Origin of the sequence: Cupriavidus gilardii, assembly GCF_013314895.1 — a bacterium.
Taxonomy (GTDB): domain Bacteria; phylum Pseudomonadota; class Gammaproteobacteria; order Burkholderiales; family Burkholderiaceae; genus Cupriavidus; species Cupriavidus gilardii_C.
The window spans coordinates 1-56,604 of record NZ_JABTYE010000006.1 but is presented as its reverse complement, the minus strand read 5'-3'; the positions used below and the strand labels follow the sequence as shown (position 1 = coordinate 56,604).

Below are 56,604 nucleotides of genomic sequence, written 5' to 3'. Positions count from 1 at the left end.
CGCCAGCGCCGCGGGCATGGCTTTCCCCACGCGCGACGCGCAGGCGGCACAGGCCGCCGCCAGGCTGTACGACGTGCCGCGCTTCGGCAACGTGCACCTGCTGCATTTCACCGACTGCCATGCCCAACTGCTGCCGGTCCATTTCCGCGAACCCAGCGTCAACCTGGGCATCGGCGACTATGCCGGCAAGCCGCCGCATCTGGTCGGCCAGGCGCTGCTCAAGCACTACCGCATCGCACCCGGCAGCGCCGAGGCGCACGCCTTCACCTATCTGGATTTCACCGAGGCCGCGCGCCGTTACGGCAAGGTCGGCGGCTTCGCGCATCTGTCCACGTTGGTCAAACAGCTGAAGGCCAGCCGTCCCGGCGCGTTGCTGCTCGACGGCGGCGATACCTGGCAGGGCTCCGCGACCGCGCTGTGGACGCGCGGCCAGGACATGGTCGATGCCGCGCTGACCCTCGGTGTCGACGTGATGACGGCCCACTGGGAGATGACGCTGGGAGCCGAGCGCGTGCGCGAGGTGGTCGATCGCGACTTCAAGGGCAAGGTCGCCTTCCTGGCCCAGAACATCAAGACCAAGGACTTCGAAGACCCGGTGTTCGAGGCCTACACGCTGCGCGAGATGAACGGCGTGCCTGTCGCGATCATCGGCCAGGCCTTTCCCTACACCCCGATCGCCAACCCCGGCTACCTCGTGCCCGACTGGACCTTCGGTATCCAGGAAGAGAATCTGCAGCGCATCATCGACGAGGCCCGCGCCAAGGGCGCCCAGGCGGTCGTGCTGCTGTCGCACAACGGCATGGACGTCGACCTGAAGCTCGCCTCGCGCGTGCGCGGGCTCGACGCCATCCTCGGCGGCCACACCCATGATGGCGTGCCCGCTCCGGTGCGCGTGCGCAATGCGGGCGGCACCACGCTGGTCACCAACGCCGGCTCGAACGGCAAGTTCCTCGGCGTGCTCGACTTCGACGTGCGCGGCGGCAAGGTGGCCGACTTCCGCTACCGGCTGCTGCCGGTGTTCGCCGACTACCTGCCGGCCGATTCGGCGATGGAAGCGCTGATCCGCAAGGTCCGCGCACCCTACGAGCAGAAGCTGGGCGAGGTGCTGGCGGTCAACAAGGAACTGCTCTACCGCCGCGGCAACTTCAACGGCACCTTCGATCAGCTGATCCTGGACGGACTGATGGACGTGCAGGGCGCCGAGATCGCGTTCTCGCCGGGCTTTCGCTGGGGCACCACGCTGCTGCCCGGCGAGGGCATCACGATGGAACGGCTGATGGACCAGACCGCGATCACCTATCCGTACACCACGGTGACGCAGATGAGCGGCGAGACCATCAAGACGGTGCTCGAGGACGTCGCCGACAACCTGTTCAATCCCGACCCCTACTACCAGCAGGGCGGCGACATGGTCCGCGTCGGCGGCCTGCAGTACACCATCGACCCGGCCGCGCCGATGGGCAAGCGCATCACCGAGATGCGCCTGAAGGGCAAGCCGATCGAGGCCGGCAAGACCTACAAGGTCGCCGGCTGGGCCCCGGTCGCCGAGGAAGCCCGCCACAACGGCGGCCCGCCGATCTGGGACCTGATGGCCGGCTGGCTGCGCCAACGCAAGGAAGTGGCCGCGGCGCCGCTGAACCTGCCGTCGGTCAAGGGGATGGGCGGGAATCCGGGCATGGCGGCGTGAGGGGGGCGGAGCTGATGGAAAGCCGCGATGGCCGAGTCGTGGCGCCGGCGCGAACCGCACCGCCACGGCTTGAAATCGCCGGAAAGCTCACGCTATAATCGCCCGCTACGGGCCGATAGCTCAGCTGGGAGAGCGCTGCGTTCGCAATGCAGAGGTCGGGAGTTCGATCCTCCTTCGGTCCACCAACATTCAAAGGCCAGAGCGTGCGCTCTGGCCTTTTTGCATCTGGGCCGGCGGCCGCACGCAAAAACCTAAACTGTGCTGCGGCGTTGAAGTCGACGCTGTGGGATAGGCATGGTCATATTCGGGCGATGGAACGAGACCATCTCCAGCTACCCGCGTCGGCGCTCCTGCCCGCGTCCGCGCTCCTGCCATACATAAACAAAACCCACCAAGGCTATGCGCACATGCGTACCCTCAAACCGGCGGGTTACTTTTTTGTGCATGGATGCCTGGCACGGCCGAGAGTGGGTGTACTGGCATCGCCGCCTCCGAGCGAGTCTCGTTTCGTTTGTTTCGATTGTTCGTTTATTTCGTTTATACTGGCTCGCACTGAACCGGAGAACGAAATGGCCACGAACATCACCCCCGCAACTCCTCTGCCTTCTCCCGAAGAGGTCGTGCTGGCGCGCGAATCGGGGCGTACCCTCTCCGCCGTCCTCGCCACGCGGGCCGAAACGCAGCGGATCCAAATCATCGATGACAAGGGCTCGTCGCATGCCGTACGGCTGCCGGTGTCCGCGCTTCGATTGCTGATCGATGTGCTGACGGAGATCGGCGAGGGCAACGCGGTCAGCATCATTCCGATACACGCCGAATTGACCACGCAAGAAGCGGCCGATGTGCTGAATGTTTCCCGGCCTTTCCTCGTTCAATTGCTCGAGCGGGGCGAGATTCCATTTCACAGGATCGGTACGCATCGGCGGGTGCGCTATCAAGACGTGCTGGACTACAAGGAACGGATCGACGCCCAACGCCGCCGTTCCTTGGAGGACTTGGCCGAGCAGGCGCAGAAACTGAACATGGGGTATGAATGAGTTCGCACTTCACCGTCGTGTACGACGCCTGCGTCCTCTACCCGGCACCGTTGCGCGACTTTCTGATGTGGCTGGCGATGACCGACGTGTTTCGGGCGCGCTGGACCAACGTCATACACGACGAGTGGATGCAAGCGGTCCTGCGCGACCGTCCCGACCTGAGCGCGGGAGATCTGGAGCGAACACGCGAGCTGATGAACGCCAATGTACGAGACTGCCTCGTGTCCAACTTCCAGCATCTGATTCCTTCCATCAGCGTGCCGGATCCCGACGACCGGCACGTCGTTGCAGCGGCCATCCAGGCCGGCGCGAGCCTGATCGTCACGTTCAACCTGAAAGATTTTCCTGCCGAAAGCCTGCAGCCCTACCAGCTTTGCGCGCAGCATCCGGACGACTTCCTCTTCGACCTGCTCGATCTACATCCCTCCCTCGTCTGCCAGGCGGCGGCGAATCATCGGCGCTCTTTGAGGAATCCGCCAAAGAGCGCCGACGAGTACCTCGACGTCGTGCTCAGGCAAGGCCTGACACAAACGGTAGGTGTACTGCGGCAGTGGAAGATGGCACTTTGAAGCCGCCCAGACTCTTCCGGGGAAACCGGTTCATCGCATCTGCCGCGCCGACGCTGTTCGGACACTTGCCGCCGACGGTACGTCATCCTTTTCGGCCGACCGCCCAATCAACGCCGCCGACACCGCCGCCCCCCAACCCGGCAATCGTCACGTAAGCACAGATCTGCCACGGCTTGCCCTCGCCCGACTTCAGCAGCGCGGTGGCGATGATCGGCGTGATGCCGACGCGAAGATGCCGGAGAACTGGTAGACGAACGAGATGCCGGTGTAGCGGACCTTGGCATCGAACAGCTCGCAGAACAGCGCCGCCTCGAAGCCGTAGACCGCGGCATAGAAGATGCCGAACGGCACGATGATGGCCAGCCACAGCAGCATCACGTTGCCGCCGCCGTTGAGCATCAGCCAGAACGCCGGGAAGGCCGAGCACGCGGTGATCAGCGGTCCCCAAAAGTAGACGCGGGTGCGGCAGATCCGGTCCGACAGGTGGCCGAAGAACGGGATGAAGAAACACATGACGATGGCCGCGGCCATCACGCCGGCCAGCGCTTCGGTGCGGCTGAGCTTGTTGCCAGGGGCTGATTTCCACGTCCGCTTATCTCCGATGCCGTCCATGGCACGTCGACTATACTTTTCCCATTGGAGGACAAGCGATGAAAGCCACTGTCAGGAACACGGTCAAGCTGATCCGCAACGATCCCGAGAGCGACAAGGCGCTGCGCGAGTTCATTGCCACCGGGAAGCTGAACTCCACCAGGACGTTCAAGATCCGGGACGCCGCCAAGGGCGTTGAGCGCGAGGTCAAGCTGAAGCTGATTCCCGCCCAGGGCTGACCTTGAACATTGCGCTGCCCGCGATGCTGCTGTTTTTCCTGGTCGCGCCGGGCTTTCTTTACCACCACTACAGCCAGGCCAGGGAGGCGCGCGAAGCCGACATGACGCCCTTCGGGGCGACGGCGATCAAATCGATTGTGCTGGCGCTGATCGTGGATGCCGTAGTCGGCCTGGCCGCGACCGAATATTTTGGCTACCAGCTCTATCTCGGCGACGCCTTGCGCATGCTGTCCGGCGGTGCCGCGGCGGCTAGCGTCCCGCCGCACCGCTATGAATGGCTGAACGAACACCCTTGGCCGGTGTTCGGTTTCTTTGCGGGGACGTTTGGCCTCGCCTTCGCGCTGGCCATGCTGCGCCGGGGGCTGGTCAGCCGGTTCCACCTGGACCATCCGAACAGCTGGGCGAGCGGCTTCTTCCGGCAGCAGGCGCCCTGGTATTACCTCTTCAGCGGCATCGATTCGGGCATCAGCGACGGCGCCATGGTGGTGGTCAGCGCCGTGGTGCCGATGAAGGACCAGTCCTATCTCTACACGGGGCTGCTCGAGGATTTCGAGTTCAAGAGCGATGGGGAGCTGGAGCGGATCATCCTGTCGGCCGCATCCCGGCGCAAATTGACCGATGACCGAGGACGCGGCCTGGAGGAGCACGGGCGCTTCTACCCCATCGAGGGCAATCGGCTGGTGATCCGCTCCAGCGAGTGGACAACCTTGAACGTCAAGTTCCTGGTGGAAGAAAAGGCCGAAGCTGCGGCTCCGGCCCTCGCGGACGACTAGCGCATCTGCCTGGCCGAAGCCGCCACTACCGGCCCTGCCTCCCGCACCTCTCCCGATCCCGACGACCGCCCGATCAACGCCGCCGACACCGCCGACACCAGCCCGGCAAACATCACGTAAGCACAGATCTGCCACGGCTTGCCCTCGCCCGACTTCAGCAGCGCGGTGGCGATGATCGGCGTGATGCCCGACGCGAAGATGCCGGAGAACTGGTAGACGAACGAGATGCCGGTATAGCGGACCTTGGCGTCGAACAGCTCGCAGAACAGCGCGGCCTCGGGGCCGTAGACCGCGGCATAGAAGATGCCGAACGGCACGATGATGGCCAGCCACAGCAGCATCACGTTGCCGCCGCCGTTGAGCATCAGCCAGAACGCCGGGAAGGCCGAGCAGGCTGTGACCAGCGAGCCCCAGAAGTAGACCCGCGTGCGGCCGATGCGGTCCGACAGGTGGCCGAAGAACGGGATGAAGAAACACATCACGATGGCGGCGGCCATCACGCCGGTCAGCGCTTCGGTGCGGGTGATCTTGACGGTCTGGGTCAGATAGCTGATCGAGAAGACGCCGAAGACGTTGAAGAACACCCCGTCGATATAGCGCGCACCCATGCCCTTGAGGATATTGCCGGGGTAGCGCCGCATCATGTCGACGAAGGGAATGCGCGTCTCGGCGTTGCGCTGCTTGACCGCGGTGAACTCCGGCGTCTCCTTGATCGACAGCCGGATATACATGCCGACGAAGACCATGCCGGCGGAAATCAGGAAGGCCACGCGCCAGCCCCAGTTGAGGAACTGCGCGTCGGTCAGTGTCAGCGACAGCAGCGCAACCACGCCGGAGGCCAGGCACAGGCCCAGCGACAGCCCGATCTGCGGCAACGAGGCATAGAAGCCCTTGCGGCCCGGCGGCGCGTATTCGTAGGCCATCAGCACCGCGCCGCCCCATTCGCCGCCCAGGCCGATGCCCTGCAGCACGCGCAGCAACAGCAGCAGGATCGGCGCCCACAGGCCGATGCTGTCGTAGGTCGGCACCAGGCCGATCAGGAAGGTCGACACACCCATGATCATCAGCGTGATCACCAGCATGCTCTTGCGGCCGATGCGGTCGCCGAAGTGGCCGAAGATGACGCCGCCGAGCGGCCGCGTGACAAAGCCCACCGCGAAGGTGGTGTAGGCCAGCATGGTGGCGACCACCGGATCGCCGGCCGGGAAATACAGCTTGTTGAACACGATGCCGGCGACGACGCCGTACAGGAAGAAGTCGTACCACTCGATGGTGGCGCCGATCACCGACGCCATCGCGACCTTGCGTACCGCCTGCTCATTGGGGCTTGCCATGCTTGTCTCCTTTGGATTGACGGCGCCCTTGGTGGAACGAGTATGCGGGCGCTCTCGCTGCCGGGGCTCGGCCTTCGGTGATGCAGCGAACCGAGCCCGGGTTCGCTGCCGATATGCGTGGGCGGTGCGCGACCGCGGCCGGGATCAGACCGGCTCGGTGATGCCGCGCTCGGATTGGCGGGGGGCCTGGTGGTGGGCCTGGTGGCGGGCCTGGTGGTGGGCCTCGTGATGGGCTTGGCCCTCGGCCTGGTGCTCCGCCTGGCGCTCGGTATCGCGTTCGGGTTGATGCTCCGGCTCGCGTTCGACCCGGGCACAACCGGCCGCCGCCGCGTCGACGATCTCGCTGACCGTCTGCCCGCGGGCATCCTCGCGGATGAAGTCCGCCGCGCGCTCGGCCATCATCACCACCGGCACATTGGTATTGCCCGACACCAGCGTCGGCATCACCGAGCAATCGACCACCCGAAGAGCTGCCACGCCATGCACGCGCAGCCGGTGGTCGACCACCGCCAGCGGATCGCTGGCCGGGCCCATCTTCGCGGTGCCCGACGGATGGAAGATCGTGGCGCCGTACTCCCGGCAGAAATGCAGGATCTCGTCATCGGTCCGCACATCGTCGCCAGGCCGGAATTCGGCCTGCATCAGCGTGCGCATCGGCTCGGTCTGCGCCACGCGGCGCGCGAAGCGGACCGAGGCGATGGCGCTGCGCCGGTCCAGCTCGGCCGACAGGTAGTTGGGCTGCATCGACGGCGGCGTGAACGGATCGGTCGAGCGGATCCGCACGGTGCCGCGCGACTCCGGCCGCAACTGGCACACCGAATAGGTGCAGCCCGAGAACGGATGGACCTGGCCGCCCGCCATGTCGGCCGACAGCGTGGCGAAGTGGAATTGCGTATCGGGCGTGGCGCTTTCCTGCGGCAGCACGCGGCAAAACATCGCGCCCTGATTGATGCCGATCGCCAGCGGCCCCTGCCGCCACAACAGCCATTCGAGCCCCATGCGCGCCTTGCCGAACAGCGAGCGCAACTGGTCGTTGGTGGTAATCGGCCTGGCCACCCGATAGATGAGCCGGATCTGCAGATGGTCCTGCAGGTTCTCGCCGACCCCCGGCAGCGCGTGCACCACCGGCACGCCGAATTCGCGCAGCAGGCCGGCCGGCCCGACTCCGGACAGCTGCAGCAGCTGCGGCGACTGCAGCGCGCCCGCGCACAGCAGTACCTCGCGGCGCGCGCGCAGCACGTGCTGGCGGCCGTTCTGCATATAGCGCACGCCGACCGCGCGCCGCCCTTCGAACAGGATCGCGGTGGTATGCGCGCCGGTTTCGATGCGCAGATTCGGACGCGACTGCGCCGGCCGCAGATACGCCACCGCGGTCGAGCAGCGCCAGCCCTTGCGCGTGGTCAGCTGGTAGTAGCCAACGCCTTCCTGGTCGCCGGTATTGAAATCGGCCTTGCGCGGCAGGCCCAGCGCCTCGCCGGCTTCGATGAAGGCATCGACCAGCGGATGGCGCCGATCGATCGAGGTCGCGTTCAGCGGGCCATCGGTGCCGCGCGTCGGGCCGGGGCCCAGGTCGTTGTTCTCGAGCTTGCGGAAGTAGGGCAGGCAGTCGTCCCAGCTCCAGCCGCGATTGCCGAGCGCGGCCCAGTGGTCGTAGTCCTCGCGCTGCCCGCGCACGTAGATCAGGCCGTTGATCGCGCTGCTGCCGCCGAGCGTGCGCCCACGCGGCCAGTAGATCCGGCGGTTCAGCATGTTGGGATCGGGGTCGGTGTGGAAGCCCCAGTTGACCTGCTTGTGGAACATCGTCTTGCCGTAGCCGATCGGGATATGGATCCACGGATAGCGGTCCGGCGGTCCGGCTTCGAGCAGGCACACCGCATGGCGCCCGTCCTCGCTGAGCCGGTTGGCCAGCACGCAGCCGGCCGAGCCGGCGCCTACCACGATGTAGTCAACGGTTTGCGACATCGTCGCTGTCTCCTGATCGGGTGTTGCGGGCAGGGTTTGTCCGAAGCGGATTGGCGCCGGAGCCTGCGAGCAACGTTCTTATAATGGAACGACTTGTCCCGATTTTATTTGTCGAACCGCAAATGGAAAGGCAATACGCGTGGAGGCGCGGAAAGTGAAACAGAACGTGCAAATTCCGTTTCAGAATCGCAGCGCAGCAGAGGGTGCGGCGGACCCCCGGGCGGCGGACGAGGACGCGCGCAGCCTGCGCGTGCTGATGGTGCTCGATGCGCTGGCGCGCGCCCAGCATCCGCAGACGTTGGCGCAGCTGTCGCAGCGCCTGCACGTGCCGAAGACTACGCTGATGCGCCTGCTGGCGGCGATGGAGCGCGCCGGCTTCGTGCTGCAGATGCCGGCCGAACGCGGCTTCGTGCCGGGGCCGAGGGCGGCGGGGCTGGCGCTGCAGACCTTGCGCAGCCCGCCGCTGCTGCGCGAATGCCGTGCGATTCTTGGCCGCCTGGTGGCGGCATTGGGGGAGACCTGCAATCTGACCGCGCTCGACGGCGATCGTGTGCTCTATGTCGAACGCGTGGAAACGCACGAGCCGCTGCGGCTGCAGCTGTCGCCCGGCATCCATGTGCCGCTGCACTGCACCGCCAGCGGCAAGCTGTTCCTGTCGGCGATGAGCCGGCTCGAACGGCAGCAGACGCTGCAGCGTCTCGTGCTGACGCGCAATACGCCGCGCACGCTGGCCGATCTGTCCCTGCTGGAGGCCGAGCTCGACCGGCTCGGCGCGCGCGGCATCGGCGTCGACAACGAGGAATTCGTGCGCGGCATGACGGCGGTGGCGGTGCCGGTGCGCGAGCTGGCGACGGAGGCGATCAACGGCACGGCGGCCACGAGCGCGCGCCCGGTGCTGGCGGCGATCGCCTGCCATGCGCCCACGGCGCGTGTGCCGCTGGAAGGGCTGCTGCGGGCGGTGCCGGTGCTGCAGGAGGCGGCGCAGCAGATGGCGCGCGTATTACGTGCTGAATGACCGCGTGGTGAATGACCGCGTGGTGGATGACCGCGTGCCGAATGACCGCGTGCGGAATGACAGCGCCCCGGAAGATCGCTTGCCGAATGACCAGTGCGCCGAATAACCAGCGTGCCGAATGACGGCCGCGCCGAACGACGAGCGATCGGCTACACGGCGCCGTGCCGCGGCACCCACACCGTGAAGGTCGTCCCAGTCCCCTCGCGCGACACCACCTCGATATCCCCGCCATGCAGCATCGCGAGTTCCCGCGCGATATGCAGGCCCAGGCCGAGCCCCTCGGATTCCGCAGCGGAGCGCCCCGAGCGGAAGGCGTCGAACAGATGCGGCAGCAGCTCGGGCGGGATGGTGCCGCCGTTGCTGACCGCCACCGTCACGCGTCCGTCCGCGCCTTCGATGCGCACGCGCACCGGCACCGCGGCGTCGCCGTGCTGCAGCGCGTTGCCGATCAGATTGGCCAGCACCTGCGACAGCAGCCCAGGGTCGACCGATGCCACCGTATCGCCGACGCGCTCCAGCAGCAGCCGGCCCTTGCCGTGCCGACTCTCGTGTTCGTCCACGATCGCCGCGCACAACGCATGCAGATCCTCGCGCTGCAGCGCGGGCTGCATGCGGCCGCCATGCAGCCGGGCGACATCGAGCAGTTGATCGACCATCCGCACCATGCGCGTGCCGCTGCGGCGAATGCGTTCGACCGCGGGCGCCGTCTTCTCGTCGTGGCAAAAGCGTTCGAGGAAGGAAGTCGAAGCCAGGATCGCGGACAGCGGCGTGCGCAGGTCGTGCGCCAGCACCGCCATCAGCATCTCGTTGGCCTTCAGCAGCCGCTGCGTGGTGGCGAGCTGCTCGGCCAGCTGCTGCTTCTGCCGCGCCAGCTGCACGAACACATCGACCTTGGCGGCGAGGATGTTGGCGTCGAGCGGCTTGTAGAGAAAATCGACGGCGCCGGTGGCATAGCCCTTGAACGTGCGCTGGCTGTCGTAGCCGGCCGCGGTCAGGAACAGGATCGGGATGTGGTTGGTACGGGTGCTGCCGCGCATCAGCTCGGCCAGCTCGAAGCCGTCCATGCCCGGCATATGCACGTCGAGGATGGCCAGGCCGAACTCGTGTTCCAGCAACAGGTCGAGCGCCTGCGGGCCCGAGTTGGCGTGCACCAGCTCGACGTCGGGTCGCGCGAGCACCGCGTCCAGCGCAGTCAGATTGCTGGCGATGTCGTCGACGGTCAGGATCTTGATGGGAGCGGACATGGCAAGGTTTCAGTGGACGGCGAGCCGCAGGCGGCTGCCGATCGCTTCCAGGGTCAGTACCTCGTCGACCGCGCCGCGCGCGATCGCCTCCGCCGGCATGGTTTCCGCCGACGCGGTATCCGGGGCCTGCACCCAGGTTCGTCCGCCGCATTGGCGGATGGTCTCGAGCCCGCGCGCGCCATCGTCGTTGGCGCCGCTGAGCAGGATGCCGAGCAGCGCATCGCGCCAGGCATGGGCGGCGGACTCGAACAACACGTCGATGGACGGGCGGGAAAAGCGCTCGGGCGGATCGACCGACAGCGCGAGCCGCACGCCCTCGGCATGGTCTGCGCGATGGTCGCCATGAAGGCCGTCGCGTTCGACCAGCAGGTGATAGTCCGGCGGCGCCAGATACAGGTGGCCGTGCCGCACCGGCATCTTGTCCTCGGCTTCGCAGACCGGCAGCGCGCAGCGCAGCGAGAACAGCTGCGGCAGCAGGCTGGGCGTATCGGGCCTCAGATGCAGCACCACGATCAGCGCCGGGCGGAAGGCCACCGGCAGCATCGGCAGCAGCACGTTGAGCGCTTCGATGCCGCCGGCCGAGCCGCCGATGACCACGGCCTCGGGCGTGCGCCAGGGCGATGCGATCGGGTGGGCTTGCGCTGTGTTCATGGAGCCGTCATCCGGTCATCGCTTCCGGTACAGCCGGTCCGACGGCATCACCGCCTCGAACGCCTCGGCGTGCGCGCTGAACTGCAGGGTCTCCTTGCTGCCCAGCCCAAGAAAGCCGTGGCGCACCAGCGCGTCGCGGAACAGGCCGAGCGCGCGATCCTGCAGCGCGCGATCGAAGTAGATCAGCACGTTGCGGCACGAGATCAGCTGCGCTTCCTGGAACACGCTGTCGGTCGCCAGGCTGTGATCGGCGAACACCGCGCGCGACACCAGGCTGGCGTCGAACTTGGCCTTGCCATAGGCGGCGTGATAGTAGTCGCCAAGCGAATGCCGGCCGCCCGCGGCCAGGTAGTTGCGGCCGAAGCCGCGCAGCCGCCCGGCATCGTAGACCCCGGCACGGGCCTCGGCGAGCGCCGCCGGATTGATGTCGGTCGCATAGAAGGTGGTGCGCTCGTGCAGGCCCTCCTCGGCGAACAGGATCGCCAGCGACCACAGTTCCTCGCCGCTGCTGCAGCCGGCCACCCACACGGTGATCGACGGGTAGGTCTTGAGCACCGGCGCCACGTGCTCGCGGATCGCCCTGAAGTACGACGGATCGCGGAACATCTCGCTGACCTGCACCGTCAGGTACTGGAACAGCCGGGCGAACAGCGTCGGATCGCGCAGCATGCGGTCCTGCAGCTGCGACAGCGTGTCGAGCTTCAGGTCGCGCAGCGCCTGCGACAGCCTGCGCCGCAGCGAGGCGCGCGAATAGCCGCGGAAATCGTGCTGGTACTTGCGAAAGATCCCCTCGAGCAGCAGTTCGAGCTCGATGTCGAAATCGTCCACGGGCACGGCCGCGAAGGCATCGTCGGCCGGTGCCGAACCGGTCGAAGGCGCGGCGTGAGGGGTCAGCGTCCGTGCAGCCATACCCGGCACAGCGACAGCAGCTTGTCGATATCGATCGGCTTGGCGATGTAGTCGTTGGCGCCGGCCAGCAGGCAGGCCTCCCGGTCCGACGACATCGCCTTGGCGGTCAGCGCGATGATGGGCAGCCGCGCGTGGCGCCCATCCTGGCGGATATGCCGCATTGCGGTCAGCCCATCCATCTCCGGCATCATGATGTCCATCAGCACCAGATCGATATCGTCGCGGCCATCGAGGATTTCAAGGGCCTGGCGGCCGTTGCGCGCGATCTCGACCTGCGCGCCGAGCGGTTCGATGACCTTCGACAGCGCGAAGATATTGCGCGCGTCGTCTTCCACCAGCAGCAGCCTGCGGCCCTCGAAGGCGTCGTCGCGGCTGCGCACCGCGCGCAGCATGCGCTGGTGTTCGGGCGGCAGCGCCGATTCCACGCTGTGCAGGAACAGCGTGACCTCGTCGAGCAGCCGCTCGGGCGAACGCGCGCCCTTGATGATGATCGACTTCGAATGGCGGCGCAGCTGCTGCTCGTCCTCGGCCGACAGCTGCCGGCCGGTGTAGACGATCACCGGCGGCATCGAGTACGAGGCGTCGGCCGCCATCTGCTCGAGCAGGTCGTGGCCCGAGCCGTCGGGCAGCGCCAGGTCCATCACCACGCAATCGAAGCGGCGTTCCGACAGCCGCGCCAGCGCCGCCGACACGGTGTCGGCGGTGACGATGTCGATGTCGGCCGATTGCAGCAGCGCGCGGATGCTTTCCCGCAGCGTGGCGTCGTCCTCGACCACCAGCACGGTGCGCATGCCGCCGCGCGCCATGCGCGCTTCCAGCTCACGAATCACGCTGGCCAGATCGTCGCGGCCGCTGGGCTTGAGCGTGTAGCCGATCGCGCCGCGATGCAACGCCGCCTCGGCATGGTCGCTGATCGACACCAGATGGGTCGGAATATGCCGCGTGGCCGGGTCGCGCTTGAGCCAGTCCAGCAGCGTCAGGCCCGAATGGTCGGGCAGCGCGACGTCGAGCAGGATGCCGCAGGGCTGGTGTTCGCGCGCCAGTTCCAGCCCCTGCTGCGCGGTGGTGGCATGCAGGCAGTCGAAGTCCAGCTCATGCGCCAGGTCGTAGAGAATCTGCGCGAAGGCGACATCGTCCTCGATCACCAGGATCAGGCGATTGCCGCGCGAGCGGCGGCCGCGGTCGTCGTCGATCGGCGCCGGGCCGAGCATGGTATGGAGCGGGGGCGCGCTGATGGTGATCGGCGTGGCGGGCGCCGCCGGCCTTGGCGCGGGTACCGGCGCGGCGGCGACCGCCTCTGGCACCGGAGCGGGCTGCGGCGCGGTGAGCGCCTCGGTCACGTCGATGCCGCCCTCGGCCGCTACCTGCGCCGCGGCCTCCAGCACCGCTGCGGGAGCCGGCGGCACCGAGGAAACCGCCGCCGCGGGCGCGGCCGGGCCGATGAATTCGAGCGGCAGCGTCAGCGTGAAGGTGCTGCCGGACCCGGGCTCGCTGTCGACCGCCAGCGTGCCGTTGAGCAGCTGCGCCAGCTGGCGCGAGATCGACAGGCCCAGTCCGGTGCCGCCATAGCGCCGGCTGGTGGTGCCGTCGGCCTGCTGGAAGGCCTCGAAGATGATCGCTTGCTTGTCCTTCGGGATGCCGATGCCGGTATCGCGCACCGAGAAACGGACGCCGTCGCTGCCGTCGCGCGCGATCGACAGCGCTACCTCGCCGCGCTCGGTGAACTTGAACGCGTTGGACAGCAGGTTGCGCAGGATCTGCTGCAGCCGCACGTTGTCGGTGACCAGCGTCGCGGGCAGATCGGGAGCGCGCTCGATGCGGAACTGCACCGACTTCTGCGCGGCGATCGGCGCGAACCCTTGCGCAAGTCCGCCGACCACCGCCTCGATGTCGACCGGCTCGGGCTGCACGGTCAGATGGCCGGCCTCGATCTTCGACAGGTCGAGGATGTCGTTGATCAGGTTCAGCAGGTCGGTGTTCGCCGAATGGATGGTGGCGGCATAGCGCACCTGTTCCGGCGTCATGTTGCCTTCCTTGTTGTCCTGCAGCAGCTTGGCCAGGATCAGCGCGCTGTTCAGCGGGGTGCGCAGCTCGTGCGACATGTTGGCCAGGAACTCGGACTTGTACTGGTTGGCGCGCTCGAGCGCCCGCGCGCCGGCCGCGAGTTCGGCCTGGTATTGCAGCAGGTCGCGCTTCTGCGCCTCCAGCAGCTGGGTGTGCTCCTCCAGCTGGACGTTGCTCTGTTCGAGCTCGGCCTGCTGCGTTTCCAGCCGTGCCTGCGATTCCATCAGCGCGCGCCCGCGCTCCTCCAGTTCCTCGTTGGAGACGCGCAGCTCTTCCTGCTGGACCTGCAGTTCCTCGGCCTGCCGCTGGGTCTGCGCCAGCAGCGCTTCGAGCCGCGCGCGATACGCGGACGCGGTCAGCGCCACGCCGGCGGCCTCGGCGATGCGGCCGATCAGCTCGACGGTGTCGTCCAGCTTCTGCTGCGCGGCGGCGAAACCGAGCTCGACCACGCCGATCACATGGCCGTCCGAGGTCAGCGGCGCGGCCAGTACCGCCTGCGGTACATCGCGTCCGAGCGCCGAGCTCAGCCGCAGATAGTGCGAGGACAGCCCGCGCGCAAGCAGCGGCCGGTTCTCGCTCGCTGCCTGCCCCGCCAGGGTTTCGCCCAGCGCCAGGCGCTCGGGCGTGTCCGCCGGCGCGGCCCAGCCGGCGATGCGCTTCAGGCTGCCATCCTCGAGCTGGTAGACCACGCCGGCCTGGGCCTGCGCCAGCGGCACCAGCACGCGCAGCAGCGCGGTGCCGACTTCGGCGGGGGTATCGAGGCCGCGGGTCTGCTGCACCACGCGCACCTGGCCTTCCTGCAGCCAGACGAAGCGGCGCATCTGCAGCTGACTGGCGATATAGCGGTAGATCGCCGCGGCCAGGAACCACATCACCACGACACCGCACAGCCGGTTGATCAAGCCGATGGTCGAATCGCCGCCGGCGGGCGAGAAGATATAGCCGGCGGCGATCAGCAGGGTCGCGCTACCAGCCGTCCAGAGCGGCATCGTCGGCCGGTCGACGAACACGCACAGGCAAATCGGCAGCAGATAGAAGATCCACTCGGCCACGCCGAGGGGGGTCATCAGATCCGCGACCAGCAGCACGGCCAGCAGCAGAGGAATGACGAGCGTACGCAGCAGATCGCTGCGCGCAAGGGAAAGAGGCATGGGCGACCGGGTGGATTGGAGGGGCGGGGGCGCCGGCGCAAAAGCCGCCCGGTGCCTGCGCATGACGTCCGATGCTAGCAGACCCAAGTGACGTAAAAAAATCAGACAAAATCCGACATGGCGGGCATGCTGGAAGCCCCGCCGGCTATGGCAGTATGGCGCGATGGCGGCGCCACCTCGCATCGGTCGGCGGCCGCCGGCGCCGCGCCGCCTCGCCGTTTCTCCATCCACACCAGGAGTCCGAACCATGCCGAGTTTCGATCGCCGTGCCGTTGCAGGCCAGTTGCCGCGGGGAGGTCGCTGATGGCCGGTGCCAGCCTGCTTGCGCTGCTCGACGATATTTCGACGATCCTCGACGACGTCGCCACCATGAGCAAGGTCGCCGCGCGCAAGACCGCCGGCGTGCTCGGCGACGACCTTGCGCTGAACGCGCAGCAGGTCACCGGCCTGAAGGCGGAGCGCGAGCTGCCGGTGGTGTGGGCGGTGGCGCTCGGTTCGCTGCGCAACAAGGTGATCCTGGTGCCGGCGGCGCTGGCGATCAGCGCCTTCGCTCCATGGGCGGTGACGCCGCTGCTGATGATCGGCGGCGCGTTTCTCTGCTACGAGGGCTTCGAGAAGCTCGCGCACCGCTTCCTGCCCGCCCATGCCGAGCCGACCGAGCGGGCCAGGGAGGCAGTCGAGCGCGTCGCGTTGCGGCAGGCCGCCTCCAATCCCGCGGTCGATCTGGTCGCGCTGGAGAAGGACAAGATCAAGGGCGCGGTCCGTACCGACTTCATCCTGTCGGCCGAAATCATCGTGATCTCGCTGGGCACGGTGGCCAACGCGCCGTTCGGCACCCGGCTGGCCGTGCTGACCGCGATCGCGCTGCTGATGACGGTGGGCGTCTACGGGCTGGTGGCCGGCATCGTCAAGCTCGACGATGCGGGGCTCTATCTGAGCGGCCGCGCCAACGGCTTCGCCCGCCGCATCGGCGACGGCCTGCTGCGGCTGGCCCCGATGCTGATGAAGACGCTGTCGGTGGCGGGCACCGTCGCGATGTTCCTGGTCGGCGGCGGCATCCTGGTCCACGGTCTGCCGTGGGCGCACCATCTGGAGGAGAGCGCCGCGCAATGGCTCGGAGGGATGCCGGGCGTCGGTCCCTTCCTGTCCTGGCTTGGGCCATTGCTGATCAATCTGGTCGGTGGCGTGATCGCCGGGGCCATCGTGCTGGCCGGCGTGATGCTGGTGCAGCGCGGCCGGCGGGCGTTGCGGCCGAGTTCGCACTGATTCTGGCAGGGACGCTCGCAACCGCAACCTGCGGTTGGGGATAACTCCGGGGACAACCCTGTGCCCGTCCTGTGCGTGGCACAAGGGACAAGCGCTGGGCAGCGTGTGGGGCGCCTGTGGACCGCGGACGAACAAGTCGGGCGCGTATCGAACCCGTTTACCGGAAGGCATCGGGTTATCCCGTATACGTCGGGTTTTCCCCTAGGGCTTATCCCGTCCGCCAGGGCTTGTGCCGCAAGGGCGCGGCGCCCTTATCCACTGCCGCGGACGCCGTTTACCTACTACTACTATCTACGTATACGTAAACAATCTTTAAAGACGATAGGCAACCGTTGCGTCGAGCGGGACCTGGGCGTGAGTTTACGCACGTAACACGCGCACGTAACACGCGCACGTAACACGCGCACGTACCGCACACCGCACACCGCGCCACGCCCACATGCCCGCTTGCCGGATTGCCCGATTGCCCGTTCGCCGCTTGTGTTAGCGGGGCACCTTGAACGCCGCGCGTCGACGCTGCGCTTCCTCACGGGCCCAGCAGCCGTGCTGGTGGTCGTTGACCATGCCCATCGCCTGCATCAGCGCATACATCGTCGTCGGCCCGACGAAGCGCCAGCCTCGCTTCTTCAGGTCCTTGGACAGCGCGGTGGCCTCCGGGCAGGTGGTCATCGTGCGCAGCACTTCGGGCGTCAGCACCGCGGGCCGGCTCCTGGGATCGGGCTCGTAACGCCACAGATAGGCGGCCAGCGAGGATTCCGTCTCCAGCAGTTCGAGCGCGCGCTGGGCGTTGTTGATCGCCGCCTCGATCTTGCCGCGATGGCGCACGATGCCGGCATCGCCCAGCAGGCGCTCGATGTCGCGCTCGCCGAAGCGCGCCACCTTCTCGACGTCGAAGTTGGCGAACGCCTTGCGGAAAGCCTCGCGCTTGCGCAGGATCGTCAGCCAGCTCAGGCCGGCCTGGAAGCCTTCGAGGCACAGCTTCTCGAACAGGCGGCGGTCGTCGTCGACCGGGTAGCCCCACTCGTTGTCGTGATAGTGGCAATAGTCCTCAAGCGTGCCGCACCAGCCGCAGCGCGGCAGCGGCGTGTCGGGCGCCGGTGCGGCTTGCTTTGGCTTGGCGGTGGCGGGCATGGCGGTCATCGTGTCTCCATTGTGTCGGTGGGCGGGCGCAGTTGGCCGGCGACAAGCAGCCGCCATGTTAGTGCGAGTTCGCCTTCGCTTGGAGAGGGCATCGCCGCAACGCTGAATTTCAAAATTTTTGACCGAGGCATCCGCAACGCTTCACGCCGGCGCGGTGGGGATTTGTCAAACTACCCCGGTACTCCACGAATCCGCGTTGTCGAAAGGACTCCCATGCTGCCCGCGCTTTATGTCTCCCACGGTTCGCCGATGTTGGCGATCGAACCCGGTCCGGTAGGGCCGGTGTTCGATGCGCTGGGGTCGCGGCTGCGCGCCTTGCAGCCGCGTGCGGTGCTGGTGATCTCGGCGCACTGGATCTACAGCACGCTGGCCGTGACCGCGGCCGAGCGCCAGCAAGCCTGGCACGACTTCGGCGGCTTCCCGCCCGAGCTCTATGCGCTGCGCTACGATGCGCCGGGTTCGCCGGCGCTGGCCGGGCGGGTCAAGGCGCTGGTCGAGGCCGCGGACATTCCCGGCGCGGGCTTTGTCGCGCTGGACGAGGCACGGCCGCTGGATCACGGCGCCTGGCTGCCGATGCGGTATTTCTTCCCCGATGCCGACGTGCCGGTGGTGCAGCTGGCGCTGAACCCCTACCTGGACCCGGCCGTGCAGATCGCGATCGGCCGCGCGCTGGCGCCGCTGCGCGACGAGGGCGTGCTGGTCGTCGGCTCCGGCAGCTTCACGCACAACCTGCGCGAGGTGTTCGGCGAGGAACGGCCCGGCCAGCACGGCGGCGCGGCCGAGCCCTATGTCGAGGCGTTTCGCGGCTGGATGGTCGACGCGCTGGACGAGGCGCTGCGCACCGGCGATACCGCGCGCATCGCCCGTTACCGCAGCGAGGCGCCGCATGCGCGCCGGGCCCATCCGACCGACGAGCATCTGCTGCCGTTCTTCGTCGCGCTGGGTGCCGCACTGGGTCCCGCAGACCCCGCAGACCGCACCGCGCCGGCCAGACCGGCCGAGGTCGCCCGCGCCACCGACGCGGTGACCTACGGCGTGCTGGCGATGGATACCTTCGTGTTCGAGGGCATGGGCGCGGCCGCCGCCGCCGCCGTGTAAGCCTTGGGCGGGCCGGCTAGGCGGCGGCCGGCGGCGCGCCCAGCATGCCGCGCCGGCGCAGCGCATAGGCGAACGCGCCGAGCGCCGCCAGTGCCAGCGCCACCATGACCCACAACATCAGCCAATAGCCGCCCGCCGCGCTCCACAGCAGCGCGCCCAGCCACGGCGCAATCGCCTGCATCAGCAGCACCGGCGTCATCATCAGCCCGTTCAGCGTCGCATAGTGATGGCGCGAGATCAGCTCGGGCATCGCCATCGCGCGCAGCATCGTGTTGATGCCGTTGGCGCAGCCGTACAGCACCGCGGCGAGCATCAGCCACTTGCCATGCCCGAGCGCCAGCGTCAGCAGGCCCAGGCCCATCACCACATAGACCGGCAACGCGATCCGCACCGGCTGCCGCGACGGCATCCGCGCCATCGCCAGCCGGCCGATCACCTGTGCGGGCCCGATCAGCGCCGCCACCATCAGTTGTTCGCCAACCGGCAGGCCCTTCTCGTTGAGCATCGGGATCAGATGCGCGCCCAGCAGCGAGGCGACCACCGCCAGCGCCGTGAAGGCCAGCACCACCGACCAGAACACCGGATCGCGCAGCGCCAGCGTGGCGATGCCGGGCGAGCCGCCGCCCAGCGGCGCCACCGGCTGCACGCTGGCATAGGTCGGATGCGGCGTGAAGCGCAGCCGCGCATGCAGCGGCGCGCAGACCAGCAGGTTCAGCGCGGCGAAGATCAGCAGCGTGCCGCGCCAGCCGATATGCAATACCAGCCATTGCGCCAGCGGAATGAAGATGGTGCTGGCAAAGCCGGCCACCAGCGTCACGATGACGATCGACTTCTGGTAGCCGTCGCCGTAGGCCTGGCGCAGCACCACGAAGGCCGGCTCGTACAGCGTGGTGGCCATCGCCAGCCCGAGCGGCACCCACATCAGCAGGAACAGTGTCGGGTTGGGACTCCATGCCCACAGCATCAGGCCGAGTCCCGCCAGCACCGAGCCGGTCCCCATCACCCATCGCGCCGGCGCGCGATCGAGCAGCCGCCCGACCGCGAACGAGCACAGCGCCCACACCAGCAGGCCCAGCGAATAGCCGCCCGCCAGGAACGGCTTGCCGTAGCCGAGCGTTTGGCTCATCGGCTCGATGAAAACCGTGAAGGTGAAATACAGCGTGCCCCACGAAATGGTCTCGGTCAGCCCCAGCACCCAGGCCAGATGGCGGGGCGGTTCGGACCAGGGGGCGGGGTGCGGCGATGTTGCGGTGGCTCCGGCGGCGCTGCTGGCGTCGGCCGGACCGGGGGCGGAGCCGTCGGCGCCGGGGCGCGTGCCGGGCCGGGGTCCTGGGGAGAGGTCGGGTGTCGTCATGGTATGCGCCGGGGAGGTCGGCGCCCGCGCGTCCGATGCGATGCCGGCGGCGCATGGTTGTGTGAAACCCGATTGTAGCGGCGCTGCGCTGTCCGTTGCGCGGGCCGTTGCATGGCCGTTGCGCGGCGGCATCGCGCCGGCTTGCGTCGCCCCTTATGCCCTGGCGTCGGGCGGCCCCTTCAGTTCGACCACATTGCCATCGGGATCGCGCAGATAGATCGACGGTCCCGTGCCCTCGGCGCCGTAGCGCGATTCGACCGGTCCCGCTTCGACGCCATGCGCGCGCAGATGCGCTGTGATGGCGTCGGCGTCGAAAGGCTCGACGCGCAGGCAGAAGTGGTCCAGATTGCGGCCCTCCGGCCCCGGCCCCGCGCCCCCGGCCTTGCCGAGCGGGCCGTCCAGCGTGACCAGATCGATCAGGCTGGCGCCGGCGCGCAGCTGCGTCAGCCCGAGCTTCGGCTGCTCGCGCTCCAGCGTGCAGCCCAGCACGTCGACGTAGAAGCGCAGCAGCGTCGGCACGTCGGCGCTGCGCAGCACCAGATGATCGATGCCCCGGATCGACAGCATGGCGTCAGGCAGGCGGCGCTACAGGCGCCGCCCGTCGAACGGGATCACCTTCAGCTTGTCCAGATCGATCCCCTCGAGGCAGCGCGCATTGACGGCCGCCGTCGGCTGGCCCTTCGGATCGATGGCTTCGCCGAACGGCCCGCAGCCGCACACCGGGCAGAAATGGTGGGCGATCTTCATGCTGTGGAAGCGATAGGTCGAGTAGTCCGACTCGGGCGTCTTCAGGCGCAGGCGCTCGCGCGGCACGAACCACAGCAGATGGCCGCGCCGCTGGCAGATCGAGCAATTGCACGACAGCACGGCTTCGATCTCGCCCTCGACCTCGAATGCGATGCGGCCGCAATGGCAGCTGCCCTGGTATTGCATGGTGTTCTCCTCGGTTCTGTGGAAGGTGCCGCGGGTCGCTTCAGCGGGTGGGCTCCAGCCGGTGGGTTCGGGCCGGTGGCGGCGATTGTCGGTATCCCGACAGTGTAGCGGCATCAACCGGTGTCACAATGCCGGAATCCCCAAGAGCGCATCAGCGCCGACCCCACCAGGAGACCACCATGAGCGAATCCCACCAGGCGCCGCGGGCGCGCTTCAGCCATATGGAACAGGGCACCCGCGAAGACTGGGCCGCGATCTCGGCCGAGTTCATGCCCTATGCCGCCGCACTGCCGGACCGCGTGCTGGCCCATCTGCGGCTGCTCGACGGCGATTGCGGCGGCTTTCCGGTTGACCGGCTCACCCACAGTCTGCAGACCGCCACGCTGGCCCACCGTGACGGCCGCGACGAGGAATATGTCGTCTGCGCGCTGCTTCACGATATCGGGGATACGCTGGGCAGCTACAACCATCCGGACATCGCCGCGGCGATCCTCAAGCCCTTCGTCAGTGCCGAGAACCTGTGGATGGTGGAGAAGCACGGCGTATTCCAGGGCTACTACTTCTTTCATCACCTGGGCCTGGACCGCAACCTGCGCGAGCAATTCCGCGGCCAGCCGGAGCTGTTCGAGCGCACCGCGGAGTTCTGCGCCAAGTACGACGCGGCTGCCTTCATGACCGACTACGACACGCTGCCGCTGTCGTTCTTCGAGCCGATGGTGCGGCGCGTGTTCGCCCAGCCGAAGAACTCGATGTATGTGAAGAAGGGCGAAGAGAAGTTGGCGCAGGTGGAGTAGGGCAGCGATCGCCCGGCGTCGACGGGCTCCCTCTCCCGCAGGGGCGGGAGAGGGAAGAACAGCCGGGGGAGAGCCAGATTTCCAGCCTCAAGCCGCCTGCTGCCCCTGCGCCGGATTCCTGAACTGCGTCAGCAGCGTCTGCCAGCGCGAGCGCACCGCCTTCAGGTTGTTGGCCTTGACGTGGCCGAAGCCGCGGATGTCGTCCGGCAGACTGGCCAGCGCCACCGCGGTGCCGTGGTTGGCGGCATTCAGCCCCGCCACCAGCTCGTCGAGCAGCGCCCGATATTCGCCGATCAGCGCGCGCTCCGTGCGGCGCTCCTCGGTCTTGCCGAACACGTCCAGCGGCCCGCCGCGCAGACCCTTGAGTTTGGCCAGCACCTTGAAGATCGTCATCGTCGACGGGCCGAAGCGGCGCTTGATCAGCCGGCCCTGCTCGTCGTGCTTCGCGATCATCGGCGGCGCCAGCCAGAAGTTCAGCTGGTAGTCGCGGCCCGGTTCGCCTTCGAACTGGTTGCGCAGCTTGTCCAGGAAGACCGGATCGGTATAAAGCCGCGCGACTTCGTACTCGTCCTTGTACGCCATCAGCTTGGCGAGATTGCGCGCCACCGCCTCGGTCAGCGGCAGCGGCTTGCCGCTGCCGACCAGCGCGCTCTCGGCCGCGCGGACGCGATTGACCGCATCGCGATAGGTCTGCGCATAGGCGGCATCCTGATAGGCGGTCAGATGCTCGGCCCGATGCGCGATCAGCTTCTCCAGCAGCGCGCCCGACGAGGTCGGCAGCTTGACCACGTCGGCGCCCTCGGCGGTGCGCTTCAGCTCGCCGGTCAGCGACAGCACATGCTCCGGGTCGTGCGCCATATGGCGGCCCCATTCGAACGCGGCCTTGTTCTTGTCGACCGACACGCCGTTCAGTTCGATCGCGCGCAGCATCGCGTCCAGCGACAGCGGCACCCAGCCCTTCTGCCACGCATAACCGAGCACCAGCGGGTTGGTGTAGATCGCGTCGCCGAGCAGCGCCACCGCCAGCGCGCTGGCATTGATGAAGTCGCATTGCTCGCCGACCGCATTGCGCACGTCCTGCTCGGCCGACAGCCCGGGGAACTGCCACTTCGGATTGCGAATGAATTCGGCGGTCGGGGTTTGCGCGGTATTGACGATGGCGCGCGTGCGGCCCGCCTGGGCCTTCGACAGGACCTCGTCGGTGGCCGACACGATGGCGTCGCAGCCGATCACCAGGTCCGCCTCGCCCATCGCGATGCGGGTGGCGTGGATGTCCTCGGGCCGCGCGGCGATCTGCACGTGCGACAGCACCGCGCCGCCCTTCTGCGCCAGGCCCGCCATGTCCAGCACGGTGACGCCCTTCTGCTCCAGATGCGCGGCCATGCCGAGCAGGCCGCCGATGGTCACCACACCGGTGCCGCCGACGCCGGTCACCAGCACGCCGTACGGCTTCTCCAGCGCGGGCAGCGCCGGCTCCGGCAGCGGCGGCAGGCTCTGCATCGAGATGCCGTGCGCCTCGGGCTTGCGCAGCTGCGCGCCCTCGGCCGTCACGAAGCTGGGGCAGAAGCCGTTCAGGCAGGAGAAGTCCTTGTTGCACGAGGACTGGTTGATCTTGCGCTTGGTGCCCAGCTCGGTCTCCAGCGGCTCGACCGACAGGCAGTTCGACTTGACCGAGCAGTCGCCGCAGCCTTCGCAAACCGTGTCGTTGATGAACACCCGCCGGGCCGGATCGGGGAAGCTGCCGCGCTTGCGGCGGCGGCGCTTCTCGGTGGCGCAGGTCTGGTCGTAGATCAGGATGGTGCAGCCCGGCACCTCGCGCAGCTCGCGCTGGATGCGGTCGAGCTCGTCGCGATGGTGGATCGTCACGCCTTCCGGCAGCTTGATCGCCGCGTTGTACTTCTCCGGTTCGTCGGTGACGATGTCGATCCGCCTGGCGCCCTCGGCGGCGACCTGGAAGGCGATGTCCTGCACCGACAGCTGGCCGTCCACCGGCTGGCCGCCGGTCATCGCGACCGCGTCGTTGTACAGGATCTTGTAGGTGATATTGACGCCGGCCGCGATCGACGCGCGGATCGCCAGCAGCCCCGAATGGAAGTAGGTGCCGTCGCCGAGGTTGGCGAACACGTGCTTGTCGCCGGCGAACGGCGCCTGCCCGATCCACGCCACGCCTTCGCCGCCCATCTGGCTGAAGGTGCTGGTGCTGCGGTCCATCCAGACCGTCATGTAGTGGCAGCCGATGCCGGCCAGCGCGCGCGAGCCTTCGGGCACGTTGGTCGACGTGTTGTGCGGGCAGCCCGAGCAGAACCACGGCTTGCGCTCGGCGGCCACACGGGGCGTGGCCAGCGCGCGCTCCTTCGCTTCGATCAGCGCAATGCGCGCGGCGATGCGGGCGCGCACGTCGCTGGGCAGATCGAACTTGTCCAGGCGCGTGGCGATCGCCTTGGCGATGATCGCCGGCGACAGCTCGTAGTGCGCCGGCAGCAGCCAGTTGCTCTGCGGGATCGACCACTCGCCGCCGGCATTGTCCTTCTCGTCGAACTTGCCGTAGACCTTGGGCCGCACGTCGTCGCGCCAGTTGTACAGCTCTTCCTTCAGCGCGTACTCCATGATCTGGCGCTTTTCCTCGACCACCAGGATTTCCTGCAGCCCTTGCGCGAAGGCGCGCGCGCCCTGTGCTTCGAGCGGCCAGACGCAGCCGACCTTGTACAGCCGGATGCCGATGCGCTCGCAGGTCTCCTTGTCCAGGCCCAGGTCGGTCAGCGCCTGGCGCGTGTCGAGGTAGGCCTTGCCGCCGGTCATGATGCCGAAGCGCGCGTGCGGCGAATCGATTTCGATGCGGTCGATCCGGTTGGCGCGCACATAGGCCAGCGCGGCGTACCACTTGTAGTCGAGCAGCCGCGCTTCCTGTTCGAGCGGCGGATCGGGCCAGCGGATATTGAGGCCGCCCGGCGGCATCGCGAAGTCCTGCGGCAGCGCGATCTGTACGCGATGCGGATCGAGCTCGACCGAGGCGGACGATTCGACCACGTCGGTGACGCACTTCATCGCCACCCATAGCCCCGAGTAGCGGCTCATGGCCCAGCCATGCAGACCGTAGTCGAGATATTCCTGCACATTGGCCGGGAACAGCACCGGCAGCCCGCAGGCCTTGAAGATGTGTTCGGACTGGTGCGCCAGCGTCGACGACTTGGCCGAGTGGTCGTCGCCGGCCAGCACCAGCACGCCGCCGTGCTTCGACGAGCCGGCCGAGTTCGCATGCTTGAAGACGTCGCCGGTACGGTCCACGCCCGGCCCCTTGCCGTACCACATGCCGAACACGCCGTCGTATTTCGCGCCCGGGTACATGTTGACCTGCTGCGAGCCCCACACCGCGGTCGCGGCCAGGTCCTCGTTCAGGCCCGGCTGGAACACGATGTTGTGGCCGGCCAGGTGCGACTTGGCCTTCCACAGCGCCTGGTCCAGCGCACCGAGCGGCGAGCCGCGATAGCCCGAGATGAAGCCGGCGGTATTGAGGCCGGCGGCGCGATCGCGTTCCTGCTGCAGCATCGGCAGACGGACCAGCGCCTGCGTGCCGCTGATATAGATGCGGCCGCGTTCGAGCGTGTATTTGTCGTCGAGGGTAACGTTGGCGAGCGCGCGACGGATGGCGTCGCTGACCGGGGCGGTCAGGGGGGCATTCATGGGTGCTCCTCTTCGGGCATGTTGTCGGGATCGCCGACACACTTCAGTGGTGGGCAGCCGCGGCAGGCCTCTTGTGAAGGCGGTAGCGACCGTGTCTCTGCCCGGCATGGTAGCACCGGCGGCGTTGACGCGGCACCCTGCGGCGCAGCATCCCGGCGCCCCTGCGGCTCGGCGATTTCCCGAATGGACAAGCGCTGGCGTGTACACTGCACTGCATCCAAGCCCGGCAGCGGGCGGCGTCCGCCGGAGGCCGCCTTGCCGCGGTGGTGCAACCTCCCACTGCTGGAGCGACCGCTCCCCCAGGACACAGACCGATGAATCCAAATCCCCGCCAGGGCACCGCGACCCTGGCCGTATTGATCGACGCCGACAATGCCGCGCCCGGCATCGTCGAAGGCCTGCTTGCCGAAGTGGCCAAGTACGGCGTGGCCGCCGTCAAACGCATCTACGGCGACTGGACCAAGCCCAATCTGTCGGGCTGGAAGGAATGCCTGCTGTCGCATTCGATCCAGCCGATCCAGCAGTTCCGTTATACGGTGGGCAAGAATGCCACCGACAGCGCGATGATCATCGACGCGATGGACCTGCTGTACACCGGCCGTTTCGACGGCTTCTGCATCGTCTCCAGCGACAGCGATTTCACCCGGCTGGCCTCGCGCATCCGCGAGCAGGGCCTGACGGTCTACGGCTTCGGCGAGCGCAAGACGCCCAAGCCCTTCGTCACCGCCTGCGACAAGTTCATCTACTCCGACCTGCTGCGCGGCGACGTCGGCACCGACGAATCGGACGAGACCACCGCGCCGGCCCGTCGCCGCAGCGGCGGCGAGCTGCGGCAGGACACGCGGCTGGTGCGGCTGCTGCAATCGGCCGCGCAGGCCGTCTCGGACGAGGAAGGCTGGACCACGCTCGGCAGCATGGGTACCCACATCGCCAAGCAGGCGCCCGAATTCGATTCGCGCAATTACGGCTACAGCAAGCTGTCGGAGCTGGTCGCCGCGACCGGCCTGTTCGAGGTCGAGACCCGCAACGGCGGCAACAACAAGACCATCTGGGTCCGGCTCAAGCGCCGCGGCGAACAGCGTGGTGGCGAGCAGCGCAGTGGGGAACAGCGCGGCGGCGATCGGCAGGGCCATGCCGGCGAGCCGCGCAGCCAGGGCGGGCAGGGCGAACAGCGCAGCCACGGTGGGCACGCCGAGCAGCGAGATCCTGTTGGCCAGGAACAAAGCGGCCAGGATGTCCGGGGAGGCCGCGGTCGCCGCCAGGGCCACGCCGCGCCGGCGCAGGCCGAATCGGCGGTGCCGGCGCAGCAGGCCCAGCTCGAGATCGGCGAACCGGCTCCGGCGCCGGTGCAAGCCGACGAACCTGTCGCCGCCGACGTGATCGAGCCCGCCGGCCATGCCGCCACGCCCGAGCCCGCAGCACCTGAGTCCGCAGCACCTGGGTCCGCTGCGCCGCGATCGTCGCGCGGCCGCCGCGGCGCGCGACGCCCCGATGTGAAGCTCAGCGACACGCCATGGCCGATCGACAGCACGGTGTTTGCCGCACCGGCGCCGGCCAGCGAAGCGCTCGAGGTGCCGGGGGCCGAGACACCGGCGAATGGCGAGCTGGTGGAGAGCGCCGAATCGGTGCAGGCCAGCGAGACCGCGCCGCCCGCACGCAAGCGCCGCAGCACGGCCCCGCGCAAGCGCGCGGCGAAGAAGGCGGCGGCAGCGGAATAAGGTCGGCTCGCCAGGGCGAGCGCCGCTTGCCCTCTCCCCCGCCCCTCTCCCGCAAGCGGGAGAGGGGAGAAGACCAGTGGTGGTCTACCGAGGGTCAGCTTTTCGGAGGGGAGAGGAGAGGAAGAAAACGGGCGCGAGAACTTGCCTTGTTTCCACGGTGTTCCCCCTCTCCCCCTCTGCGGGAGAGGGTCGGGGAGAGGGAGGTGGATTTGTCGCCCCGAAGGCGTACCCCCGAAACTACCGCACCAGCTGATTGATCTCGATGATCGGCATCAGCACCGCCAGCACGATCAGCAGCACCACCACGCCCATCGTCAGGATCAGCAGCGGTTCGAGCAGGCTGGTCAGGAACATCGTGCGCCGTTCCAGTTCCTGCGCTTCGCCCTGGGCGGCGCGCTCGAGCATCGATGGCAGATTGCCGGTGGCCTCGCCCGAACGGATCAGGTGCACCAGCACCGGCGGAAACTGGTTCTGCGCGGCCAGCGCGCGGGCCAGCGACGAGCCCTCGCGCACGCGCGTGGTGGCGTCGTCGACGTTGGCGCGCAGCGCCTCGTTGCCCAGCGTCTCGCCCGCGGCCTGCAGGCTGCGCAGGATCGGCACGCCGGCCGACACCAGGATCGCCAGCGTGCTGGCAAAGCGCGCGGTGTTGTAGCCGCGGATCAGCTTGCCGGCCAGCGGCGCCGTCAGCAGCCAGCGGTGCCATTCGAGCCGCACGCCGGGCTGGCGCAGCAGCGCGCGGATTGCCAGCACCGCCAGCACCAGCACGATCAGCGCCGCCCACCACCATTGCCGCACGAAATCCGACAGCGCCAGCATCACCACGGTCAGCATCGGCAGCTTCTGCTTGGTGTTGGCGAACACGCTGACGACCTGAGGCACCACGTACGACAGCAGGAAGATCACGATCGCGAAGGCCACCACAGTGACGATGGCCGGATAGGTGAAGGCCAGCCGGATCTTGGCGGTCAGCGTGTTGCGGGTCTCGATATAGCCGGCCAGCCGCTCCAGCACCAGCCCCAGATGGCCGGAGTGCTCGCCGGCCGAGACCAGCGCGCGATAGATATCGGGGAAATCGCGCGGATGCTGCATCAGCGCGACCGAGAGCGAGCTGCCGCCCATCACCTCGGCGCGCACGCCGGCCAGCAGCTCGTGCACGTAGGCGCGCTCGGCCTGGTCGGCCAGTGCCCCCAGCGCTTCATCGAGCGGCAGGCCGGCGACGATCAGGCTGGCCAGCTGGCGCGTGAACAGCGCCAGCTCCTGGGTCGACAGCCGGCGGCCAAAGCCGCCCGCGGTGCCGCGCGCGGCCTGCGCCGCGCTGCCCAGCGCGTCGACGGTCAGCGGGGTCAGCCCGCGCGTGCGCAGATGCGTGCGGGCCTGCTTCGGGCTGTCGGCCTCGATGACGCCGCGGTCGGTCTTGCCGGCGGCGTCGACGGCTTCGTAGCGATAGGCTGGCATGGCTTAAGTCACGGGCGCGACGGCACGGGGAGCGATGGCACGAGGCGCGATGGTATGGCGCGATCGCATGGCTTCCGTTCCCCGCTTCAATCGCGGGTCACGCGCAGCACCTCTTCCAGCGAGGTCGCGCCGCTGTCGATCCAGCGCTGCGCGTCGCCGCGCATCGTATGCATGCCGTTGGCCAGCGCGGTCTGCTTGATTTCCGATTCCGGCGACTGGCGATGGATCATGGTGCGGATGCGGTCGTCGACCACCAGCAGCTCGTACACGCCCATCCGTCCCTGATAGCCCGATTGCCCGCACTTGTCGCAGCCGACCGGGTGCCACAGCTTCTGCAGCGGCTTGCCTTCGGCCAGCAGCGTCTCGGCTTCGGCGGGCGTCACCGCGATCGTTTCCTCGCGCTTGCAGTGCGGGCACAGCCGGCGTACCAGCCGCTGCGCCAGCACGCCGAGCAGCGACGACGACAGCAGGAAGGGCTCGATCCCCATGTCGACCAGCCGCGTGACCGCCGAGGCCGAGTCGTTGGTGTGCAGCGTCGCCAGCACCAGGTGGCCGGTCAGCGAGGCCTGCACCGCAATCTGCGCGGTTTCCAGGTCGCGGATTTCGCCGATCATCACCACGTCCGGATCCTGACGCAGGATCGCGCGCAGCGCCTTGGCGAAGGTCATGTCGATGCGCGCATTGACCTGGGTCTGGCCGATGCCGTCCAGGTCGTACTCGATCGGATCCTCGACCGTCATGATGTTGGTGGTGCGCGCATCGAGCCGCGACAGCGCGGCGTACAGCGTGGTGGTCTTGCCCGAGCCGGTCGGGCCGGTCACCAGCACGATGCCGTGCGGCTGGCGGATCAGGTCGTCGAAGGCGGTCAGCGTGCGGGGCGCCATGCCCAGCTTGGCGAGATCGAGCCGGCCGGCCTCCTTGTCCAGCAGACGCAGCACCGCGCGTTCGCCATGGCCGGTCGGCAGGGTCGACACCCGCACGTCCACCGGCCGGCCGCCGACCCGCAGCGTGATGCGGCCATCCTGGGGCAGCCGCTTCTCGGCGATATCCAGCTGCGCCATGATCTTGATGCGCGAGATCAGCGCGCCGTGCAGCGCCTTCTTCGGCCGCACCACGTCGCGCAGCGTGCCGTCGACGCGAAAGCGCACCACCGAAGCCGCCTCGAACGGCTCGATGTGGATGTCCGAGGCGCCTTCGCGCGCCGCCTGCGTCAGCAGCGCGTTGATCATGCGGATGATCGGCGCGTCGTCTTCCGATTCGAGCAGGTCCTCGACCGCGGGGATGTCCTGCATCAGCCGCGACAGATCGACCTCGCCCTCGACTTCGCCGACCACCTGCGCGGCGGTGCCGTCTTGGCGGTTGTAGGCGTCGGACATCGCCAGTTCCAGCGCGTGCGGCTCCATCACGCGCAGGTGCAGCGGCCCGTGCACGCGCGCCAGCTCGGCCAGCGCTGCCGGCGAGGTCGAGCGGCTGACCCAGACCTCGAGCCCGTCGGCGCGCTGATGCGCGACCAGCAGTTTGGCTTCGCGCGCGAAGCCGTAGGGCACCAGCCGCGCCGCGATCGGCGAGGACAGCGGCGTGTCCACGGCGCCGGCCGCGCCATGCGCGGCGGCGTTGGCGGTCCCGGCGGCGCCGATCGCCGGATCGGCCGCGGGGGCGGGAATGGAGGAGGGCACTGTCGCCATCGTGATTGCCTGTGTGGTCGGCCTGCGTTCAGGCGCCTTCGCCCTGGTTGGGGGCGCGGGAGGTCGGGCCCGGCGGCGGCAGCGTCTGCTCCAGCGGCAGCGGACCCGGCACGGGCCCATTGTTGCGCGGATCGACGAACGGCGCAGCGGGCGCATCGGCCGGCGGCAGCACCGGCGTCTGCGTGTCGCGCATCATCATGTTGGGCGAGACGAAGCCCTGCTGCTCGCCGCGGATATAGCCGTAGCGGTCCTGGGTGATGCGGTCGGTCGCGCCCGAGGTGCGCATCACATAGGGGCGCAGGAAGACCAGCAGATTGGTCTTGGCGCGCGACTTGTTCTCGTAGCGGAACAGTCCGCCGATCCACGGCAGGTCGCCCAGCCCCGGCACCTTCTGCACGCCATCGCCGTAGTTGTCCTCGATCAGGCCGCCGAGCACGATGATCTGGCCGTCGTTGACCAGCACGTTGGTTTCGATCGAACGCACATTGGTGGTCGGGCCCTGGATCAGGTTGGTCGTGCCCGGCACCACCGACGACGACTCCTGATAGATCTGCAGCTTGACCAGCCCGCCGTCGGTGATCTGCGGCTTGACCCGCAGCGTGATGCCGACATCCTTGCGGTCGAACGTGTTGAACGGTGTGCCGCCGCCGACTGCGTTGTTCTGCGCGTACGAGCCGGTGGTGATCGGAATGTTCTGGCCGATCAGGATCTTGGCTTCCTCGTTCTCCAGCGTGATCAGGTTCGGCGTCGACAGCAGGTTGACGCTGCCCTGGCTGCCGAGCGCGCGCAGCAGCGCGCCCAGGCCCAGCGCGCGGTTGACCACGCCCAGGTTCAGGCCGCCGATGTCGGGCACCAGTCCGGCGGCGCGCTCGATCCCCGCCGCGCCGTTCTGCGAGATGTCGTAGACGGCCCCGCTCAGGTTGATGATGTTGCCGCCGCCGGTGCCGAAGTTGGTGCCGGCGAAGAAGTTGTTGTTGCCGCCGGCGGAGCTCAGAATGCCTTGCCACTGGATGCCGAGCTCGGCGGCCTGGGTCGAGGTCACCTCGACGATCATCGATTCGATGTAGACCTGCGCGCGGCGCGCGTCGAGGTCGTCGATCACCGCGCGCAGGCTGCGATAGACCGCTTCGCTGGCGGTGATGATCAGCGAGTTGGTGGACGGATCGGCCTGGATGATGCCGCCGGTGGTCGGAATCTGGTTCGGCGCGAACGAGGCCGAGAAGGCAGAGCCGGTACCGCCGGCGCCGCCGCCGAAGCCGCTGCCGGTGCTGCCGGTGCGGCCGTAGCCGCCCATCCCGGCGGCGCCGCCGGTGAATTGGCCGGTCGGCGCGGCGATGTTCTGCGCGCCGGCCATGCCGGCCGCGCCGCCCGCGGCGCCGGCGATCCCGCCGATGCCGCCCTGGCCCTGCTGCGCGACATTGAAGCTGGCGTCGGCCGCGACGATCGCGCGCAGCGTCGGCGCCAGCTTGACCGCGTCGGCGTTCTTCAGCGGCACCACCCAGATGTTGCCGGGGCGCGCGTGCGGCTGGTCCAGCTTCTCGATCAGCTGGCGTGCCTGCTGCAGCCGGGCCCGGCTGGTGGCACGCACCAGCAGCGCGTTGCTGCGCGGCTCGGCCACCACCGAGGTGCGCAGGCTCGCATCGACTGCCGGGCCGGCCGCGCCGCCCGGCGCGCCGCCGGCGGCGCCCGGATCGAGCAGGCGCTGCAGCACCACTGCGGCATCGCTGGCGATCGCGTATTTCAGCGGGATCAGTTCGACTTCGCCCGACGCGGGCGCATCGATCGCCGCGATGATGCGGGCGATGCGGCGCAGGTTGTCGGCATAGTCGGTGATCACCAGCGTGTTGTTGGCCGGATAGGCGGTGATCGTGTTGTTCGGCGCGATCATCGGCCGCAGCACCGGCACCAGCGCGTTGGCCGATTCGTAGTTCAGCCGGAACACCTGCGTCACCACCTGGCCGCCGCGGCTGGCGCCGGCGCCGATCACCGTGGGCGAGCCCTGCAGCTTGGCGTCGGCCTCGGGCACGACCTTGGTGAAGCCGTTGGCCTCGACCATCGCATAGCCCTGCATCCGCAGCACCGAGCCCAGCGTCTCCAGCGCTTGCGCCCGCGAGACCGGCGCCTCGGTCACCAGGTTGACGGTGCCCTTGACGCGCGGATCGATCACGAAGTTCTTGCCGGTGGCCTGGCCGACGGCGCGCACCACCGCTTCCAGGTCGGCGTTGACGAAATTGAGGACGACCTGATCGCGGTTGCGCGGCGTGACGTCGGGCGGGGCCGGCACGGCGGGGCTCGCCTGTCCGGGTGCCTGCGCCCAGAGCGGGGCCGGCGCCATCAGCGACAGGGCGCACAGCGCCGTGACGGCGCGTGCGCAGGCGGTAGGCAGGATGGGGCGTCGGTCTGTTGTCGTCATAAGCGTCGGTTGGTTGCGCGGCCCGGTGCTTGGCGCGATGCCTTGCGCCGGATCAGAAGCGCAGCCTGGTCACATTGTTCTCTCGTCTTCCCAGCAGGCTCAATAGGGAGGCCAACTGATTGGCGGCGTCGGGATCCGCATGGGCGGTGCCCTCGAAGCGCGCCTGGCGGCCCAGCGGTCCGCTGCCCTCCAGGTGAAGCGGGCCGGACACGGTCGACAGCCTCAGCATGCCGGTGGGGCCGGTCCAGTCGATTTCGGCGCGGTAGCTGCCGAGCGGCCGCAACCGGCTGACGGCCGATGATACTTGGTCGATGCGAAGGGTCAGGTGGCCGTAGAGGCCGGCGGGCCGTCCACCGCTCCCTCCTTCCGCACGAAAACGGCCCTCCAGCGCGCTCCAGTCCAGCCGCATCGCGCCGTCCGGGCGCAGCGTGTTGAACGGCGCGCCGATGCCTTCGAGCAGCGAGGCCGGCAGCCGCATCGAGCCCGGCTGGGCCCGCCAGCCAGACGGCGTCACCGTGATCGCGACGGGGGCCGGCATCGCCTCGGTATGCTGTGCGACCAGCCGCACCGAGCCGGTCAGCAGCGGCCAGAACGCGATCTTCCACTGCAGGCGCCCGGGCAGCACCGTGGCGGTGCGGCTGCCCGCGCCCGCCGACAATGCCAGCGTGGCGCTGCCGTGCCACAGCGAGCCGGCGGCATCGGCCAGCAGCACGCGGCCCTCGGTGCGGCTGGCGACGGTGTCGGCGATCCAGGCCGCCGGCAGCGCGGCGATCGTCGTCACCGCGACCGTGGCCAGGCCCAGCAACGTCCAGCGCAGCAATCCGCGGCGGCGCGCCGGCCGCGGCTCGCGGCGCCGCAGGCGCAGGGCTTCCAGCCGTGCCATCAGCCGCGTCCGCCCGGACGCTCGGGTCCGGCCCCCGGTCCCTGCAGGGTGGCGGTGACATTGACGATGGCGGTCGCGCCGACATAGACGATGCGGGCATCGGTGACTTTCAGGCGCTGCTGCTGCCGCACGTCGGACAGCCAGGCGGCCACCGCGCCGAACGGCACCTTGTCGAGCTGGATCTGAATCGTGTGGTCGCCGGTCGGCGCGACGCGGCTCGCGCTCAAGCCATGCTGGGCCAGGCCGTCGCGCAGCGCCTGCACCAGTGCCTCGCCGCGCAGCGCCGGGGCCGGGCTGGCCGACAGGCCGCGCGCCTCCTGCGCCAGCGTTTCCATCTCGGCGAGCTCGGCACGCAGCTGCGGCAGCGTCTTCTGCAGCCGCTCGCGGCCTTCCGCGGCGGGTTCCCACAGCACGCTGTAGCCGATCGTCAGCGCCAGCAGCGCGCCGCCGACCGCCAGCAGGGTCTGCTCGCGCGGGTTGCGCGCGGTCCAGAAGGCCTCGGCCCGCTCGCGCCAGCGCGCCGGCACGCGCGGACGCAGCTTGCCCAGCCGTGCCGACAGGCCGGCGGCGGCGGCGGTCCGCGATGCTGCGGCGGTGGTCGGCCGATCGTGCGCGCGGTCGTTCATGGTCTTGCCTGGTGAGCGGGAAAGCCGGCGAGGGCGGAGAAGGTGGAGCTGGCCGAGGTGGCGGGCATCACGACACGCCTCCCGGCTTGATGACCCAGCGCGATCCGGCGGGTGCCGGGCCGCTGCCCGAGCGGGCGGACTGCGCCGGCGCGCGATCCTCTTCCATCGACAGCCCGGCCTGGCGCGCGGCCTGGCGCAGCGCATTGGTGTCGGTGCCGGGCTTGAGCGTCGCGTGCAGGGTCTTGCCGCGGTATTCGAGCGCCAGCAGCGCGTCCGGCGGCAATTGACGGCCGGCCTGCGCGAAGCGGTCGGCCAGCGGCAGGAAGTCGTCGGGCGTGCTGCGGCCGCTGGCCAGGCGCAGTTGTTCGACCTGGCGGCGCATCTGCAGCGGCGGGTCGACCACCACCGGCATGCGCGGGAAGGCGCTGCGCAGCAGCTGGGTCTGGGCCTGCTGCAGCCGCGCCTGTTCGCCGCGCAGCATCAGCCAGTGGATGTTCAGCGCGATCAAGTGGACCACCAGCAGTGCGGCGGCCAGCGCCAGCGGGGCGCGCCAGGCGCGCAGGTTCCAGCGGTCGGCGCGGCCTTGCGCGAAGTCGAACTGCGCCAGATCGAGCGAGGGCTCGCGCAGGCAGGCCTGGGCGCCTTCGATCCAGACCGGCCAGCCGAGCGGGCGTACCGAAGTCAGCGTGGGCAGCGACGCCGCGTCGCGGTCGCCGTACCAGATGCCGGCCGGGGCGAGCGCCTGCCAGGCGGCCAGCGCTTCGTCGCCGAGCAGCAGGCCATAGCCCTGATAGCGTCCGGTGCGCACGGTCAGCTGCCAGACCGGCGCGGCCTGGCCGGTGCCGGTCTCCCCTTCGAGCAGCGGAGCGGCGGCGGCGAGGGCGCTGGAGGCCGCTTCGAGCGCCAGCGTGGCGGGCGGCTCGGACGGGGCGGCGGGTTCGGGCGCCGCGCCGGGCCCGGCTGGGCCGGATGAGGTGGCCGCGGCCGCCTCGTCGTCGGCCGTCGCCAGCGGCAGGCAGAACTGCGCGGCAAGCAGATGGCGGCGGCGATGGCGGTGTTCGGCGAAGGCGTCGAGCACCGCGCGCAGCCAAGCGCGCTCGGTCACCATCAGCAGGCGGCGGCGCGGTCCGCGCGCCGCGGCGGCCGCGGTGCTGGCATCGGCAGCGGCTTGCGGTGCCTCCGGCCCGACCGCGATATGGCAGGCCTGAGCATCGGCCGCGAGGGAATCTTCGACCAGGTTCGGCAGCGCCAGCTTGAGCCGGTTCGGCGCCAGCGGCGGCACCGCCGCCGTGGTCACCAGCACGTCGGCCGCGGCGACGATCAGCACCAGCCGGTCCGCCGGCGGCAGCTCGGCGATCGGCGCGTAGCCCTCGCGCAGCAGATGGCCCGTGGCGGGCGCGCGCTCGCGCCGGCCCTGGGCGGCCACGGCATCGCGCACCAGCGCGAACGGCAGCGCCCCGAAGCGCCAGGGCTGCGGTTGATCGTGGGGGCGATGCGGCAGGCGGACGAACAGGGTGGTGCTCAAGGTTTCCTTGGGACTGCGCGGCAGTGAAGATGGACGGCGGAATCGTCGACGGCCTGGGGGCGCGTCTGCAATCTGGTCCGGTTCCGTGCCGAGGCACGGTCCCGCCCGGTGGCGGCGGTGCCGGCGGCGATCGCCGCGAGCACAGCCGAGTGCCGGTAAATGCCTTTCCGCCAAGGCATCAGCATACCTTGCCTTTGTGGCGGATTCGCGTCAACCGTTTCGGTTGTGTGCGGGCGGCCGCGGTGCTCGCAGGCCGCGTTTTCCCGGCCTGTTTCCGACCGTACCTCCTTGGGCGGGATGTCGATCGGCATCATCGCAAGTCCGGCATCCGCTCGAGGTCGCGCGTCCACACCACCTGGGTCGCCTGGGCGCTGCCCAGGATCGCCGCGCGCCGCACCAGCGAGACCTGCATGCGCACCGCCCGCTCGTGGCGGATCAGGCCGTAGATCAGGAAATAGTGCGAGCGCGTCTCCAGCGCGGTGCCGACGCCGGCATCGGCCTGCGGCGCGATCGCGCGCAACTGGGTCTGCAGGTCGCCGACGTTGTTGAAATAGGCGCGGTCGCGCTGGCGCACCAGTTCGCGGGCCCGGTCCAGCGGCAGCTTGTCGATGACCGCGGCCAGCACCTCGGCGTCGGCGGTGTTCGCGTTGACGGGCGTGCGGTCCGGCAGCAGGTCGACGAAGGGCTCGAGCACCGGCAGCATGTCCGGCTCGTAGCCCGGGATGGCCAGCAGGTCCGCCAGGCTGTCGGGCGGCCGAGGGGCGGCGCGGCCGGCGCCGGCGCGTTCGGCCTGGAGCAGATAGCGCGCGGTCGCCTCGGCCAGCCCCTGGTTGAGGCCCAGCACCTGCAGCAGGCGTCGATAGGCCGCCAGGCCGGCCGGGTCGATGGTCACCGAGATGCCGCCGTTGGCGCCCGCGGTGGTCGTCACCAGATTGCGCAGATTGAAGCGGGCCTGGGCGTCGAGGATGCGGCCGGACAGGAAGGACGTTTCGCCGGCGCGGTCGGTGCGCAGCGCGGCGCCGAGGAAGTCCGACAGCCGCGTCTCGGCGATCGGCACCGCCCACGGCTCGCCCAGATGGTCGACGTTGGAGCGGCGCAGGTCGTCGCGCAGAATCAGCCGCGCCCAGTCGACGGCGGCCCGCTCGATCCAGGCGGCCTGCGCCACCAGGCGCTGATTCTCGACCGAGCGGATCTGCACCTGCTGGCGCCACAGCAGCCCGGACACCACCACCACCGCCAGCGTGACGATCAGCAGCGCGGTGACCACGGCGGCGCCGCGGTGCCGGGCGGTTCGCGGTCGGTGCGCAGGGAGGGCAGGGGTACCGTTCATCGCGCGCTCATTGGCCCGTCATGCACAGCTTGTCGAAGCGGCGCGGCGTGTCGCCGTCGCCCATCCGCGCCAGCACCACCAGCTCGAGCCCGCGCAGCGTACCGCTGGGCACGCCGATCTGCGCATTGCTGGCCGGTACCGCGCTGGCCGCGCCGATTCGCAGCGCGGCGCGCAGCTCGCCGCTGGTGTCGCGCCAGCCGCCGGGCTCGACCCAGGCGCGCGCGACCAGCCCTTCCGCGTTCGGCACCAGCGGCCGCACCAGCTCGCCGCCGCCGCCGGGCTGGCGCAGCGCGATCAGCGCCGCCTGCACGCCCTGGCGGTTGTCCAGCGGGCCGGTGGCGGCGCGCACCACGGCGCCGTTCTCGACGCGGTAGGCCACTACCTGCCACGCGCCCGGCATCCCGGGCTCGCGGCGATCGCGCACCAGCAGCAGCCGGCCGTCCTCGAGTTCGACCGGGCTCTGCTGCAGCGCCTCGGGACGGGCCAGATTCTCGCAATCGGTCTGGAACTGGCCGTACAGCAGCTTCAGCGCGTCGAGCCGCTGGTCGTGGTCGACCAGGCGTTCGCGACCGCGCGTCATCGCGTCGAGACCGCGCCAGCCCATCACCGCCATCACCGCCAGCAGCGTGATGGCGACCAGCATCTCGATCAGCGTGAAGCCACGCGCGTCAGAGCAGGTTGCGCGTTTCATTGGGGACGATGGTGACCAGCCAGGCGAGCCGCACCGAGCGGTCCTCGGCGGACGGATAGACCGCGATCTCGACGCGGCGGAAGGCGGGGTTCGGCGTCGGCGCGACGGTCTGCTCGCAATAGAGAGAGATGCCGCCCTGCGGACAGGGCGCGCCGCGCGTGCCCGGTTCGGGCCAGGTCTTGGTCAGGCGCAGCGCGACGAGTTGGTTGTCGGCGCTCCAGCCGGCCAGCATGCGCTGCTGCAGCGAGCTGCCGGCCTCGATCATCGAGCCCATCGCACGCATTGCGGCAGTCAGCGCGACCGCGAGGATGGTCAGTGCGACCAGCACCTCGATCAGCGTGAAGCCTTGCCGGCGGCGGCTTGGGGGTCCCGCGCGGGAGCGGGAGGCACGGCGCAGGGGAATCATTGTGCGCTGGCGAAATAGCGGCCGGTGCCGTCGCCGGTCACCTCGACGCGGATGTTGCCGCGTACCAGCACCAGCTGCCGCGGCGCGTCGATCCATTCGCGGCCGAACACCAGCCGCGCGCCGGCCTGTCCCGCGGCGCCGGCGGTCACCGCGACCTGGTCCAGCGGCAGCCGCCACTGGCCCGGCGCAAACACGTCGTCGACCAGCGGCATCCAGCCGGAGGGCGTGGCCTCGAGGAAGCGCCAGCCTTGCGGGTCGGCTTCCCAGGCTAGCGGCCGGGCGCGCAGCTGCGCCTCTTCCTGCGCGAGCTCGAACAGGCGGGCGACCTTCTGGCCGTCGTCCAGCACGCGGCCGCGCTCATTGGGCGTGGCGTTGATCGCCACCATCGACACCACGATGCCGGCCAGCACCATCACCACCAGCAGCTCGAGCAGCGTGAAGCCGCGCGGGCGCGACGGCCTGCGCGGTGCATGCAAGGGGTAGGGCGGGTGCGACGGGCGCGGGCCGGTGGCCATGATCAAGACGGGCGTCGGCCGGCGGCGGGACGCTTACTCCCAGTTGCCGATATCGGCGTCGTTGCCGCTGCCGCCGGCCTGGCCGTCGGCACCGAAGCTGAACACGTCGATCTCGCCGCGCACGCCGGGGTTCAGATACTGGTACGGCTGGCCCCAGGGGTCGCGCGGCAGCTTTTCCAGATAGCCGCCGCCCTTCCAGTTGTTCGGGATCGGCTCGGTGGTCGGACGGGTGACCAGCGCTGCCAGCCCCTGCTCGGTAGTCGGGTAGCGGCTGTTGTCGAGGCGGTACAGCTTGAGCGCCTGCATGATGGACGAGATGTCCTGGCGCGCCGCGACGATGCGGGCTTCGTCCGGGCGGCTCATGATCTTGGGCACGACCAGTGCCGCCAGCACGCCGAGAATCACGATCACCACCATGATCTCGATCAGCGTGAAGCCGGCACGGCGGCGGCGCAGGCGGCTGATGCCGGCGGGTTGGCTGGGTCGGACGAGGGCGGAGCTGGACGGAGTGTTTCTGCGCATCGGGTTTCAGGCCTAGGTTGTCGACGGAGTCGAAGCCGGCACGGCGACCGCGTCGCGCACCGGTGGGATGGTCGCCCAGTATACCCGCGGCTTGTGACGCCTCGGTACCGGACTGGCACCGACATCGCGCCGCATCGGCGGCCACGTTCGTCGCCGCGTCGGCTGCCCGTCGTTGCCGAGTCGTTACCGCATCGGCCGCCGCGTGCGTTGCCGCGCTGGCCGCGACCGCCGCTGTCATGCGGGCCGCAAGACAATCGCCATGACGCTCTGTTACGCTTGCCGCCATCGACAACCTGCGGCGGCCACCACGGCCGCCCGACGCGACCTCGTGCCTCTGTCCCTGCCATCCGCTTTCCGTTTCGATGCCGGCGCCGCCTGGCTGCCGCGCCTCGCCACGCTGCTGCTGTTCGTGGCGCTGTGCGCGCTGGCGACGCAATGGGTGCTGACCTTCAGCGCGATGGACACCATCCCCGTGCCGAAGACCGCGCGCGTGGCGCAGACCGAAGTGGTCGAGACCGGCGCGATCGCGACGCTGTTCGGCGGCAGCACGCAGGCGGGCGTGCGCGACGTGCAGCTGCTCGGCGTGATCGCCGATCCGTTGGGCGGCGGCGCGGCGGTGGTGTCGATCGACAACGGTCCGCCGAAGGCGCTGCGCGCGGGGGCCGCGCTGTCGCAGCAGATCCGGCTGGTCGAGATCCGCGATCGCGCGATCGTGATCGAGCGCGACGGCGCGCGCCAGACCATCGCGCTGCCGGCCCGGCCGCTGGCGGCGCGGGGGACGCCGCCGCGCGCGACGCCGGCGCCGTTGGCGACCCCCCCATCGGGCGCAGCGGCCCCGCTGTCGACACCGGCCACGCCGCCGATGCCGAATCCCGCGGCGAATCCTCCCGCGACCGCCGCCGCGGCGAACCAGCCGCGACCGTCCGGCATGGCGCCGAATCCCGGCGTGGCGGGGCAGGTTCCGCCGCAGCAGGTGCCCGATCCCGGCTTCAATCCCGGCTACGTGCCGGGCGCGAATCCCGGCGCCAACCCGGGCATGAGCCCCGCAGTGAATCCCGGTATGAACCCGGGCATGAACCCGGGCATGAGCCCCGGCATGGACCAGGGCGACGACGGGGCGATGATGTCCAAGGGCTGAACGGGCGAAGGCGCGAGGCGAACGGGCTTCCGGCGTTCTGTATCGCTTTCGTGTCGTCCGTATTGGTCTCGTATCGCGCGCGTATTGCTTCCGTATTGCTTCCGTATTGCCTCCGTATTGCCTCCGTATTGCGGCCCCTTACAGCGCGGGGCCGATTCTGTGAGCCGCGTAACATCCTATTAATTCGGCCAACTTCCCGCGATCGTCTGCGTTCTAATCGGTACATGGTCAATCCGGACCAGTTACCAAGAAGGAAAACAGACATGTCACGAAACACCATCAAGCCGCGCCCTGTTCACCAGCTCCTGGCCGCTTCGGCGGTGTTCCTGGCGATCGGCGGCAGCGCGATCGCGCAGACTCAGGCACCGGCCCCTGTCACCCAGGGCGTGCCACAAGCAGCCGCGCCTGCCTCCGCGGCCGAAGGCAAGCCCGCGCACAAGGGTCACCGTGCCGACGGCCATCACCACAAGCATCATCGCCATCACGGCCACCACGGCGGCATGTCGCTGCGCGCGGCCGATACCGACCGCGACGGCGCGATCTCGAAGGCCGAGGCCGATGCGATGTTTGCGCGCCTCGATGCCAACAAGGACGGCAAGATCGACAAGGACGAGATGCGCGCCTACCACAAGGCGCAGCACGAACAGCACCGCCAGCAGATGCGCGAGCGCTTCGACGCCCGCTTCAAGGCCGCCGACAAGGACGGCGACGGCGCGCTGAGCAAGCAGGAAGCCGAGGCGGGCATGCCGCGCATGGCGAGCCACTACGACCGTCTTGATGCCAACAAGGACGGCAAGCTGACCCGCGACGAAATCGGTGCCGGCATGCGCCAGGCGCATCAGCAGCGGATGGAACGGATGCACCGCCACCACCATGGCATGAAGGGCGCACCGGGCGCGCCGGCGGCGCCGGGCAACGCCGGCAACCCGCCGACGCAGCCGAACAATCCGGCGGTGCCGTCGACCGAGGGCGGTTGAGCGGCAACGCACCGGTGTCCCGCAGCGACGCGGTGATGCCGGCACAGCGGCAATAGAGAAGCGCGCGGTCCGAAATGGCCGCGCGCTTTGTCTTTGGCGTCCGCCAGCGGGCGTCCTCCTCGGGGCCGTGCCTGTCTCCAGTCGTCGAGAAACGGCTGCGGCTCGCCGCTACAGGACACGTCAATTCACAAAAAATTGCAACCTTGTGCCCATCTTGCTAAATTTGCGCAAAAAAATTGCTGACTGTCTTATTGCGGAGCAACAATCTCGTGAGCAAGGTGGAGCTGGACAAGATCGACCGGAAGATCCTCGAGGTCCTGCAGACCAACGGGCGGTTGACCAATCTCGAAGTCGCGGAGCGCGTCAGCCTGTCGCCCAGTCCGTGCCTGCGCCGCATCCGGCGGCTGGAGGAGATCGGCGTGATCCGGCAGTACGCGGCGCTGCTGGAGCCAGGCAAGATCGGGCTGGGGCTGCTGGCCTATATCAATGTCCGCCTGGAAAAGCACGGCGGCGCACCCAAGGGCAAGGCCCCGCTGGATCTGTTCCGCGCGGCCATCGCGATCTGGCCGGAGGTGGCCGCGTGCCATGCGATGACCGGCGAGATGGACCTGCTGCTCAAGGTCTATGTCGAGGACATGGACCACTTCGCGCGCTTCATGAAGGACCAGCTGCTGGCCCATCCGGCCGTGATCGACGTGCGGTCCAGCTTCGCGCTCGAATCGATCAAGGACACCACGGCACTGCCGGTGATCGGCGCCTGAGCGGCGCGGCGCACCGGGGCAGGGCCCAAAAGAAAACGGCGCGCCAATGGGCGCGCCGTTGCTCTGTCCGAAGCTGGCTGGACGATTTCAAACCGATCAGGCCGTGCTCTTCTGCGGCATGATCGAGCGCCAGAAGCGCTGACCGAAGCGGCGCGCGTCGCGCAGATTGCGGCGCACCACGTAGTCGAGGTCCGCGACCTGTTCGTCGATCGCCTCGGTCAGGCGGCTGACGGTGTCCGCCGGCGGCAGCTCCAGGTAGGCGTCGGCCTCGCCGTACGCGTACTGGACCTTCATGCCGGCCTTCTTGGCGATGTGCATCATCGCGGCGTTGCGCGACAGGCAGTGCATATAGAGCGTGCGCACATGCGTGTTGCGGCCGTGGATCGCGGCGCGCTCGAACAGCGCGCTGCCGATGCCGCGCCCGCGCGCGCTCTGCGACACCGAGACGCCGAACTCGGCCACGCGGCCCTGGGCGTTGTCGCGCAGATTGGCAAAGTGGCCGACGCCGACCAGCTCGATATGCTCGTCGTAGACGCCGAACACCGTATCGTGGTCGAAGTCGATGCTGTCGACGTAGGCCTCGATCACATGGTCGCCGACAGACTGGCCGAAACGGAGCAGGCGATCTTCCTCGCCGAGCGCGAGAAAATGCTTCAGCAGGCGCGAGCGATGCTGGGCCCCCAGTTCGCGCACCAGAATGGTCGGACGCTGGGCGGCCTGCGAGGCTGCGGCTGCTTTGCGAAGATCTTCGTCGGTGAAGGCACCGACGGCCTTGCTCAGTTCGAGCGGATTCACTTTCTGTTCCTTGGGCGATTCAGGGTATAAACGTCACATCGCGGCAAGCAGGCTTGTCAAAGTAGACCATCAGAATGCGTTTTTCTAATGGATGGGGCAAATCCTATCTTGCTGCAACGCGAAAAGTATTGTAGTGCATTTGTCAGTTTGACGTAAGCATGGTGCGTCGCAGAGCGCGGCGCAGGCTGGCTGAGCTCGTAGAAACGCTTTAAAGATCAATGGCTTGCGTAAAGAACTGGCGAACGTCGGGTGTGGAAATGTTGCAACGCCGCAGTCCGCCGCCGCACCAACTGCAGCTCACCACCACGTCCCAAGTAACGCCTGCTACACACCATGCCTGCCCGACCCATCGTTGTGATCTACGCCAATGCGCGCGCGCGCCGCTCGCATGTGAACCGGCCGCTGGCCGAGGCGCTCGCCGCGCTGCCCGATGTCGACGTGCGCGATCTCTATGCGCGCTATCCCGATTACGACATCGACGTGGTGGCCGAGCAGCGCGCGCTGTCCTGTGCGGAGACCGTGGTGCTGCAATTTCCGACCTTCTGGTTCAGCGTGCCGCCGTTGCTGAAGCTGTGGATGGACGAAGTGCTCGAGCGCGGCTGGGCGCATGGCCCCGGCGGCACCGCGCTGCGCGGCAAGTCGTGCCTGGTGGTGGCCACCACGCGGGGCACCGAGGAGGCCTACTCGCCCGAGGGCGTGCACCGGCATCCGCTGACGTCGTTCCTGTTGCCGCTGGAGCAGATGGCGCTCGAATGCGGCATGACGTGGCGGCCGCCGATCGCGGTTCACGACGCTTACCGGCTCGATCAGCCGGGCGTGCAGCGCGTGATCGCCGAGGTCATGGCCGCGCTCGGCCATGGCGGTGAGGCAGATCCGCTCAACGCGTCCAGCGACCCGGCGACCGCCGCCACCCGGCTGGAGCTCGCATGAATCCGCATGATGCGCTGCGCGTGGTGCTGGTGTTCCTGGTCGCCGCGGTGGTGGCGGTGCCGCTGGCGCGCCGTTTCGGCCTGGGAGCGGTGCTTGGCTATCTGCTCGCCGGCGCGGCGATCGGGCCGTGGGCGCTGCGGGTCGTCACCGATGTCGAATCGATCCTGAGCTTTTCCGAATTCGGCGTCGTGCTGATGCTGTTCGTGATTGGCCTGGAGCTCGCGCCCAGCAAGCTATGGGCGCTGCGGCAGACGATCTTCGGCTATGGCGCCGCGCAGATGGCCGGCTGCGCGCTGCTGATCGGCGCGCTGGCCGCCGCCTTCGGCGCCAGCTGGCAGGTCGCGCTGGTGGCCGGGCTGGGCCTTGCGCTGTCGTCGACCGCGATCGCGCTGGCGACGCTGGGCGAGCGCAATCTGTTCGGTACGCCGGCCGGCAAGGCCAGCTTCGGCATCCTGCTGTTCCAGGACATCGCCGCGATTCCGATGATCGCGTTGCTGCCGATGCTGACGCTCGACGGTCCCCAGCCGGCCGACGGCCAGGCCTGGATCGGTGCCGTCAAGGCGGTGGCGGTGATCGCCGCGGTGGTGGTCGGGGGCCGCTATCTGGTGCGCCCCGCGCTGCGTTTCATCGCCCGCACCGGCATGCGCGAGATGTTCACCGCGTTCGCGCTGCTGCTGGTGGTCGGCATCGCCGCGATGATGGAAGCGGTGGGCATGTCGATGGCGCTCGGCACCTTCCTCGCGGGCGTACTGCTGGCCGATTCGGAATACCGCCACGCGCTCGAGGCCGACATCGAGCCCTTCAAGGGCCTGCTGCTGGGGCTGTTCTTCATGGCGGTCGGCATGTCGATTGACTTCGGCGTGATGGCGCAGCAGCCGTGGCAGGTGCTCGGGATGGTCGCCGCGGTGGTCGGCGCCAAGGTGCTGGTGCTGCGGCTGCTGGCGCCGCGCTTCGAGATCGCGCGCGGCCAGCGCCTGCTGTTTGCGCTGCTGATCTCACAGGCGGGGGAGTTCGCCTTCGTGGTGTTCGGCGTGGCGCGCTTGGCCGGGCTGCTGCCGGAAGACATCGCCGCGCTGCTGGTGCTGGTGGTGGCGCTGTCGATGGTGACCACGCCGTTGCTGCTGCTGGCCTACGACCGGATCGTCGCGCCGCGCGCCGGCAAGCTGCGCCAGCCGCCGGACGACACGATCGAGCCGCAGGACAACCCGGTGCTGATCGCCGGCTTCGGCCGCTTCGGCCAGATCATCGGCCGCCTGCTGTATGCGCAGGGCATCGGCGTCACCGTGCTCGACCACGACCCCGATCAGATCGATTTTCTGCGTCAGTACGGCTTCAAGATCTTCTATGGCGATGCCACGCGGATGGACCTGCTCGAAGCCGCGGGTGCGCAGAACGCGAAGATCCTGGTGGTCGCCGTCGACGGCATGGACGAAAGCCTGGAGCTGATCGACCGCGTCCGCCAGCGCTTTCCGCATCTGCGCATCTACGCGCGCGCCCGCCACGTGTCGCACATCTATCTGCTGAAGGACCGCGGCGTCGAGCTGTTCGAGCGCGAGATGTTCGAGGGCTCGCTGAGGCTGGGCCGCAGCGTGTTGGAAGGGCTGGGACTGGATCCGGCCGAAGCGCGCGCCGCGGCGATGAAATTCCGCCGCCACAACATCGCCGCGATCGACCGCTTCTACCCGCACTACACCGACCAGAAGGCGATGGTGTCGCTGGCGCGGCAAGCGCGCGACGAGCTCGAGGAGATGTTCAGGCAGGACCGCGAGCAGCGGCGGCGCAGGGAGGAGGCCGAGTGGTCGTGAACCGCGCCGCGGCCGCCGCTGCTGTCTCTGCCCCCGTCGCCGCCGCCGTCGCGCGCGCGGCTACGACGACAGCTTGAGACCGACGATGCCGGCCAGCACCAGGCCGGCGCTGAACAGCCGCCAGAAGCTGGCCGATTCGCCGAATACCAGGATGCCGACCGCGAACGAGCCGACCGCGCCGATGCCGGTCCACACCGCGTAGGCGGTGCCGAGCGGCAGCGCGCGCATCGCGAGCGACAGCAGCCAGAAGCTGACCACCATCGTCACGATGGTGAAGGCCGATGGCCACAGCCGGGAAAATCCTTCGGAGTATTTGAGGCCGGTGGCCCAGGCGATTTCGGTGAGGCCGGCAAGCAGAACGTAGATCCAGGGCATGATGGGCTGCGATGGTGTCGAGGCATCGGGGCCGTCCCCGGTTGGTCGGGCGCCGCTGGGTCGAGTCTCGAAGCCGGAAGGGCTTGCCGCGGCGGCGCGGGGTCGTCCCCGGCGCAGGCGGCATTCTATCGTGGGACGCGCTGCCGCGTCAGGCGCGCACGTGTCCGGGCAGCCCGCCCGCCAGCAGCTCGATCACCATCTCGGCGAAGTCCGCATAGGACAGCTTGCCGCCGGGTTTGAGCCAGGTGAAGGTCCAGTTGATCATGCCGAACACCGTCATCGTCAGCGCCGTCTGGTTCTCGCGCGTGACCCGTTCCGGATAGGCGCGCCGCAACTGGCGCGAGAAGGCCGCGACCACGTCGCGCTCGCGCTTCAGGATGACGTCGCGCTGCTCGGGCGCGAGGAACTTGACGTCGTTGATCAGCGCGATATGGCGGGTCTGCGAGGTCTCGTACTCGGCCAGGAAGGCGCGGATCAGATTGGCGAAGCTGTCGCGCTCGCTGTGGCCCTGGCGCTCGGCCTCCGCCTCGACCTCGGTGACGATCAGCATCAGCCGCCGCGTATAGCGATCGAGCAGGTCGAACAGGATCGCTTCCTTGCTTTCGTAGTAGTGGTACAGCCGCGCCTTCGAGGTCCCGCAGGCCGCGGCCAGGTCGGCCATCGATGTACTGGGATAGCTGCTGGCGGCAAACGCCGCCGCGGCCAGCTCGAGGATCTGTTCGCGTTGGGCCTCGAAATCGGGCGCCTTGGTACGGGCCATCAGGAATCGACCGACAGATTGCGCCGCAGCTCGCAGCTTTGCAGCGAATCGGCATTGCCCCGCAGCACCATCTGGCCCGCGCCGATCAGTTCGCGGCAGCGCCAGAACACGAACCAGTCGCTGGCCAGCAGCCCTTCGATGGCGCCCATCACGCTGCCGACCACCTGGGCCGCGGGCGTCCATTCGAGCGGGGCGCGTTCGAGGATCACTTCGTCGACCGTATGGTAGGCCGCGGGCACCAGGGTGTTGCCCTTCCACAGGCGCACGTCGGCGTTTTCCTTGACGTTCTGCTGCCATTCGTAGCCGAGCCGGCCGAGCCGCAGCACCGAGACCGGCGCGATGGTCGAGAAACGGCGCGCCAGCCGTGCGGCGGGATACATGCCGATCGCGGTCAGATTGCCCTGGGTGGAGCCGTCGAGCTCGCGGCTGTCCATCGCGACCTCGTTGATCCGCTGCGGGCTCTGATACAGATGGAACACGACCCGGCGCAGCATCAGCTGGTCGGAGGCGCTCTGGCCGTGCCAGATCGCGACCTCGGGCTCGCTCTGGCGCAGCCTCTGCAACTGGTCCAGCGCCTGGCGCATCTCGGCGGCGAAGTCGATCTCGCTGTGCGGGGCAACGCGCTGCCAGAAGCCGGAGCGGATCAGGCCGCTGCTGTCCACGTCGGCGATCGGGCCGACGGCCAGGTCGTCGCGCAGCACGACGACGGGATCCGGACGGGCGGCTTGCGCAAGCGCCTGGCGCAGCGTGTTGCCCGCCATGTCACCGTTGACGACGTGGATGTATTGCATGGCCGTGATTGTATATGGATAAGACGGCTCGACAGCACCGCGGGCGCCCGGCGGCGCAGTACTGGCGCGGTATCCGGGCCGGCGGCGCCCGGGCGGCCGGTTTCAGGCAGCGGCCATTTTAACCATGCATCACTGCGGGACGGCGGCGGTGCGTGCGCTCTCGCGCGTTGCGTCCCGCGCTCCGGTTCGGCCCTATCGCTCGTCGTAGCTGACCACCACGCGCTCGGTCAGCGGCCGCGCCTGGCAGGTCAGCACGAAGCCCTTGTCCATCTCCCACGGCTCGAGCGTGTAGTTCTTCTCCATTTCGACCTTGCCCTCCAGCACCTTGGCGCGGCAGGTGCAACAGACCCCGCCCTTGCAGGCATAGGGCAGGTCCAGCCCCGCGGCCAGCGCGGTGTCGAGCACGTTGGCGTCCTGCAGCGGAATGCGCATCGCATGCTGCTTGCCGTCGAGCACCACCACCAGTTGCGCGGTGCCGGCTTCATCGGTGACGACCTTGGCCGGCTGGCGGCGCGGCTGGGCCAGCGGCACGCCGAAGCGCTCGGCGTGGATCTTGTGCGGGTCCAGGCCGGCGTCCTTCAGCGCGGCTTCGACGTCGTCGATCATCGACGCGGGTCCGCAGACGAAGGCCGCGTCGATGTCCTCGACCGGGATCAGCGTCTCGAGGAAGGCCTGCACCCGGGCACGATCGAGCCGGCCGTGCAGCAGATCGACCTCCTGCGGCTGGCGCGACAGCACGTGGTACAGCGTCAGCCGCGACAGGTACTGGTTCTTCAGGTCGTCCAGCGCCTCGGCGAAGATGATGCTGTCGATATTGCGGTTGCCGTACACCAGCGTGAAGCGGCTGTTCGGCTCGACCGCCAGCGTGGTCCGGATCAGCGACATCACCGGCGTGATGCCGCTGCCGGCGGCGAAGGCGACGTAGTGGCGCGCAGCCTCGGGGTCCAGCGGGACATGGAAGCGCCCGTCCGGCGTCATCACGTCGATGGTGTGGCCCGGCACCACCGCGTCGTGCAGGAAGTTCGAGAACAGGCCGTCGTCGACCCGCTTGACCGCGACACGCAGCTCGCCGTGTTGATCGTAGTCCTGCACGCCGCAGCAGATCGAATACGAGCGCCGTACCTCCTGGCCGTCGATCGACGTGCGCAGCGTCAGGAACTGGCCCTGTTTGAAGCGGTAGACGTCGCGTAGCGCGGGCGGGACCTCGAAGGCGACCGAAACGGTGTCGGCGGTTTCGGGGCGGACCTGCGCCACGCGCAGCGGATGGAACTGTGGGGTCATGGCGGCGTGGGGACGGTGGCCGCGGCGTGAGCCGGGCGGCCGGGCTGTACGGTGGCTAGTACGGTTTGAAGTAGTCGAACGGTTCGCGGCAGGTGCGGCAGCGGTAGAGCGCCTTGCAGGCGGTCGATCCGAACTGCGACAGCGGCTCGGTGTCGGCGCCGCCGCAGTGCGGGCAGGTCACGCTGTCGGCGGTGCTGGCACGCATGGCCGCCGTAGCAGCTGTGGCCCCCGTGGTGTGATGGCGCGGCACGAAGCGCAGCGGCCGGGTTTGCACGCCGTGGTCGGCGCAGCGCGCCGGCGGCGCGATGCCGTAGGCACGCAGCTTGTCGCGGCCCTCGGCGGTGATCCAGTCGGTGGTCCACGCCGGCGCCAGCACGGTGCGGATCTTCCACGGGCCGAGGTTCGCCTGGCCAAGCGCGCGGCCGATGTCCTCGGCGATCTCCGCCATCGCGGGGCAGCCCGAATAAGTGGGCGTGATTACGATCTCCAGCGCGCCGTCGTCGGCGATCGCCACCTCGCGCAGGATGCCGAGATCGCGGATCGACACCACCGGGATTTCGGGGTCGGGCACGGCGTCGAGCACCGTCCACGCGCGGGCCACGCGGGCCTGCGCGTCGGCATCGGCGTGGACTGCGTGTACACCGGCGTCCGGGTGCGTGTCCGTGTGCGGATCGGGGCGAGTCAAGGTGGCTGGCATGGGGTCGGCCTCGATGTGTGGGGCGTCCGCCGTTACCAGTGCGCGCCGGGATGGGCGCGCGCCAGGCTCTGCATCTGCGCCAGCAGATAGCTCATATGCTCGGAATGCAGGCCCTGCTTGCCGGTCGACACGAAGCCGGTGGCCGCGGGCAGCGTCAGCGTGGCCTCCGTCACGGTCTGTTCGACGATCGCCTGCCAGGCCGGCCGCAGTTCGGCGGTCCGCACCGCGATGCCTTGCGCCGCCGCTTCCTGCTCGACCGGGTCCGGGGCAAAGCATTCGTTCATATAGGGCAGCAGATGGTCCAGCGCCCGTTGGGTGCGATCGTGCGACAGCTCGGTGCCGTCGCCCAGCCGTACCAGCCAGTCGGCGCCATGATGCAGGTGGTAGCGCGCTTCCTTGATCGACTTCGAGGCGATCGCGGCCAAGCCGGCGTCGCGGCTGCCTTCGAGCGCGCTCCACAGCTCGACCATCAGCGCGCTGTACAGGAAGTTGCGCACGATGGTGACGGCGTAGTCGCGGTCCGACGAGGCGGTGCCCGCCAGCGGTCCGCTGTGCGGCAGCTCCAGCAGCGTCCAGTTGCGGAATTCGCGCTCGCCGCGCCAGTAGGCGTAGTCGTCCTCGTGGCGGGCGCGGCCGGTCAGCTCGGCCTCCAGTTCGCCGGCGCGCGCATAGAGCAGGCGCGCCTGGCCGATCAGGTCCAGGCTGATATTGGCCAGCGCGATGTCTTCTTCCAGGACCGGTCCGTGGCCGCACCACTCGGCGTTGCGCTGGCCGAGGATCAACGCGTTGTCGGCCAGACGCAGCACGTACTGCCAGCCGGCGGTGCGCGAGAGCGGCAGGCTGGACAGCAGCGACGAGGACGATGGCGGGTTCGACGTGATGGCGGTCATGCGCGGCCCTTCCTACATATGGTTGACTTCATCGGGCAGCTGATAGAAGGTCGGATGGCGGTAGATCTTGTCGGCCATCGGGTCGAACAGCTCGGCCTTTTCGTCGGGCACGCTGGCGGTAATCGCCGATGACGGCACCACCCAGATCGACACGCCTTCCTGGCGCCGCGTATAGACGTCGCGCGCCATGCGCAGCGCCTGGTGCGCGTCGGCCGCGTGCAGGCTGCCGCAATGCTTGTGTTCCAGGCCCTGCTTGCTGCGGACGAACACCTCCCACAGCGGCCATTCCTTTTGCGTCATCTTGCCTGTCTCCTGTTGACGGCTTGCTGTGGATCGGCTCAGGCCGCGGCGCGCGACTGCGCCGCTTCGCGCTGCGCGACCTTGGCTGCGTGGGCCAGCGCGGCCTCGCGTACCCAGGCGCCGTCCTCGTGGGCCTTGACGCGGGTCGCCAGCCGTTCGCGGTTGCACGGGCCGTCGCCGTTGATGACCCGCCAGAACTCGTCCCAGTCCAGCGGGCTGTAGTCGTAGTGGCCGCGTTCCTCGTTCCAGCGCAGGCCCGGGTCGGGCAGCGTGACGCCCAGCACCTTGGCCTGCTCGACCGTCGCGTCGACGAACTTCTGGCGCAGGTCGTCGTTGGAGATGCGCTTGATGCCCCAGGCCATGGTCTGCGCGCTGTTGGTCGACGCCGCATCGGGCGGGCCGAACATCATCAGCACCGGAAACCACCAGCGGTTGACCGCGTCCTGCACCATCTCGCGCTGCGCGTCTGTGCCACGCATCATCGCCAGCAGCGCGTCGAAGCCCTGGCGCTGGTGGAACGACTCCTCCTTGCAGATGCGGATCATCGCGCGCGCGTACGGACCGTAAGAGCAGCGGCACAGGGGGATCTGGTTCATGATCGCGGCGCCGTCGACCAGCCAGCCGATCACGCCGACATCGGCCCAGGTCAGCGTCGGGTAATTAAAGATGGACGAGTACTTGGCCTTGCCGCGATGCAGGGCGTCGACCATCTCGTCGCGCGAGGTGCCCAGCGTCTCGGCCGCCGAATACAGGTAGAGGCCGTGGCCGCCCTCGTCCTGCACCTTGGCCAGCAGGATCGCCTTGCGCTTGAGCGACGGCGCGCGCGTGATCCAGTTGCCCTCGGGCAGCATGCCGATGATCTCGGAGTGGGCATGCTGGGAGATCTGGCGGATCAGCGTCTTGCGATAGGCCGCCGGCATCCAGTCTTGCGGCTCGATCTTGCCGTCCGCAGCCAGACGCGCATCGAACGCGGCCTGCGCCTCGGCGTTGTCGGCCGCGTTGGCGCCTTGATTCGCGCCTTCATTCGAGCGTTCGTTCGCGGCGCGCTGCGCGTCGGCCGGCAAAGGCTGTTGGGGCAGGTCCAGGCTTTGGGTGTACATAGCGCCTCCTCTGGCGGGTCCCGGCCGTGCGTGGGCCGGGCGGTAGGAAGCATTATATATAAACCGACCGTTCGGTCAATTAATCGACGGGCGCGTCTGGACGGTGGCGGCTTGGCGCCGCTTTCAAGCGTCGGGAACGAAGCGCACGTGCCCGCTGCGCAGAACGATATTGCGCGAACGGGTCAACTCGAACAGCGATTGCGCGATGCTTTCGATGCGCGGCCGATGGTCGGTGAATGCGCGCACCAGATCTTCCTCGCGCGGCGAGCGCGCGCCGAAATGCGACTCGAGCGCTTCGGCGGTGATCGAATAGCGGGACGGTTGGCCGTTGACGGTGGCGGGGCACGACAGCGTCAGGCTGGCTGCGCAGTAGGTGGGGACGCTGCTGGGAAATACGATCTCAGACATGGCGTGCCTCGGCCGGAAAGGGGAGGGGTCACGACCATTCTAGGATATCGAGCGGCACTCGCCAGTCGGGCGCGGCAGCGCGCCGCAGCTGGGTCCCGCATCGCGGCTTCGGCTTGGGCCTGAGTGCTCGCTCACTTCGCGGTCGGGTGGCGGTTGGTGCAATGCAGCACAGGTCTGAGACCAAGCCGATCGTCATCGTCCTCCAGCCGACAGATGTGGACGAAAAAAAACCCGCGCAGGTTGTGCGCGGGCTGGAATCCACCGAGGTGGTGGAGGAGACAGACTTCACTATACGCGGCTTGTTGCGACGCACCAAGGTCCGCGTCTCAAAAAGCCGGAATTGAACCGATTTCGTTGCACAAATGCAACGTTTATCTGTCCCCAACGCGGCCAGCGCAATGCAGTCAATGGAAGAAGAGGTAGGCAATGGCGATGGCGGCGACCAGGCCCACCGCATCGGCGAACAGTGCGCATCCCAGCGCATGCCGGGTACGGCGCACATTGACGCTGCCGAAGTAGACCGCGAGTACGTAGAACGTCGTTTCGGTCGATCCCTGGATGATCGCGGCAAGCTTCCCCTGGAAGGAATCGACGCCGTAAGTCGTCATCACGTCGACCATCAGGCCCCGGGCCCCGGCGCCGGACAGCACCTTCATCAGCCCAACCGGCAACGCCGGCACGAAATCCGTATTCAGCCCCAGGCTCGCAACGCCGGCCGCCAGGCCCTGCATCAGCCAGTCCATGCCGCCGCTGGCGCGAAACAGCCCGATCGCGACCAGGATCGCCACCAGATAGGGGATGATCTGCACCGCCACACCAAAGCCTTCCTTGGCGCCGTCGACGAATGCCTCGTAGACGTTGACCCGCCGCACGGCCCCGCACAGCAGAAACACCACGATCAAGCCGAGGATGAACAGGCTGCCGGCCAGGGCGGTCGCGGTGTCGACCTGCGGTGCCGGCGCATGGCGCAGCCAGGCCGCCAGAGCGCCGAGCGCGGCAACCATCGCCACCAGCGTGCCCAGGATCGCGGGTCTGAACAGGTTGAGCCGCTGGGTCCAGGCCACCGCGATCAGCCCCGCCAGACACGACACGCCGGTTGCCAGCAGCGTCGGCAGGAAGATGTCGGCGGCGTTGAAGCCGACCAGCCCCTGTTTCAGTGCGATCGCCTGCCGCATCGCGATCACCGAAGTGGGAATCAGCGTCAGCCCCGCGGTATTGAGCACGATGAACATGATCTGCGCATCGGTCGCGGTGTCGGGCTTGTCGTTCAGCGTCTGCAGCTCCCGCATCGCGTTCAGCCCGAGCGGTGTCGCGGCATTGTCCAGCCCGAGCATATTGGCCGAGACGTTCATCATCATCGCCCCCTGAGCCGGATGACCTTGGGGGACGCCAGGGAACAGGTGCCGCAGCACCGGATTGACGGCGCGCGCAAAGCCTTGCACCACGCCGCCGCGCTCGCCGATCCGCATAATGCCCAGCCACAGCGCCATGATGCCGGCCAGGCTCAGGGAGATCTCGAAGGCGGTGCGAGCGCTGTCGAACAGGCTCGCCAGCATGGCCGGAAAGATGGCGGCATCGCCATGCGCCAGCCGCACGCAGCCGATGGCAAAGGCGGACAGGAAAAAGGACAGCCAGACCAGGTTCAATGCCATGGGCAGGGTGGCGGGTAAGCGGGCAGGTACGCCGGCGGATAGGCGCGCAGATGCGCTGAGTGCAGTGTGCGGCTCGCGTGGCGCGCCGTGAAGGACCGCGTGTTGCGCAAGGTGCCTATCATAGCGTGGGCGCTGCCCGTCCCGCCCGGCCGCTGTGGCGCGACGGCCTTGTCAGGTGCGTTTTCCAGGCAGAGGCCGCTATGCCAAGGCCGCGCCGCGCTTGGTCAGCAGCTTGCGCAGGATCGACCGGTGGCAGCGGTTCTCGTCCTCGCAGTAGCAGCCGATCGCGAATTCGGTCTGGTGCGACAGGGCGGCCAGCAGGTCGAGCGTCCGGCTGGCCTCGGGTTCGGCCATCTCGGCCTGAAAGCGCCGCTCGAAATGGCGCCAGGCCTTGTCGTCTTCCTTTTCCTGCGCGTGCTTCGCCTCGGCGACCAGTTCCGGCGAGGGCGATAGCAGCGGAAACCAGACATCGTAGAAGTCGCGGCTGGCGTATTCGCTGCGCGGCACGCCTCTGGGCGGCCTGCGCACCGTGCCGATGCGCAGGCCTTCGCCGGCAATGCGCGGGGTTCCGAGCCTGACGATATGGACGGCCATGGCGGACGCTCCTCTCTGCGGTAGGGCGGCGACGGCCGATGCGAATGCGACGGCCGCCACCGCGCCGTCTCCCGTCAGGCGGTCGCGGCCGGCTCCAGTCCCAGTTCGCGGATCATGGTCTCGCGCATCACGAACTTCTGCACCTTGCCGGTGACCGTCATCGGCATGTCGTCGACGAAACGAACATAACGCGGGATCTTGTAGTGCGCAATCTGGTCCCGGCAGAACGCCCGGATCTCGTCCTCGGTGGCGCTCTGTCCGGGTTTGAGCACAATCCACGCGCACAGCTCCTCGCCATACTTCGGATCGGGCACGCCGAACACCTGTACCGCCTGCACCTTCGGATGGCGGAACAGGAATTCCTCGACTTCGCGCGGATACAGGTTCTCGCCGCCGCGGATCACCATGTCCTTGACCCGGCCGACGATATTGCAATAGCCCTGCTCGTCGATCGTGGCGAGGTCGCCGGTATGCATCCAGCCGTCCCGGATCGCCTCGCGCGTACGTGCCTCGTCCTCCCAGTAACCGAGCATCACCGAATAGCCGCGGGTGCACAGTTCCCCGGTGGCACCGACCGGCACGATCTGGCCGGTTTCGTCGACGATCTTGCATTGCAGATGCGGTTGAACCCGCCCGACCGTGGCCACGCGCTTTTCCAGCGGATCGTCGGTAGCGCTCTGGAACGACACCGGGCTCGTTTCGGTCATGCCATACGCGATCGTGACTTCGGCCATATGCATGTCCTTGATGACTCGCTTCATCACCTCGATGGGGCACGGCGCGCCGGCCATGATGCCGGTGCGCAGCGAGGTGAAGTCGAACTTGCCGAAGTCGGGATGGTCGAGTTGGGCGATGAACATGGTCGGCACGCCATGCAAGGCGGTGCAGCGTTCCTCGTGCACGGCCTGCATGGTCGCCAGCGCATCGAACGCCTCGCCGGGGAAGATCATCCGCGCGCCGACGCTGACGCAGGCCAGCACCGACAGCACCATGCCGAAGCAGTGATAGAGCGGCACGGGGATGCACAGCGAATCGCGGTCGGTCAGCCGCATCGCCATCGCAACGAAGCGGCCGTTGTTGACGACGTTGTGGTGGGTCAGCGTGGCGCCCTTGGGGTTGCCCGTCGTCCCGCTGGTGAACTGGATATTGATGGGATCGTGCGGGCCCAGCGCGGAACCGGCGGGGTCCAGGCGTGCGGTATCCGGCTGGGCCAGCAAGTCGGCATAGCGCACCATGCCGGCCGTGTTCTCGTCGCCCATGCGCACGACCCACTGCAGCGCGGGCAACCGGGCCGCGCGCAATTGGCCCGGCTGGCTGTCGGCCAGCTCCGGCGCCAGCTTCTGCAGCATCTCTATATAGTTGCTCGACTTGAAGCGCGCGGCCGTGATCAACATTCGCACACCGGCCTTGTTCAGCGCGTACTCGAGCTCGGCCAGCCGGTAGGCCGGATTGATATTGACCAGGATGGCGCCGATCCGGGCAGTGGCGAACTGCGTGACCAGCCACTCCTGCCGGTTCGGCGACCAGATGCCGACGCGATCGCCGCGGGCGATACCGCGCTCGAGCAGCCCGGCGGCGAGCCGGTCGACCTGCTCGCTGAACTGGCGCCACGTCCAGCGGATTCCCTGTTCGCGGAAGACGACGGCCTCCGCATCAGGATGGGCGGCCACCGTGGCGGCCAGCAATTCGGCGATGGTCTGGTCCGACAGCGGCACGTCGGTGGCGCCAGTGACCAGCGACAGGCCGGCGTTCGGGATCAGCGTCATGGTTGTCTCCTTCGACTGATTGACTGAATCGTAGTCAGGGGGTGCTTCTTATAGGTATGGGCCGCCAGCTTAGGCCAAGCGTTCCGGCGATGCTGTCACCGGTGTGACATTTGTCGGATATGGCGCACTTCAAGGGCGGATTCGGGTTTCTACTTAAATTCGCTTGCCTTTGCGCGCCAGCTCCCTTAATATTCGCCCCCTCGCAGCCGAACGGCGGCGGGGTTGGCAGGGAAGGCGAAGGCGCTACGGTGCTGGCGCCGCAGCAGAAAGTGCTGACAAACCTGTTGACGAGAAGCGAAAGGTTCTGCATAATCTCGTTTCTC

49 protein-coding genes, 1 tRNA gene and 2 pseudogenes (1 of these 52 only partly in view) are annotated in these 56,604 nt (G+C 68.6%); 16 read left to right on the top strand and 36 right to left on the bottom strand.

Going from position 1 to position 56,604, the window contains the following annotated elements; genetic code table 11:
• From soxB to HTY53_RS07775, 4 genes are all read left to right on the top strand, one after another.
• A protein-coding gene (soxB, locus tag HTY53_RS07790; protein WP_174105939.1) for a thiosulfohydrolase SoxB crosses the window boundary here: on the top strand, positions 1–1,687 show its 3' portion. Its footprint begins 35 nt before the window's first position; only the last 1,687 of its 1,722 coding nucleotides appear in the window; the start codon falls outside the window, past its left edge; the stop codon is at positions 1,685–1,687.
• Between the two features lie 109 nt (positions 1,688–1,796).
• A tRNA-Ala gene (locus HTY53_RS07785) sits at positions 1,797–1,872 on the top strand.
• A gap of 384 nt (positions 1,873–2,256) precedes the next feature.
• Positions 2,257–2,724 carry an excisionase family DNA-binding protein gene (locus tag HTY53_RS07780; RefSeq protein WP_174105938.1) on the top strand — a complete coding sequence of 156 codons (468 nt, stop codon included), beginning with the start codon at positions 2,257–2,259 and terminating at the stop codon, positions 2,722–2,724.
• Entirely contained in the window at positions 2,721–3,293 is a 573-nt protein-coding gene (locus tag HTY53_RS07775) for a PIN domain-containing protein (RefSeq protein ID WP_174105937.1), read from the top strand. The genes HTY53_RS07780 and HTY53_RS07775 overlap by 4 nt, the downstream gene beginning before the upstream one ends.
• Before the next feature lie 30 nt (positions 3,294–3,323).
• Here the strand turns inward: HTY53_RS07775 and HTY53_RS07770 are convergent.
• Positions 3,324–3,854: pseudogene (locus tag HTY53_RS07770) on the bottom strand (MFS transporter); the annotation flags it as partial.
• Positions 3,855–3,943: 89 nt separating this feature from the next.
• Between HTY53_RS07770 and HTY53_RS07765 the strand changes: the two are divergent.
• Positions 3,944–4,123 carry a hypothetical protein gene (locus tag HTY53_RS07765; protein ID WP_174105936.1) on the top strand — a complete coding sequence of 60 codons (180 nt, stop codon included), beginning with the start codon at positions 3,944–3,946 and terminating at the stop codon, positions 4,121–4,123.
• 2 nt (positions 4,124–4,125) lie between these two features.
• Complete coding sequence (locus HTY53_RS07760) at positions 4,126–4,896, top strand: DUF6338 family protein (protein ID WP_174105935.1); 771 nt, start codon at positions 4,126–4,128, stop codon at positions 4,894–4,896.
• Here the strand turns inward: HTY53_RS07760 and HTY53_RS07755 are convergent.
• Positions 4,893–6,230 carry an MFS transporter gene (locus HTY53_RS07755; protein WP_174105934.1) on the bottom strand — a complete coding sequence of 446 codons (1,338 nt, stop codon included), beginning with the start codon at positions 6,228–6,230 and terminating at the stop codon, positions 4,893–4,895. The genes HTY53_RS07760 and HTY53_RS07755 overlap by 4 nt on opposite strands.
• 357 nt (positions 6,231–6,587) lie before the next feature.
• Positions 6,588–8,192: pseudogene (locus HTY53_RS07750) on the bottom strand (GMC family oxidoreductase); the annotation flags it as partial.
• A 154-nt stretch (positions 8,193–8,346) separates the two neighbouring features.
• On the opposite strand from HTY53_RS07750, the gene HTY53_RS07745 reads away from it, so the two are divergent.
• A complete protein-coding gene (locus HTY53_RS07745; RefSeq protein ID WP_174105933.1) occupies positions 8,347–9,207 on the top strand; it encodes an IclR family transcriptional regulator in 861 nt (286 codons plus the stop codon).
• Positions 9,208–9,356: 149 nt separating this feature from the next.
• Here HTY53_RS07745 and HTY53_RS07740 read toward each other — a convergent pair whose 3' ends face one another.
• Genes HTY53_RS07740 through HTY53_RS07725 form a run of 4 tightly spaced genes read right to left on the bottom strand, consistent with a single transcriptional unit; the run spans position 9,357 to position 15,226 of the window.
• On the bottom strand, positions 9,357–10,451 hold the full coding sequence (locus tag HTY53_RS07740; RefSeq protein ID WP_174105932.1) for a hybrid sensor histidine kinase/response regulator: 1,095 nt from the start codon (positions 10,449–10,451) through the stop codon (positions 9,357–9,359).
• Positions 10,452–10,460: 9 nt separating this feature from the next.
• Positions 10,461–11,102, bottom strand: coding sequence for a chemotaxis protein CheB (locus HTY53_RS07735; protein ID WP_174105931.1), 642 nt, complete (start codon positions 11,100–11,102; stop codon positions 10,461–10,463).
• A 15-nt stretch (positions 11,103–11,117) separates the two neighbouring features.
• Positions 11,118–12,011, bottom strand: coding sequence for a CheR family methyltransferase (locus tag HTY53_RS07730; protein ID WP_238509534.1), 894 nt, complete (start codon positions 12,009–12,011; stop codon positions 11,118–11,120).
• The gene (locus tag HTY53_RS07725; RefSeq protein ID WP_174105930.1) at positions 11,993–15,226 is read right to left on the bottom strand and encodes a response regulator; all 3,234 of its coding nucleotides are present in this window, start codon (positions 15,224–15,226) and stop codon (positions 11,993–11,995) included. The genes HTY53_RS07730 and HTY53_RS07725 overlap by 19 nt, the downstream gene beginning before the upstream one ends.
• A 303-nt stretch (positions 15,227–15,529) precedes the next feature.
• Between HTY53_RS07725 and HTY53_RS07720 the strand changes: the two genes are divergently transcribed.
• Positions 15,530–16,492 carry a DUF808 domain-containing protein gene (locus tag HTY53_RS07720; protein WP_174105929.1) on the top strand — a complete coding sequence of 321 codons (963 nt, stop codon included), beginning with the start codon at positions 15,530–15,532 and terminating at the stop codon, positions 16,490–16,492.
• A 483-nt stretch (positions 16,493–16,975) separates the two neighbouring features.
• Here the strand turns inward: HTY53_RS07720 and HTY53_RS07715 are convergent, their stop codons facing one another.
• Positions 16,976–17,623, bottom strand: coding sequence for a DNA-3-methyladenine glycosylase I (locus tag HTY53_RS07715; RefSeq protein ID WP_174106096.1), 648 nt, complete (start codon positions 17,621–17,623; stop codon positions 16,976–16,978).
• A 222-nt stretch (positions 17,624–17,845) separates the two neighbouring features.
• On the opposite strand from HTY53_RS07715, the gene HTY53_RS07710 reads away from it, so the two are divergent.
• Positions 17,846–18,730 (top strand): DODA-type extradiol aromatic ring-opening family dioxygenase, encoded by an 885-nt coding sequence (locus HTY53_RS07710; protein WP_174105928.1) that lies wholly within the window; start codon positions 17,846–17,848, stop codon positions 18,728–18,730.
• A gap of 16 nt (positions 18,731–18,746) precedes the next feature.
• On the opposite strand, the gene HTY53_RS07705 is transcribed toward HTY53_RS07710, so the two are convergent.
• The 3 genes from HTY53_RS07705 to HTY53_RS07695 all read right to left on the bottom strand — a co-directional run bounded on the left by HTY53_RS07705 (position 18,747) and on the right by HTY53_RS07695 (position 21,017).
• The gene (locus HTY53_RS07705; protein WP_174105927.1) at positions 18,747–20,084 is read right to left on the bottom strand and encodes an MFS transporter; all 1,338 of its coding nucleotides are present in this window, start codon (positions 20,082–20,084) and stop codon (positions 18,747–18,749) included.
• A gap of 153 nt (positions 20,085–20,237) precedes the next feature.
• Positions 20,238–20,651, bottom strand: a complete 414-nt coding sequence (locus HTY53_RS07700; protein WP_174105926.1) for a VOC family protein — start codon at positions 20,649–20,651, stop codon at positions 20,238–20,240.
• Positions 20,652–20,669: 18 nt separating this feature from the next.
• Positions 20,670–21,017: a GFA family protein gene (locus tag HTY53_RS07695; RefSeq protein ID WP_174105925.1), complete on the bottom strand. Its 348-nt coding sequence runs from the start codon at positions 21,015–21,017 to the stop codon at positions 20,670–20,672.
• A gap of 179 nt (positions 21,018–21,196) precedes the next feature.
• Between HTY53_RS07695 and HTY53_RS07690 the strand changes: the two genes are divergently transcribed.
• On the top strand, positions 21,197–21,811 hold the full coding sequence (locus HTY53_RS07690; protein WP_174105924.1) for an HD domain-containing protein: 615 nt from the start codon (positions 21,197–21,199) through the stop codon (positions 21,809–21,811).
• 87 nt (positions 21,812–21,898) lie between these two features.
• Here HTY53_RS07690 and HTY53_RS07685 read toward each other — a convergent pair whose 3' ends face one another.
• Positions 21,899–25,492, bottom strand: a complete 3,594-nt coding sequence (locus tag HTY53_RS07685; protein ID WP_174105923.1) for an indolepyruvate ferredoxin oxidoreductase family protein — start codon at positions 25,490–25,492, stop codon at positions 21,899–21,901.
• Positions 25,493–25,806: 314 nt separating this feature from the next.
• Here HTY53_RS07685 and HTY53_RS07680 point away from each other — a divergent pair, with 314 nt between their 5' ends.
• Entirely contained in the window at positions 25,807–27,210 is a 1,404-nt protein-coding gene (locus HTY53_RS07680) for an NYN domain-containing protein (RefSeq protein ID WP_174105922.1), read from the top strand.
• 237 nt (positions 27,211–27,447) lie between these two features.
• Here the strand turns inward: HTY53_RS07680 and gspF are convergent, their stop codons facing one another.
• From gspF to gspG, 11 genes are all read right to left on the bottom strand, one after another.
• The gene (gspF, locus tag HTY53_RS07675; protein WP_174105921.1) at positions 27,448–28,665 is read right to left on the bottom strand and encodes a type II secretion system inner membrane protein GspF; all 1,218 of its coding nucleotides are present in this window, start codon (positions 28,663–28,665) and stop codon (positions 27,448–27,450) included.
• Positions 28,666–28,751: 86 nt separating this feature from the next.
• A complete protein-coding gene (gene gspE, locus HTY53_RS07670; protein WP_254599857.1) occupies positions 28,752–30,350 on the bottom strand; it encodes a type II secretion system ATPase GspE in 1,599 nt (532 codons plus the stop codon).
• A 28-nt stretch (positions 30,351–30,378) separates the two neighbouring features.
• On the bottom strand, positions 30,379–32,763 hold the full coding sequence (gspD, locus tag HTY53_RS07665; RefSeq protein ID WP_174105920.1) for a type II secretion system secretin GspD: 2,385 nt from the start codon (positions 32,761–32,763) through the stop codon (positions 30,379–30,381).
• Between the two features lie 52 nt (positions 32,764–32,815).
• A complete protein-coding gene (locus HTY53_RS07660; RefSeq protein WP_174105919.1) occupies positions 32,816–33,646 on the bottom strand; it encodes a type II secretion system protein N in 831 nt (276 codons plus the stop codon).
• The gene (locus HTY53_RS07655; RefSeq protein ID WP_174105918.1) at positions 33,646–34,272 is read right to left on the bottom strand and encodes a type II secretion system protein M; all 627 of its coding nucleotides are present in this window, start codon (positions 34,270–34,272) and stop codon (positions 33,646–33,648) included. Before HTY53_RS07655 ends, HTY53_RS07660 begins: the two co-directional genes overlap by 1 nt.
• 67 nt (positions 34,273–34,339) lie before the next feature.
• Complete coding sequence (gene gspL, locus HTY53_RS07650; RefSeq protein ID WP_174105917.1) at positions 34,340–35,797, bottom strand: type II secretion system protein GspL; 1,458 nt, start codon at positions 35,795–35,797, stop codon at positions 34,340–34,342.
• A gap of 310 nt (positions 35,798–36,107) precedes the next feature.
• Positions 36,108–37,127: a type II secretion system minor pseudopilin GspK gene (gspK, locus tag HTY53_RS07645; RefSeq protein WP_174105916.1), complete on the bottom strand. Its 1,020-nt coding sequence runs from the start codon at positions 37,125–37,127 to the stop codon at positions 36,108–36,110.
• 7 nt (positions 37,128–37,134) lie between these two features.
• Positions 37,135–37,818 carry a PulJ/GspJ family protein gene (locus HTY53_RS07640; protein WP_174105915.1) on the bottom strand — a complete coding sequence of 228 codons (684 nt, stop codon included), beginning with the start codon at positions 37,816–37,818 and terminating at the stop codon, positions 37,135–37,137.
• On the bottom strand, positions 37,796–38,224 hold the full coding sequence (gspI, locus tag HTY53_RS07635; RefSeq protein ID WP_174105914.1) for a type II secretion system minor pseudopilin GspI: 429 nt from the start codon (positions 38,222–38,224) through the stop codon (positions 37,796–37,798). The genes HTY53_RS07640 and gspI overlap by 23 nt, the downstream gene beginning before the upstream one ends.
• Positions 38,221–38,739, bottom strand: a complete 519-nt coding sequence (locus HTY53_RS07630) for a prepilin-type N-terminal cleavage/methylation domain-containing protein (RefSeq protein ID WP_174105913.1) — start codon at positions 38,737–38,739, stop codon at positions 38,221–38,223. Before HTY53_RS07630 ends, gspI begins: the two co-directional genes overlap by 4 nt.
• 33 nt (positions 38,740–38,772) lie before the next feature.
• Positions 38,773–39,261, bottom strand: coding sequence for a type II secretion system major pseudopilin GspG (gene gspG, locus HTY53_RS07625; RefSeq protein WP_174105912.1), 489 nt, complete (start codon positions 39,259–39,261; stop codon positions 38,773–38,775).
• Positions 39,262–39,589: 328 nt separating this feature from the next.
• Here gspG and HTY53_RS07620 point away from each other — a divergent pair, with 328 nt between their 5' ends.
• The 3 genes from HTY53_RS07620 to HTY53_RS07610 all read left to right on the top strand — a co-directional run bounded on the left by HTY53_RS07620 (position 39,590) and on the right by HTY53_RS07610 (position 42,137).
• Positions 39,590–40,399 (top strand): general secretion pathway protein, encoded by an 810-nt coding sequence (locus HTY53_RS07620; protein WP_174105911.1) that lies wholly within the window; start codon positions 39,590–39,592, stop codon positions 40,397–40,399.
• Positions 40,400–40,662: 263 nt separating this feature from the next.
• Positions 40,663–41,376, top strand: coding sequence for an EF-hand domain-containing protein (locus HTY53_RS07615; protein WP_174105910.1), 714 nt, complete (start codon positions 40,663–40,665; stop codon positions 41,374–41,376).
• A 269-nt stretch (positions 41,377–41,645) separates the two neighbouring features.
• A complete protein-coding gene (locus HTY53_RS07610) occupies positions 41,646–42,137 on the top strand; it encodes a winged helix-turn-helix transcriptional regulator (RefSeq protein WP_174105909.1) in 492 nt (163 codons plus the stop codon).
• A 96-nt stretch (positions 42,138–42,233) separates the two neighbouring features.
• Here HTY53_RS07610 and HTY53_RS07605 read toward each other — a convergent pair whose 3' ends face one another.
• Entirely contained in the window at positions 42,234–42,932 is a 699-nt protein-coding gene (locus HTY53_RS07605; RefSeq protein WP_174105908.1) for a GNAT family N-acetyltransferase, read from the bottom strand.
• A gap of 333 nt (positions 42,933–43,265) precedes the next feature.
• Between HTY53_RS07605 and HTY53_RS07600 the strand changes: the two genes are divergently transcribed.
• Complete coding sequence (locus HTY53_RS07600) at positions 43,266–43,862, top strand: NAD(P)H-dependent oxidoreductase (RefSeq protein WP_174105907.1); 597 nt, start codon at positions 43,266–43,268, stop codon at positions 43,860–43,862.
• Entirely contained in the window at positions 43,859–45,667 is a 1,809-nt protein-coding gene (kefC, locus tag HTY53_RS07595; RefSeq protein WP_174105906.1) for a glutathione-regulated potassium-efflux system protein KefC, read from the top strand. The genes HTY53_RS07600 and kefC overlap by 4 nt, the downstream gene beginning before the upstream one ends.
• A gap of 60 nt (positions 45,668–45,727) precedes the next feature.
• Here kefC and sugE read toward each other — a convergent pair whose 3' ends face one another.
• The 12 genes from sugE to HTY53_RS07530 all read right to left on the bottom strand — a co-directional run bounded on the left by sugE (position 45,728) and on the right by HTY53_RS07530 (position 56,281).
• Positions 45,728–46,042, bottom strand: a complete 315-nt coding sequence (gene sugE, locus HTY53_RS07590) for a quaternary ammonium compound efflux SMR transporter SugE (protein WP_174105905.1) — start codon at positions 46,040–46,042, stop codon at positions 45,728–45,730.
• A gap of 148 nt (positions 46,043–46,190) precedes the next feature.
• Positions 46,191–46,802, bottom strand: a complete 612-nt coding sequence (locus HTY53_RS07585; protein ID WP_174105904.1) for a TetR/AcrR family transcriptional regulator — start codon at positions 46,800–46,802, stop codon at positions 46,191–46,193.
• Positions 46,802–47,593: a DUF1835 domain-containing protein gene (locus tag HTY53_RS07580; protein ID WP_174105903.1), complete on the bottom strand. Its 792-nt coding sequence runs from the start codon at positions 47,591–47,593 to the stop codon at positions 46,802–46,804. Before HTY53_RS07580 ends, HTY53_RS07585 begins: the two co-directional genes overlap by 1 nt.
• A 192-nt stretch (positions 47,594–47,785) precedes the next feature.
• Complete coding sequence (gene paaE / locus HTY53_RS07575; RefSeq protein WP_174105902.1) at positions 47,786–48,874, bottom strand: 1,2-phenylacetyl-CoA epoxidase subunit PaaE; 1,089 nt, start codon at positions 48,872–48,874, stop codon at positions 47,786–47,788.
• Positions 48,875–48,929: 55 nt separating this feature from the next.
• Positions 48,930–49,571, bottom strand: a complete 642-nt coding sequence (gene paaD / locus HTY53_RS07570; RefSeq protein ID WP_174105901.1) for a 1,2-phenylacetyl-CoA epoxidase subunit PaaD — start codon at positions 49,569–49,571, stop codon at positions 48,930–48,932.
• Between the two features lie 32 nt (positions 49,572–49,603).
• Positions 49,604–50,461, bottom strand: a complete 858-nt coding sequence (gene paaC, locus HTY53_RS07565) for a 1,2-phenylacetyl-CoA epoxidase subunit PaaC (RefSeq protein ID WP_174105900.1) — start codon at positions 50,459–50,461, stop codon at positions 49,604–49,606.
• Positions 50,462–50,473: 12 nt separating this feature from the next.
• Positions 50,474–50,761, bottom strand: a complete 288-nt coding sequence (gene paaB / locus HTY53_RS07560) for a 1,2-phenylacetyl-CoA epoxidase subunit PaaB (protein WP_006579224.1) — start codon at positions 50,759–50,761, stop codon at positions 50,474–50,476.
• 38 nt (positions 50,762–50,799) lie between these two features.
• Positions 50,800–51,861, bottom strand: coding sequence for a 1,2-phenylacetyl-CoA epoxidase subunit PaaA (gene paaA, locus HTY53_RS07555; RefSeq protein ID WP_174105899.1), 1,062 nt, complete (start codon positions 51,859–51,861; stop codon positions 50,800–50,802).
• Between the two features lie 123 nt (positions 51,862–51,984).
• Positions 51,985–52,269 carry a DUF1488 domain-containing protein gene (locus HTY53_RS07550; protein WP_174105898.1) on the bottom strand — a complete coding sequence of 95 codons (285 nt, stop codon included), beginning with the start codon at positions 52,267–52,269 and terminating at the stop codon, positions 51,985–51,987.
• A 404-nt stretch (positions 52,270–52,673) separates the two neighbouring features.
• Positions 52,674–53,921, bottom strand: coding sequence for a nucleoside recognition domain-containing protein (locus HTY53_RS07540; RefSeq protein WP_174105896.1), 1,248 nt, complete (start codon positions 53,919–53,921; stop codon positions 52,674–52,676).
• A gap of 198 nt (positions 53,922–54,119) precedes the next feature.
• Entirely contained in the window at positions 54,120–54,515 is a 396-nt protein-coding gene (locus tag HTY53_RS07535) for a DUF488 domain-containing protein (protein ID WP_174105895.1), read from the bottom strand.
• A 74-nt stretch (positions 54,516–54,589) separates the two neighbouring features.
• Positions 54,590–56,281 carry an AMP-binding protein gene (locus HTY53_RS07530; protein ID WP_174105894.1) on the bottom strand — a complete coding sequence of 564 codons (1,692 nt, stop codon included), beginning with the start codon at positions 56,279–56,281 and terminating at the stop codon, positions 54,590–54,592.
• Positions 56,282–56,604: the final 323 nt, after the last annotated feature.

Excerpts from the sequence above, each read along its gene's own strand:
- paaA (WP_174105899.1), bottom strand. The coding sequence starts at position 51,861 with ATGTACACCCAAAGCCTGGACCTGCCCCAACAGCCTTTGCCGGCCGAC.
- HTY53_RS07715 (WP_174106096.1), bottom strand. The coding sequence starts at position 17,623 with ATGCCCGCCACCGCCAAGCCAAAGCAAGCCGCACCGGCGCCCGACACG.
- HTY53_RS07740 (WP_174105932.1), bottom strand. The coding sequence starts at position 10,451 with ATGTCCGCTCCCATCAAGATCCTGACCGTCGACGACATCGCCAGCAAT.
- HTY53_RS07695 (WP_174105925.1), bottom strand. The coding sequence starts at position 21,017 with ATGCAATACCAGGGCAGCTGCCATTGCGGCCGCATCGCATTCGAGGTC.
- HTY53_RS07615 (WP_174105910.1), top strand. The coding sequence starts at position 40,663 with ATGTCACGAAACACCATCAAGCCGCGCCCTGTTCACCAGCTCCTGGCC.
- paaE (WP_174105902.1), bottom strand. The coding sequence starts at position 48,874 with ATGACCCCACAGTTCCATCCGCTGCGCGTGGCGCAGGTCCGCCCCGAA.
- HTY53_RS07600 (WP_174105907.1), top strand. The coding sequence starts at position 43,266 with ATGCCTGCCCGACCCATCGTTGTGATCTACGCCAATGCGCGCGCGCGC.
- gspD (WP_174105920.1), bottom strand. The coding sequence starts at position 32,763 with ATGACGACAACAGACCGACGCCCCATCCTGCCTACCGCCTGCGCACGC.
- HTY53_RS07630 (WP_174105913.1), bottom strand. The coding sequence starts at position 38,739 with ATGGCCACCGGCCCGCGCCCGTCGCACCCGCCCTACCCCTTGCATGCA.
- HTY53_RS07735 (WP_174105931.1), bottom strand. The coding sequence starts at position 11,102 with ATGAACACAGCGCAAGCCCACCCGATCGCATCGCCCTGGCGCACGCCC.
- HTY53_RS07700 (WP_174105926.1), bottom strand. The coding sequence starts at position 20,651 with ATGCTGTCGATCCGGGGCATCGATCATCTGGTGCTGCGCAGCGCCGAC.
- HTY53_RS07725 (WP_174105930.1), bottom strand. The coding sequence starts at position 15,226 with ATGCCTCTTTCCCTTGCGCGCAGCGATCTGCTGCGTACGCTCGTCATT.
- HTY53_RS07765 (WP_174105936.1), top strand. The coding sequence starts at position 3,944 with ATGAAAGCCACTGTCAGGAACACGGTCAAGCTGATCCGCAACGATCCC.
- HTY53_RS07775 (WP_174105937.1), top strand. The coding sequence starts at position 2,721 with ATGAGTTCGCACTTCACCGTCGTGTACGACGCCTGCGTCCTCTACCCG.
- gspG (WP_174105912.1), bottom strand. The coding sequence starts at position 39,261 with ATGCGCAGAAACACTCCGTCCAGCTCCGCCCTCGTCCGACCCAGCCAA.
- HTY53_RS07640 (WP_174105915.1), bottom strand. The coding sequence starts at position 37,818 with ATGAAACGCGCAACCTGCTCTGACGCGCGTGGCTTCACGCTGATCGAG.
- HTY53_RS07655 (WP_174105918.1), bottom strand. The coding sequence starts at position 34,272 with ATGAACGACCGCGCGCACGATCGGCCGACCACCGCCGCAGCATCGCGG.
- HTY53_RS07540 (WP_174105896.1), bottom strand. The coding sequence starts at position 53,921 with ATGGCATTGAACCTGGTCTGGCTGTCCTTTTTCCTGTCCGCCTTTGCC.
- HTY53_RS07680 (WP_174105922.1), top strand. The coding sequence starts at position 25,807 with ATGAATCCAAATCCCCGCCAGGGCACCGCGACCCTGGCCGTATTGATC.
- HTY53_RS07580 (WP_174105903.1), bottom strand. The coding sequence starts at position 47,593 with ATGCAATACATCCACGTCGTCAACGGTGACATGGCGGGCAACACGCTG.
- HTY53_RS07550 (WP_174105898.1), bottom strand. The coding sequence starts at position 52,269 with ATGTCTGAGATCGTATTTCCCAGCAGCGTCCCCACCTACTGCGCAGCC.
- paaD (WP_174105901.1), bottom strand. The coding sequence starts at position 49,571 with ATGCCAGCCACCTTGACTCGCCCCGATCCGCACACGGACACGCACCCG.
- sugE (WP_174105905.1), bottom strand. The coding sequence starts at position 46,042 with ATGCCCTGGATCTACGTTCTGCTTGCCGGCCTCACCGAAATCGCCTGG.
- HTY53_RS07720 (WP_174105929.1), top strand. The coding sequence starts at position 15,530 with ATGGCCGGTGCCAGCCTGCTTGCGCTGCTCGACGATATTTCGACGATC.
- gspK (WP_174105916.1), bottom strand. The coding sequence starts at position 37,127 with ATGAACGGTACCCCTGCCCTCCCTGCGCACCGACCGCGAACCGCCCGG.
- HTY53_RS07585 (WP_174105904.1), bottom strand. The coding sequence starts at position 46,802 with ATGGCCCGTACCAAGGCGCCCGATTTCGAGGCCCAACGCGAACAGATC.
- HTY53_RS07690 (WP_174105924.1), top strand. The coding sequence starts at position 21,197 with ATGAGCGAATCCCACCAGGCGCCGCGGGCGCGCTTCAGCCATATGGAA.
- gspF (WP_174105921.1), bottom strand. The coding sequence starts at position 28,665 with ATGCCAGCCTATCGCTACGAAGCCGTCGACGCCGCCGGCAAGACCGAC.
- HTY53_RS07755 (WP_174105934.1), bottom strand. The coding sequence starts at position 6,230 with ATGGCAAGCCCCAATGAGCAGGCGGTACGCAAGGTCGCGATGGCGTCG.
- HTY53_RS07710 (WP_174105928.1), top strand. The coding sequence starts at position 17,846 with ATGCTGCCCGCGCTTTATGTCTCCCACGGTTCGCCGATGTTGGCGATC.
- paaC (WP_174105900.1), bottom strand. The coding sequence starts at position 50,461 with ATGACCGCCATCACGTCGAACCCGCCATCGTCCTCGTCGCTGCTGTCC.
- HTY53_RS07535 (WP_174105895.1), bottom strand. The coding sequence starts at position 54,515 with ATGGCCGTCCATATCGTCAGGCTCGGAACCCCGCGCATTGCCGGCGAA.
- HTY53_RS07660 (WP_174105919.1), bottom strand. The coding sequence starts at position 33,646 with ATGGCACGGCTGGAAGCCCTGCGCCTGCGGCGCCGCGAGCCGCGGCCG.
- gspE (WP_254599857.1), bottom strand. The coding sequence starts at position 30,350 with ATGGCGACAGTGCCCTCCTCCATTCCCGCCCCCGCGGCCGATCCGGCG.
- kefC (WP_174105906.1), top strand. The coding sequence starts at position 43,859 with ATGAATCCGCATGATGCGCTGCGCGTGGTGCTGGTGTTCCTGGTCGCC.
- gspI (WP_174105914.1), bottom strand. The coding sequence starts at position 38,224 with ATGATTCCCCTGCGCCGTGCCTCCCGCTCCCGCGCGGGACCCCCAAGC.
- HTY53_RS07780 (WP_174105938.1), top strand. The coding sequence starts at position 2,257 with ATGGCCACGAACATCACCCCCGCAACTCCTCTGCCTTCTCCCGAAGAG.
- HTY53_RS07705 (WP_174105927.1), bottom strand. The coding sequence starts at position 20,084 with ATGACGACACCCGACCTCTCCCCAGGACCCCGGCCCGGCACGCGCCCC.
- HTY53_RS07730 (WP_238509534.1), bottom strand. The coding sequence starts at position 12,011 with ATGGCTGCACGGACGCTGACCCCTCACGCCGCGCCTTCGACCGGTTCG.
- HTY53_RS07685 (WP_174105923.1), bottom strand. The coding sequence starts at position 25,492 with ATGAATGCCCCCCTGACCGCCCCGGTCAGCGACGCCATCCGTCGCGCG.
- HTY53_RS07530 (WP_174105894.1), bottom strand. The coding sequence starts at position 56,281 with ATGACGCTGATCCCGAACGCCGGCCTGTCGCTGGTCACTGGCGCCACC.
- paaB (WP_006579224.1), bottom strand. The coding sequence starts at position 50,761 with ATGACGCAAAAGGAATGGCCGCTGTGGGAGGTGTTCGTCCGCAGCAAG.